This is a genomic window from Sphingomonas sp. CD22 (assembly GCF_034556155.1).
Taxonomy (GTDB): domain Bacteria; phylum Pseudomonadota; class Alphaproteobacteria; order Sphingomonadales; family Sphingomonadaceae; genus Sphingomonas.
In genome coordinates this window covers 57672-115004 of the sequence record NZ_JAYDYX010000011.1, presented here as the reverse complement: position 1 = coordinate 115004, position 57333 = coordinate 57672, and the positions used below count along the sequence as shown (strand labels likewise).

Annotated in this window: 48 protein-coding genes and 1 riboswitch (2 of these 49 running past the window's edge); of the genes, 26 read left to right on the top strand and 22 right to left on the bottom strand. The window is 68.5% G+C overall.

Annotated elements, in window-relative coordinates:
• From SFC76_RS17995 to SFC76_RS17985, 3 genes are all read left to right on the top strand, one after another.
• Positions 1-623 carry the 3' portion of a methionine ABC transporter permease gene (locus SFC76_RS17995; RefSeq protein WP_322850785.1) on the top strand. The gene continues 43 nt to the left of window position 1, outside the view, so 623 of the gene's 666 nt are visible here — the last part of the coding sequence; its start codon lies off the left edge, out of view; its stop codon occupies positions 621-623.
• 11 nt (positions 624-634) lie between these two features.
• Positions 635-1429 carry a MetQ/NlpA family ABC transporter substrate-binding protein gene (locus tag SFC76_RS17990; protein ID WP_322850784.1) on the top strand — a complete coding sequence of 265 codons (795 nt, stop codon included), beginning with the start codon at positions 635-637 and terminating at the stop codon, positions 1427-1429.
• A gap of 97 nt (positions 1430-1526) precedes the next feature.
• Positions 1527-3926 carry a hypothetical protein gene (locus SFC76_RS17985; RefSeq protein ID WP_322850783.1) on the top strand — a complete coding sequence of 800 codons (2400 nt, stop codon included), beginning with the start codon at positions 1527-1529 and terminating at the stop codon, positions 3924-3926.
• Positions 3927-4107: 181 nt separating this feature from the next.
• On the opposite strand, the gene SFC76_RS17980 is transcribed toward SFC76_RS17985, so the two are convergent.
• Positions 4108-4239, bottom strand: a complete 132-nt coding sequence (locus SFC76_RS17980; RefSeq protein WP_322850782.1) for a hypothetical protein — start codon at positions 4237-4239, stop codon at positions 4108-4110.
• A 99-nt stretch (positions 4240-4338) separates the two neighbouring features.
• On the bottom strand, positions 4339-4503 hold the full coding sequence (locus tag SFC76_RS17975; RefSeq protein ID WP_322850781.1) for a hypothetical protein: 165 nt from the start codon (positions 4501-4503) through the stop codon (positions 4339-4341).
• A gap of 167 nt (positions 4504-4670) precedes the next feature.
• Here SFC76_RS17975 and SFC76_RS17970 point away from each other — a divergent pair, with 167 nt between their 5' ends.
• The 3 genes from SFC76_RS17970 to SFC76_RS17960 all read left to right on the top strand — a co-directional run bounded on the left by SFC76_RS17970 (position 4671) and on the right by SFC76_RS17960 (position 5697).
• Complete coding sequence (locus SFC76_RS17970; RefSeq protein WP_322850780.1) at positions 4671-5012, top strand: hypothetical protein; 342 nt, start codon at positions 4671-4673, stop codon at positions 5010-5012.
• Positions 5013-5081: 69 nt separating this feature from the next.
• Positions 5082-5447, top strand: a complete 366-nt coding sequence (locus SFC76_RS17965; protein WP_322850779.1) for a hypothetical protein — start codon at positions 5082-5084, stop codon at positions 5445-5447.
• A 52-nt stretch (positions 5448-5499) separates the two neighbouring features.
• Positions 5500-5697, top strand: a complete 198-nt coding sequence (locus SFC76_RS17960) for a hypothetical protein (protein WP_038665691.1) — start codon at positions 5500-5502, stop codon at positions 5695-5697.
• A 24-nt stretch (positions 5698-5721) separates the two neighbouring features.
• On the opposite strand, the gene SFC76_RS17955 is transcribed toward SFC76_RS17960, so the two are convergent.
• The 4 genes from SFC76_RS17955 to SFC76_RS17940 form a co-directional block, all read right to left on the bottom strand.
• Complete coding sequence (locus SFC76_RS17955) at positions 5722-7782, bottom strand: beta-galactosidase (protein ID WP_322850778.1); 2061 nt, start codon at positions 7780-7782, stop codon at positions 5722-5724.
• Positions 7783-7815: 33 nt separating this feature from the next.
• Positions 7816-9354, bottom strand: coding sequence for an alpha-L-fucosidase (locus tag SFC76_RS17950; RefSeq protein WP_322850777.1), 1539 nt, complete (start codon positions 9352-9354; stop codon positions 7816-7818).
• Between the two features lie 105 nt (positions 9355-9459).
• Positions 9460-10320 carry an amidohydrolase family protein gene (locus SFC76_RS17945; RefSeq protein WP_322850776.1) on the bottom strand — a complete coding sequence of 287 codons (861 nt, stop codon included), beginning with the start codon at positions 10318-10320 and terminating at the stop codon, positions 9460-9462.
• Positions 10321-10397: 77 nt separating this feature from the next.
• The gene (locus SFC76_RS17940) at positions 10398-10745 is read right to left on the bottom strand and encodes an L-rhamnose mutarotase (protein WP_322850775.1); all 348 of its coding nucleotides are present in this window, start codon (positions 10743-10745) and stop codon (positions 10398-10400) included.
• Between the two features lie 175 nt (positions 10746-10920).
• On the opposite strand from SFC76_RS17940, the gene SFC76_RS17935 reads away from it, so the two are divergent.
• Entirely contained in the window at positions 10921-11700 is a 780-nt protein-coding gene (locus SFC76_RS17935) for an IclR family transcriptional regulator (protein ID WP_322850774.1), read from the top strand.
• 88 nt (positions 11701-11788) lie between these two features.
• Entirely contained in the window at positions 11789-12799 is a 1011-nt protein-coding gene (locus SFC76_RS17930) for a zinc-binding alcohol dehydrogenase family protein (RefSeq protein WP_322850773.1), read from the top strand.
• Positions 12800-13132: 333 nt separating this feature from the next.
• Here SFC76_RS17930 and SFC76_RS17925 read toward each other — a convergent pair whose 3' ends face one another.
• Positions 13133-14140 (bottom strand): NAD(P)-dependent alcohol dehydrogenase, encoded by a 1008-nt coding sequence (locus SFC76_RS17925; RefSeq protein ID WP_322850772.1) that lies wholly within the window; start codon positions 14138-14140, stop codon positions 13133-13135.
• A gap of 125 nt (positions 14141-14265) precedes the next feature.
• Here SFC76_RS17925 and SFC76_RS17920 point away from each other — a divergent pair, with 125 nt between their 5' ends.
• The 3 genes from SFC76_RS17920 to SFC76_RS17910 are packed head-to-tail and all read left to right on the top strand — an operon-like array spanning position 14266 to position 18097.
• Positions 14266-14787: a 2Fe-2S iron-sulfur cluster-binding protein gene (locus tag SFC76_RS17920; RefSeq protein ID WP_322850771.1), complete on the top strand. Its 522-nt coding sequence runs from the start codon at positions 14266-14268 to the stop codon at positions 14785-14787.
• Positions 14784-15770 (top strand): xanthine dehydrogenase family protein subunit M, encoded by a 987-nt coding sequence (locus tag SFC76_RS17915; protein ID WP_322850770.1) that lies wholly within the window; start codon positions 14784-14786, stop codon positions 15768-15770. The genes SFC76_RS17920 and SFC76_RS17915 overlap by 4 nt, the downstream gene beginning before the upstream one ends.
• Positions 15767-18097, top strand: coding sequence for a xanthine dehydrogenase family protein molybdopterin-binding subunit (locus tag SFC76_RS17910; protein ID WP_322850769.1), 2331 nt, complete (start codon positions 15767-15769; stop codon positions 18095-18097). The genes SFC76_RS17915 and SFC76_RS17910 overlap by 4 nt, the downstream gene beginning before the upstream one ends.
• Before the next feature lie 347 nt (positions 18098-18444).
• Here the strand turns inward: SFC76_RS17910 and SFC76_RS17905 are convergent, their stop codons facing one another.
• Positions 18445-19641: a multidrug effflux MFS transporter gene (locus SFC76_RS17905; RefSeq protein WP_322850788.1), complete on the bottom strand. Its 1197-nt coding sequence runs from the start codon at positions 19639-19641 to the stop codon at positions 18445-18447.
• A 250-nt stretch (positions 19642-19891) separates the two neighbouring features.
• Between SFC76_RS17905 and SFC76_RS17900 the strand changes: the two genes are divergently transcribed.
• From SFC76_RS17900 to SFC76_RS17880, 5 genes are all read left to right on the top strand, one after another.
• A complete protein-coding gene (locus SFC76_RS17900) occupies positions 19892-22762 on the top strand; it encodes a TonB-dependent receptor domain-containing protein (protein ID WP_322850768.1) in 2871 nt (956 codons plus the stop codon).
• A 100-nt stretch (positions 22763-22862) separates the two neighbouring features.
• Entirely contained in the window at positions 22863-23849 is a 987-nt protein-coding gene (locus tag SFC76_RS17895; protein ID WP_322850767.1) for an SDR family oxidoreductase, read from the top strand.
• 144 nt (positions 23850-23993) lie between these two features.
• Complete coding sequence (locus tag SFC76_RS17890) at positions 23994-24134, top strand: hypothetical protein (RefSeq protein WP_322850766.1); 141 nt, start codon at positions 23994-23996, stop codon at positions 24132-24134.
• 76 nt (positions 24135-24210) lie between these two features.
• Positions 24211-25608, top strand: coding sequence for a hypothetical protein (locus SFC76_RS17885; RefSeq protein ID WP_322850765.1), 1398 nt, complete (start codon positions 24211-24213; stop codon positions 25606-25608).
• Positions 25609-26358 carry a DUF2161 domain-containing phosphodiesterase gene (locus tag SFC76_RS17880; protein WP_322850764.1) on the top strand — a complete coding sequence of 250 codons (750 nt, stop codon included), beginning with the start codon at positions 25609-25611 and terminating at the stop codon, positions 26356-26358.
• On the opposite strand, the gene SFC76_RS17875 is transcribed toward SFC76_RS17880, so the two are convergent.
• On the bottom strand, positions 26306-27595 hold the full coding sequence (locus SFC76_RS17875) for a sigma-54 dependent transcriptional regulator (RefSeq protein WP_322850763.1): 1290 nt from the start codon (positions 27593-27595) through the stop codon (positions 26306-26308). The genes SFC76_RS17880 and SFC76_RS17875 overlap by 53 nt on opposite strands.
• Positions 27592-29265: a sensor histidine kinase gene (locus SFC76_RS17870; protein ID WP_322850762.1), complete on the bottom strand. Its 1674-nt coding sequence runs from the start codon at positions 29263-29265 to the stop codon at positions 27592-27594. Before SFC76_RS17870 ends, SFC76_RS17875 begins: the two co-directional genes overlap by 4 nt.
• 334 nt (positions 29266-29599) lie before the next feature.
• Here SFC76_RS17870 and mqo point away from each other — a divergent pair, with 334 nt between their 5' ends.
• The 4 genes from mqo to pnuC all read left to right on the top strand — a co-directional run bounded on the left by mqo (position 29600) and on the right by pnuC (position 35506).
• Positions 29600-31315: a malate dehydrogenase (quinone) gene (mqo, locus tag SFC76_RS17865; RefSeq protein WP_322850761.1), complete on the top strand. Its 1716-nt coding sequence runs from the start codon at positions 29600-29602 to the stop codon at positions 31313-31315.
• A 50-nt stretch (positions 31316-31365) separates the two neighbouring features.
• Positions 31366-31475: riboswitch (TPP riboswitch) on the top strand.
• A 56-nt stretch (positions 31476-31531) separates the two neighbouring features.
• On the top strand, positions 31532-33808 hold the full coding sequence (locus SFC76_RS17860) for a TonB-dependent receptor (RefSeq protein ID WP_322850760.1): 2277 nt from the start codon (positions 31532-31534) through the stop codon (positions 33806-33808).
• 4 nt (positions 33809-33812) lie between these two features.
• Positions 33813-34943 (top strand): aminoglycoside phosphotransferase family protein, encoded by a 1131-nt coding sequence (locus SFC76_RS17855; RefSeq protein ID WP_322850759.1) that lies wholly within the window; start codon positions 33813-33815, stop codon positions 34941-34943.
• Positions 34940-35506, top strand: a complete 567-nt coding sequence (gene pnuC, locus SFC76_RS17850; RefSeq protein WP_322850758.1) for a nicotinamide riboside transporter PnuC — start codon at positions 34940-34942, stop codon at positions 35504-35506. The genes SFC76_RS17855 and pnuC overlap by 4 nt, the downstream gene beginning before the upstream one ends.
• Positions 35507-35531: 25 nt before the next feature.
• Here the strand turns inward: pnuC and SFC76_RS17845 are convergent, their stop codons facing one another.
• From SFC76_RS17845 to SFC76_RS17835, 3 genes are read right to left on the bottom strand one after another with little or no spacing between them, the layout of a single operon-like run.
• Positions 35532-35681 carry a CsbD family protein gene (locus tag SFC76_RS17845; RefSeq protein ID WP_322850757.1) on the bottom strand — a complete coding sequence of 50 codons (150 nt, stop codon included), beginning with the start codon at positions 35679-35681 and terminating at the stop codon, positions 35532-35534.
• Between the two features lie 58 nt (positions 35682-35739).
• Positions 35740-36585 carry an exonuclease domain-containing protein gene (locus SFC76_RS17840; protein WP_322850756.1) on the bottom strand — a complete coding sequence of 282 codons (846 nt, stop codon included), beginning with the start codon at positions 36583-36585 and terminating at the stop codon, positions 35740-35742.
• Positions 36582-37172 (bottom strand): alpha-ketoglutarate-dependent dioxygenase AlkB, encoded by a 591-nt coding sequence (locus tag SFC76_RS17835; protein ID WP_322850755.1) that lies wholly within the window; start codon positions 37170-37172, stop codon positions 36582-36584. The genes SFC76_RS17840 and SFC76_RS17835 overlap by 4 nt, the downstream gene beginning before the upstream one ends.
• Positions 37173-37436: 264 nt before the next feature.
• On the opposite strand from SFC76_RS17835, the gene SFC76_RS17830 reads away from it, so the two are divergent.
• A complete protein-coding gene (locus SFC76_RS17830; protein ID WP_322850787.1) occupies positions 37437-38480 on the top strand; it encodes a rod shape-determining protein in 1044 nt (347 codons plus the stop codon).
• 141 nt (positions 38481-38621) lie between these two features.
• On the opposite strand, the gene SFC76_RS17825 is transcribed toward SFC76_RS17830, so the two are convergent.
• Together SFC76_RS17825 and SFC76_RS17820 are read right to left on the bottom strand one after the other, a co-directional pair.
• Positions 38622-39011 (bottom strand): hypothetical protein, encoded by a 390-nt coding sequence (locus SFC76_RS17825; RefSeq protein WP_322850754.1) that lies wholly within the window; start codon positions 39009-39011, stop codon positions 38622-38624.
• Positions 39012-39164: 153 nt separating this feature from the next.
• The gene (locus SFC76_RS17820) at positions 39165-39992 is read right to left on the bottom strand and encodes an alpha/beta fold hydrolase (protein WP_322850753.1); all 828 of its coding nucleotides are present in this window, start codon (positions 39990-39992) and stop codon (positions 39165-39167) included.
• A gap of 252 nt (positions 39993-40244) precedes the next feature.
• On the opposite strand from SFC76_RS17820, the gene SFC76_RS17815 reads away from it, so the two are divergent.
• The gene (locus SFC76_RS17815; protein ID WP_322850752.1) at positions 40245-42476 is read left to right on the top strand and encodes a beta-glucosidase; all 2232 of its coding nucleotides are present in this window, start codon (positions 40245-40247) and stop codon (positions 42474-42476) included.
• 41 nt (positions 42477-42517) lie between these two features.
• Here the strand turns inward: SFC76_RS17815 and SFC76_RS17810 are convergent, their stop codons facing one another.
• Positions 42518-44770 carry a M3 family metallopeptidase gene (locus tag SFC76_RS17810; RefSeq protein WP_322850751.1) on the bottom strand — a complete coding sequence of 751 codons (2253 nt, stop codon included), beginning with the start codon at positions 44768-44770 and terminating at the stop codon, positions 42518-42520.
• A gap of 280 nt (positions 44771-45050) precedes the next feature.
• On the opposite strand from SFC76_RS17810, the gene SFC76_RS17805 reads away from it, so the two are divergent.
• The gene (locus SFC76_RS17805) at positions 45051-45851 is read left to right on the top strand and encodes an RNA methyltransferase (protein ID WP_322850750.1); all 801 of its coding nucleotides are present in this window, start codon (positions 45051-45053) and stop codon (positions 45849-45851) included.
• Between the two features lie 20 nt (positions 45852-45871).
• Here the strand turns inward: SFC76_RS17805 and SFC76_RS17800 are convergent, their stop codons facing one another.
• The 3 genes from SFC76_RS17800 to SFC76_RS17790 form a co-directional block, all read right to left on the bottom strand.
• Positions 45872-46870, bottom strand: coding sequence for an LLM class flavin-dependent oxidoreductase (locus tag SFC76_RS17800; protein ID WP_322850749.1), 999 nt, complete (start codon positions 46868-46870; stop codon positions 45872-45874).
• Positions 46871-46884: 14 nt separating this feature from the next.
• Positions 46885-47799 carry an alpha-L-glutamate ligase gene (locus tag SFC76_RS17795; RefSeq protein ID WP_322850748.1) on the bottom strand — a complete coding sequence of 305 codons (915 nt, stop codon included), beginning with the start codon at positions 47797-47799 and terminating at the stop codon, positions 46885-46887.
• Between the two features lie 362 nt (positions 47800-48161).
• Positions 48162-48374: a hypothetical protein gene (locus tag SFC76_RS17790; protein WP_322850747.1), complete on the bottom strand. Its 213-nt coding sequence runs from the start codon at positions 48372-48374 to the stop codon at positions 48162-48164.
• 160 nt (positions 48375-48534) lie between these two features.
• On the opposite strand from SFC76_RS17790, the gene SFC76_RS17785 reads away from it, so the two are divergent.
• From SFC76_RS17785 to SFC76_RS17775, 3 genes are read left to right on the top strand one after another with little or no spacing between them, the layout of a single operon-like run.
• Positions 48535-50502 carry a pilus assembly protein TadG-related protein gene (locus SFC76_RS17785; protein WP_322850746.1) on the top strand — a complete coding sequence of 656 codons (1968 nt, stop codon included), beginning with the start codon at positions 48535-48537 and terminating at the stop codon, positions 50500-50502.
• Entirely contained in the window at positions 50499-51101 is a 603-nt protein-coding gene (locus SFC76_RS17780; RefSeq protein ID WP_322850745.1) for a TadE/TadG family type IV pilus assembly protein, read from the top strand. Before SFC76_RS17785 ends, SFC76_RS17780 begins: the two co-directional genes overlap by 4 nt.
• Positions 51098-51721, top strand: a complete 624-nt coding sequence (locus SFC76_RS17775) for a TadE/TadG family type IV pilus assembly protein (RefSeq protein ID WP_322850744.1) — start codon at positions 51098-51100, stop codon at positions 51719-51721. The genes SFC76_RS17780 and SFC76_RS17775 overlap by 4 nt, the downstream gene beginning before the upstream one ends.
• 56 nt (positions 51722-51777) lie before the next feature.
• Here the strand turns inward: SFC76_RS17775 and SFC76_RS17770 are convergent, their stop codons facing one another.
• The 3 genes from SFC76_RS17770 to SFC76_RS17760 form a co-directional block, all read right to left on the bottom strand.
• Complete coding sequence (locus tag SFC76_RS17770) at positions 51778-53571, bottom strand: family 43 glycosylhydrolase (protein ID WP_322850743.1); 1794 nt, start codon at positions 53569-53571, stop codon at positions 51778-51780.
• Positions 53568-54248: a DUF6445 family protein gene (locus tag SFC76_RS17765; protein WP_322850742.1), complete on the bottom strand. Its 681-nt coding sequence runs from the start codon at positions 54246-54248 to the stop codon at positions 53568-53570. The genes SFC76_RS17770 and SFC76_RS17765 overlap by 4 nt, the downstream gene beginning before the upstream one ends.
• 66 nt (positions 54249-54314) lie before the next feature.
• Positions 54315-57333, bottom strand: the 3' portion of a protein-coding gene (locus SFC76_RS17760) for a TonB-dependent receptor (protein ID WP_322850741.1). 17 nt of this gene lie beyond the right edge of the window; 3019 of the gene's 3036 nt are visible here — the last part of the coding sequence; its start codon lies beyond the right edge, outside the window; it ends in the stop codon at positions 54315-54317.

The window sequence follows — 57333 nt, the reverse complement described above, 5'->3', positions numbered from 1 at the left end:
GCGCCTGCGTCGACACGCTGGCGATGCTGTCGGGATCGCTGTTGCTGTCGATCCTGTTCGGCCTGCCGCTCGGCGTGCTGCTCTATCTCACCGGCGAGCGCGGGCTGCTCGCCAACCGATTCGGCAATGCGGTGCTCGGCGCCATCGTCAACGTGCTGCGCTCGGTGCCGTTCATCATCCTGCTGATCGTGATGATCCCGCTGACCATGGCGCTGGTCGGCACCTCGCTCGGCGTCGCCGGCGCGATCCCGCCGCTCGTCGTCGGCGCCGCGCCTTTCTATGCGCGGCTGGTCGAAAGCGCGCTGCGCGAGGTCGACCGCACCACGATCGAGGCGACGCAGGCGATGGGCGCGACGACGCGGCAGATCGTCACCGGCGCGCTGATCCCCGAGGCCCTGCCCGGGCTGATCGCCGGCGCGACGGTGACCGCGGTCGCGCTCGTCTCGTTCACCGCGATGGCCGGCGTGGTCGGCGCGGGCGGGCTCGGCGATCTGGCGATCCGCTTTGGCTATCAGCGCTTCCAGACCGACGTGATGGTCGTCACCGTCGTGCTGCTGGTCGCGCTCGTCCAGCTCATCCAATATGGCGGCGATCGTCTCGCCCGCCGCGTCACCCGCCGTTGAAGGTCCCGCCGATGAACCGTCGTACCCTGCTCGCTACCGTGTCCCTCGGCCTCATCGCCGCCTGTTCGGGCGGCGCCAAGCCCGATGGCGCCACGCTCACCGTCGCCGCCACCGCGGTGCCGCATGCCGAAATCCTCGAACAGGTGAAGCCGCTGCTCGCCAGTCAGGGGCTGACGCTCGATATCCGCGTGTTCAACGACTACGTGCAGCCGAACCTGCAGGTCGACCAGCGCCAGATCGACGTCAATTACTTCCAGACCAAGCCGTATCTCGACCAGTTCAACGCCGCGCGCGGCACGCATCTGGTGCCGTTCGCGGGCATCCACGTCGAACCGCTCGGCGGCTATTCGCGCCGCTACAAGACGCTGGCGCAACTGCCCGACGGCGCAATGGTGGCGCTGCCCAACGAGCCGAGCAACGGCGGCCGCGCGCTGCTGCTGCTCCAGCGCGCCGGGCTGATCCGGCTGAAGGAGCCGACCAACGCGCTGTCGACGCTGCGCGACATCGCCGCCAATCCCAGGCATCTGCGCTTCAAGGAGCTGGAGGCGGCGACGCTGCCGCGCGTGCTCGGCGAGGTCGATCTGGCGATGATCAACACCAATTACGCGCTCGACGCCAAGCTCAACCCGACCCGCGACGCGCTGGTGATCGAGGACGCCAAATCGCCTTACGTCAATTTCGTCGTCGGCCGCGCCGGCGAACAGAACGACCCCCGCGTCGTCAAACTGATCGCCGCACTGCGCAGCCCGCAGACCAAGGCGTTCATCGACAGCCACTATAAAGGCGCGGTGCTGCCGGCGTTTTGAGGCGATCGGGGCGGGTTTTCCACCCCGCCAGCCTCAATCTGAACACAAGCGGGGGGCAGAAGCGCGGCGTCGTCGAACCGGGATTGCCGCCTGCCTCATGCCGCGTTTGTTCCGCCATCTCAGCGTCTTCGCCCTGCTTGCCGCCGCCGCGTGGCGGGTCGAGGCGGCGCCGTCGCAATTCGATCTGGTCGGGCCGCGGCTCGACGTCGCGGTCACGCACGATGGCGCGACGCTGCCGCTCGCCTGGGTGCCCAACCTCGCCGAGGGCGACCGGGTGTCGATCAAGCTCGACCTGCCGCCCGCCGGCAGCGAGCGCTTCCGGCTGGTCGCGGTGTTCCTGCGCGGTGCGGTCGAGCGGCCGCCGCGCGACTGGTTCCACGATACGCTGGGCGGCAAGGGCAAAAGCGGCGACCTTTCGCTGGTCGTGCCCAAGGGCGCGCAGCAGCTCGCGCTGTTCATCCTGCCCGAAAAGGGCGGCAGCGCCGATGCGGTGGCCAGCGCGGTGCGCAAACAGCCCGGCGCCTTCGTGCGCGCGGTGCAGGACCTCAACCAGGCGACGCTCGACCGGGCGCGGCTCGACACCTTCCTCGACGTGCTGCTCCAGGCCGAGCGCGAAAATCCGGACAGCGTCGGCGCGACCTCGCAGGTGCTGACCCGCAGCCTGGCGATCAAGCTGAAGGCGGAATGCCTGCAACAGCCCGCCGAGTTGCAGGCCGCCTGCCTGACCGGCGATCGCGAGACCTTGCTGTTCGCCGATACGCACAGCTCGGCGCTCGCCGACACGCTGACCGGCGCGCCGACCGACCTCGCCTTCCAGCTCAGCGCGACGCCGCAGGCGGGCTATGGCTTCTACAGTTCGTATATCGGCGTGGTGCGCGACATCTTCCGGCTGTTCGGCGCCTTCCAGTCGACGCAGCTCCAGTTCGTGCCGGCGCTGGCGCGGATGGGTGACAGCCGGATCACCCTGCTGCTCAACACGCCGCTCTCGTTCGCCAAGCCGGCATCGGTGATGGTCGTCGGCCTGCCCGCGATCGAGGCCGCCAAGCCGCCACCCCTGCGCCACGGCGAAGGCGCCGGCCTGTTGTGCGCGGCGAGCGGTGCGGTGCTGCCGGTCGAGGGCGCGCCGCTCGTCTATGCGACGCGCTATGCCCGCGACGTCATGGTACGCGTCGCCGGCACCGGCGGCGCGTCGGTCGACCTGCCCGCGCATGCCGACGCCCGCCGCGGCGGCTATGTGCTCGACAAGACGCTGCCCGACGCGGGGTTCGCCGGCCCGGTCGGCGCGCAGCTCCACGGCAATTGGGGCTTCACCGCCTTCGACGGGCCGCGCTTCACGCTGTCGCGCCCGCAGGCGAACGGCTGGGCGGCGGCCGCCAACACGACGCTGGTGGTCGGCCGCACCAACGCGGTCGCGCTCGCCGGCGAGGGCGCGGGCTGCGTCGCCAAGGTCGAGATGCGGCGCGGCGACGGCGCCAGCGAGACGTTGGGCTGGAAACAGGACGGCGAGCGCGGGATCGTCGTCGACGTGCCGCTCGACAAGGCGGCGCCCGGCCCGGTCACGCTGACCATCTCCGGCGCGGCCGGCGCGGCGCCGGCGACGATCACGCTGCCCGCGTTGCAGGAGATCGGCCGGCTCGATGCCTTGACGATCGCGGCGGGCGACGACGAGGCGGTGCTGACCGGTTCGCGGCTGGATCAGGTCCGCGAGGTGAGGCTGGGCGGCGCCACGCTGACGCCGGGTGCGCTGACCCGGTCGGACCGGGCGGATCAACTGATGCTCGCCGCCGCCGATCCCGCGGCATTGCGCGCGCTCGCCGCGGGCAGCCGGATCGTCGCCGACGTCGCCTTCGCCGGCAATCGCCACAAGACGATCGCGGTCACCGTCGCCGCCGCACGGCGGACGCCGCAGCTGCTCCAGCGCAGCGCGCAGCCGGTGCAGCGCGCGGGTGTGCTGCCGATGACATTGCAGCCCGACGGCGTGTTCGCGCAGGACGCGCGGCTCACCTTCGCCTTCCGCCTCGATCCCGCAACGCCGCTGACCGGCAAGGAGGTGGTCGAGATCGCCACCGCCGATGGCCAGGCGACGAGCCGGCTGACCGCGGGCAAGGGCTATGACCTGCAGGATGCGACGACCGGTATCGTCACGATCGTGCCCGCCGAGGCGCTCGGCGTGCTGGCGCATGGCGCGCTGCGTGTCCGCATCGTGCAGGATGGCGTCGCGACGCGCTGGACGCCGCTCGGCAGCGTCGTCCGCCTGCCCGAGCTACGCTCGATCGCCTGCGGCGCGGCGGGGCGCTGCACGGTGACCGGCGACCGATTGTTCCTGGCGCAGGCGATCGCCGGCGACGCGCGATTCGATGCGGCGCAGGCGATCCCCGACGGCTTCACCGCCAATGCCGTCGAGGTCGTACCGCCGGTCGCCGGGCAGAAGCCCGCCAGCCTCTACCTGCGGCTGCGCGACGCGGCCGGAGCGATCGCAACGGTCGCCGTGCCGTAAGGAGGCAAAGCGGGACCGATCGACGTTCCTCGCCTCCGCACCCTCGTTACCCCCTCCCGTCACCCCGGACTTGATCCGGGGTCCCGCTACCGTCTTCACCGTGCCGATCAGGAAGAAGCGGGCCCCCGGGTCAAGCCCGGGTGACGGCGGAGGCGGCGCGGATCGGGACCGTCGATCCCGTCTAGCCGGGCTTGGCGTGGCGGATACGGACGAGGCCGCAATGCGAACAGCGGTGGATCGTCGTGCCCGGCCGGTGGGTCGCCGGCTTGATCGTCCATAGGTGCAGGCCGAGGCGGCAGCGTAGAGCAGGCATGATACGCTCCTGAAAAGCCGTGATACTGAGCGTCTTCGCATGGAATGACGCTGAACCAACCGTTTATCTGCGGTTCAGCGCGCCGGGGGCGACCGGCGGTCAGTCCCGCGACGGTTGGGCGCCGCCGGCGCGGGCACCGGCCATCGTCCGCGACAGGCGGCGGCGGGCATCGCTGCGCCGCTGAAGCCGCTGCCGATGCCGGCCATAACCATAGGTCGCGGCGGCGGCGACGGCGGACGCGGTCGCGACGATGAAATAGGTCATGCGAGCCCCCGCGATCCAGCCTGTCGGCACCGGGCCTAGGCCGGCGGACGCGGCGCCGATACCGGCGCTGCCATTGCCGGTGTTCCAGCGGCTGTTGTCGGCGTGTCAGCCCGCCCGGAAAGGGTGTGCCAAGACAAGATGTTAACCTCTTTTCCGTAGCAAGAGCCATGGCTTCCGTAGATCCCACCCCCTATCCGACCTGGCTCGCGCAAGAAGAGCGTCAGGCGGACCGTCTCGCCGTCGTCTGGCCGGCGACGATCTCGTCGATGAAGTTCGATGCGGAGGCGTGTTCGATCAGCGACATCACCCATCTGGGGTGCCGGATCATGCTGACGCATCGCGTCACGGTCGGCACCTATGTGACGATCGACATGCCGCAATTGACCAAGCTGGAAGGCTGGATCGCGTGGAATCGCGAGCATGAGGTCGGCGTCGAATTCAGCCACCCGCTGCCCGTCGACGTGCTCAGCGACATCGAGCTGCGGATGCAGGCCGGGCCGCCGCATTGAGTTTGCGGTCAGCTTGTTGATTGTTCATAACAATTGAAGTTAAAAAGATGACCTCGGGAGGAGAAGGTCATGCCGCGCACCCTGACGGCGTCGGACGGTTCGGTGCGGATCGTGAGCACGACGACGACGACCAAGCTCGCCGAGCGGATGCTCGCCGCGGCGCAGGTGCTGGCGGAGACGCTGCCGCAGGGGTTCAACGCGCCGCTGCCGACCAACATCCTGCTCGCATTGTTCGTCGCGGAAGAAGAGGCGCATTATCCGTCGGAAGCCGAGATCGACGGACCGCGCGCGACGACCGAGCGCTGGATCATCGCGCTCGCCCAGGCCGGGCTGGTCGAACGGCGCGGCGACCTGCTGGCGCTGTCGCGGCTGGGATACGACACCGTCCAGACGATGCTGGAACGTTTGTTCGAGGCGCAGCGCCGGCTCGACTGACTGCGGCGACTCTCCGCTGCCATTGCCGCGACATCTTTGCTAGGACCCCGTCATGCTAAGAACACGGATGAAACGGCTCGCCGATCGCGGCGAGCTGGCGGTGCAGCGTCTCGCCGACATCGAAACCTCGATCCTCCAGCTCGGCGACGAGGATCTGCTCGACCTCGCCGATATCTTCAACGCCTCGGCCGACACGCCGCTCGGCGCGATCGCGGTGGCGGAGATGACGCGGCGCGGCATCCGGCTGTAGCCGCCGCGCCGCGCCGGTCGCGGCTCATTCGACCAGCGCCACGTCATAGGCCGGCAGCGTCAGCGTTGCCGCCACCGCGCGGCCGCCGATCACGTCGCGGCCCGGTTTTGCGAGCGGCACCGCGATCGGCGCGGTGGTGGTGTTGACGTACATCGTCCGCCCCTCGACCGTCCGCGCGACCACCCCCGCGGGCGTCTTCGGCCCCGGCACGATGCCGGTCGCGGCATAGAGCGAGCGGAGCAGCGGGCCGAGCAGCGCCGCCTGCGGCGCGGTGGCCAGATAGATGGCGCGCCCCTTGCCGAAGCGGTTGACGGTGATCGCCGGCGTCGGCTGCGCGAAGCCCTCGAACATCGCGAGCGGCCTGGCGGTGGAGGGTTCGAGGATCTCGTAATAGCCGTCGGTCGCGGTCATCGTCGCGCCGTTCAGCGTCACCTTGAGCGGCGTGGCGGCGCGGTAGAAGGCGTTGGTGCGCAGCCCGAAAACGTCGGTGAGCCGCCCCGGCAGCGGCGTCGCGAACCATTTGCCGGTCTCGTCCGCCTTGGCGGAATAGCCGGTCATCACCACGGTGCCGCCGCCCGCGACATAGCGGCGCACCGCCGCGGCGGTCGGCGCGTCCATGATATAGGCGCTCGGCAGCACGACGAGGCGGTAGGCGTCGATCGGGTCGTGTGCGATGTCGATGACGGCGGTGTCGACATTGTCCTCGAACAAGGGCTGGAACGCCGCTTTCGCCTGATCGACGTAGGTGCCGGCGAAATATTGCTTGATCGTATTGGGGCCGGGCGGCGGGGTGACCAGCCAGTTGGTCTGGAACGAATAAGCGATCGCCACCTGCGGCTGCGCGTCGCGCGGGAAGCCCAGCGTCTCCATCCTGCCGAACTCCTTGGCGATGCGCGCGAATTCGGCGACCTTCCACGACGGCCGGTCGTCATGGTCGAGCAATCCGAACAGGGATTGCTCCTCGCCGCCGAGATGCGAGTTGAACGTCCAGGCGAGGAAGGTCTGCGCATAATTGAGCAGGCCGAAATAGGCCCACATCCGCGACCGGTCCGGCGTGCCGTAATCGCCGCCGCCGCCGGCGGTGAATTCGTTGAACCAGACCGGCGTCCGGTGCCCCGCCTTCATCATCATCACCTGGAACGCCGCGCCCAGCGCATCGCCCGGATAGAAGCCGAGCGCGCCGTAGGTCGCATAGCTGTTCCACGAGCGCAGATAGTCGAAGCCCTTGTTGCCCGCCTCCGGCCACAGGTTCGATGCGGTCGGCAGATGCGGCGCATATTGCCGGCGGACGCCGTCGAGATCGTCGAGTGCGGCGATCGTCTGGTCAGACCAGAAGCGGTGGAGGTCGAGGTTGCGCTCGTTCGGCCCCGGCCCGTTGCCATACGGCAGATCGACGCTGTCCCAATCGGCGATGCGGCGCGACCAGCGCTGCGTCGCCCAGGCGGTGTTGAGCGCCTCGATCGTGCCGTAACGCTGCTTGAGCCAGCCGATGAACCGCTGCCGCACCCCGTCCGAATAGGACATCGGCGAGCTGCCGACCTCATTGTCATAGCCGATCGCGATCACCGCGGGATGATGCGCGTAGCGCTTGAGCATCTGCTCGGCGAGCGCATGGACGTGCCGGCGGTAATCGGGATCGCTGATGTCGTCCCAATAGCGGCTGGCCGCGTGCAGGCGCGCGCCGTCCTGGTTGATCAGGTCGACGCCGGGGTAGGTCTTGTGCAGCCAGCCGGGCGCCGGCAGGCCGGGGATATCGAGCACCACCCTGATCCCGGCGCGATGCATCTGGTCCATGACGCTGTCGAACCAGGCGAAGGTATAATGCCCCTCCTGCGGCTCGAACGAATCCCACGACAGGTCGCCCATGCGGACCATCGTGAAGCCCGCGCCCTTCATCACCGCAATGTCCTGCGCGATCTGCGCCGGCGACCGGTCGACCGGCTGGTAGCAGGTGCCGACGAACAGATCGCCCTTGCCGGGCCAGTCGGCGCGCACCGCCGGGTCCTGCGCGCGGACACCGGGGGCAGGCGCCGCCGCCAGCAGGAGGGCACCCGCCGCGAACGCGAGGGATTTGATCGAGACCATGATTGCACTTCCGATTGTGTGAAGGATCGCCGCTCAGGCGAAGCTGATCTCGAACACGCTGGCGTGGCGGGTCGGCAGCCGGTCCGGCCGCTCGATCACCAGCGCCTGGCCGGTCTGTTCGAAGCGGATCGCACCGCCGTGGCCGAGCAGGCGTACGCGCCTGATCCGGCGCGGATCGTGCGGATTGCCCTGCGCCAGCGCCTTGATCGCGGTCGCGCCGGTGGGTTCGCCGAGCGTGATCGCGTACAGTTTGCCGCCTTTGGTGGTGAAGCGGATGTCCTGCGCGACATAGCTGCCGTCTTCCTTGAAGCTGCCCGCCACCGCCTCGGTCGGCCCTTCGCCATGGATCGTCCACGGCCGCGTGCCGTGGATCGCCCCGGCATTGACCGCCATCCATGCGGCGAGTTCGGCGAGCAACGTCTCCGACTGCGGCGGCAGGCTGCCGTCGGCGTGCAGCGCGACGTTGAGCAGCATGTTGCCGTTCTTGCTGACGATGTCGGCGAGCATCGCGATCACCTGCGGCGGCGTCTTGAACTTGTCGTCGACATTGTCGAACCAGTCGCCGTTCGACGTGTCGGTCTGCCACGCCAGCGGGTTGATGCCGGCGAGCACGCCGCGCTCGACGTCCTGGACGCAGGCGCCCTTGTAGAAATCACCCGAGCCCTGGTCCTTGCAGGTATAGACCGCGTCGAGCTTGCCGTGGCGGGCGATGCTGTTGTTGTAGAGATGCGCGACCAAAGATCGCCCGGTGGCGCCGAACGGCAGGCCGCCGTCTGAATAGAGCAGGTCGGGCTGGTAGGAATCGACGAGGTCGCGGATGCGCGCGAACCACATCGCGTGATAGGCGGGGTCGTTGGTGTACCAGCTGCCCGGCTTGTTGGTATAGGGCTCGTCGTGCGGCTTGTGGTAGAGATCGGCGAATCGCGGATCGGCGCCGTCGTAATCGACGCCGAGCTTGGGCCAGAACTGGTCGTAGAGATGGCTCGGATACCACCAATTGTGGCTGGCACCGAGATGTTCGGACACGCCGAAGCGCAGCTTGCGGCGCGTCGCGGCCTTTTGCCAGTCGCCGACGATATCGCGCTTCGGCCCCATCGCGACCGCGTTCCAGCGATGATGCCGCGACTTCCACAGGTCGAAATTGTCGTGATGCACCGCCATCGACACGAAATATTTGGCGCCCGCGGCGGCATAGCGGTCCATCAGCGCCTCGGGGTCGAACTTGTCCGCGGTCCACAGCGGAATGATGTCCTTATAGCCGAACTCGGACGGATGGCCGTAGGTGGCGAGGTGATGCGCGTAATGCGGATGGCCCGGCACGTACATGAAGCGCGCATACCAGTCGCCCTGCCGCGGCACCGCCTGCGGCCCCCAATGCGCCCAGATGCCGAACTTGGCGTCGCGGAACCAGTCGGGCGTTTGATAGGTGCTGAGCGAGGCCACCGTCGGCTGGAAGCGGCCGGGGGCGATCGCGGGCAGCGGCGCGGCCGCCACGGCGCGCGCGAACGGCCCGGCGGCGAGGCTCGCGCCGAGCGACGCCCCCAACAATTCGCGCTTGCTTATGCCCGCCATGTCTCTCTCTCCCGCGCCGATCGTCCGAAGTCCGGCAGCCGACTAGATTATCATACTTGCAAATGTATTTTCATTAGGCAAGCGATCTTCCTTCTTCCGCCTGCCTTATGGCAGGCCGTAGAAGCGCCGCGCGCTGTCGGCGAACAGACTGCGCTCGCCGGCGGGATCGAGACCGGCGAGCGTGCGGGCGGTTTCGAACCAGCCCGCATAACCGTCGCCGCTGAGGTGCAGCACCGGCCAATCGCTGCCCCACATCAGCCGCTCGCCGAAACAGCCGACGAGATGCGCCACATAAGGCGCCAGCGCCGTGGCGGGCTCGCCAAGCGGCTGTTCGGTGCGCAGGCCGGACATCTTGCACCAGACGTTGTCGAGCGCCGCCAGCGCGGCGATCTCCGCCCGCCACGGATCGAGCCCGCCTGCCGCCGCGCCGGGCTTGGCGGCGTGATCGATCACGATCGGCAGGTCGGGCCAGCGTTGCGCGAAGCGATGCAGCGCGCGCAGATGGCGCGGCTGGACCAGCGCGTCGAAGCGCAGGCCGTGCGCGATCATCGCCGCGATCGCGCCGTCGAGCGCCGGTTGCAGCATCCAATCGGTGTCGGCGATCGACTGGAGCATCGGCCGCAGCCCGCGCAGCTTGGGACGCGCGGCGAGGTCCGCGATCCGGCGCGGCGCATCGGCGGCGGCGAGATCGGCCCAGCCGACCAGCGCGCCGACCAGCGGTTCGGCGGCGGCGATCGCGCAGAGCCGGTCGGTATCGGCATCGGTCGGCTGCGACTGGACGAGCACCGTCGCGGCGAGATCGGTGCCACGGCTGTCCGCACGCAGATCGGCGATGGCGAAGTCGCGGTGGATCGCCGGCAGGCTCGCATCGGGCCATTGGTGCCCCGGCCAGTCGAGACGCCAGAGATGGTGATGCGCGTCGACCACCCCGGCGATCGTGATGCCGCCTGCCGTTCCGATTGCCACGTTCCACCTCGCCCTTGCCGTGAAAGATCGTCGCCTTTCATAGTCTTAACGCGGCGACAAGGCCGCCGGAGGCGACGTCAGGGCTGTTCGTCGAGCGAATAGACGCGCTCCGCCGCGACCCATTTCTCGCCGTCGGGCGCGAACGGCAGCCGCCGCTGGAACCGCTCCATCAGCGCTTCCCAGGCCTGGACGTCGGGGTCCGCCGCATCCGCCGCCGCCTTCGCCGCGGCGGAGAAATCGGGGCCGGTCTCCATGATCATCGCGAGCCGGTCGCCGACGTGCCAGATTTCGAGCGATTCGATGCCGCTGGCACGTATCGACCGGTTGATCGCATCGGGTGGGCCGCCGGCGCGATGCCAGTCGCGATAGGCCGCGACGGAGGCCGACGACGGATCGATGTCGAGGAACAGAAGGTGGCGCGTCATCGTCGGGCAGTCTCGTTGCAAGTCATTGGGGATGCGGCAACATCGCCTGTGCGCCGGGACGCGGCAAGGCGTCCGTGGCGCAGCGTCGCGCAGTCCGCCGCGCATCCGGCAGCGGCGGGCGATTTGACAGCCGCTTGCGGTCACCGCATGGCGACGACGAACGGAGGAGGACCAGATGGCATCGGGTTCGAAGACGACCTACGCGGCGCCGGCCGTCGAAAAGGCGTTCGAGATCTTCGAACTGCTGGAATCGCAGCCCAGCGGCATCCTGATCAGCGAGATGGCGGTGCGGCTCAACCGCTCAGTCGGCGAGCTGTTCCGCATCGTCGTGGTGATGGAGAAGCTCGGCTATCTCCAGAAATCGAGCAAGGACGATCGCTATTCGGTCGCCTACAAGCTGCTCGATCTCGCCTATCGCGCGACGCCCGCGCAGGATCTCGTCACCGCCGCGCGCGACGCGATGCGCCGCCTCGCGATCGACACCGGCCAGTCCTGCCACCTCGTCGTGATCAACGGCGGCAGCGGCCTCGTCATCACCCGCGAGCAGAATCCCGGCACGCGCGGCTTCTCGCTGCGGCTCGGCGCGGGGATCGACATGCTGGCGAGCTGTTCGGGCAACGTGCTGCTCGCTTTCTCCGCCGACGAGGCGCGCGATCATGTGCTGGCGCAGGCGATCGCGGCGGGCGACGCGCCGGTCGATCGCGCCGCGCTCGACCGGCAGTTGGCGCAGGTCCGCGCCCGCGGTTACGATCAGCGCAAGAGCCCGATCACCCGCGGCGTCACCGACCTCAGTTTCCCGATCTTCGGCTTCGACGGGCAGGTCGCGGCGGCGCTGACCATCCCCTTCCTCGAACTGATCGACGGTTCGCAGACGGTCGACATGCAGGCGGCGCGCGAGCATCTACGCAGCGCCGCCGCCGATATCTCGATCGCGCTCGGCTACCACCCCTCCTGACCGGATCGCCGCCCATGGGCGATCGGTGCTTGCCAGACCCAAGGATCTTTCATATTTGCAATCGTACTTGCAAATAGAGGCTGGTCCTGTGTTGACGATCGTGTGCCAGCAACCCTTCGACCTCTGCGCGGTCGAGCGCGATCCGCCGCAGGCGGGGCCGGGCGACCTGCTGGTCCGCATCCGCCGCGTCGGCCTGTGCGGCACCGATTACCATATCTACGCCGGCAACCAGCCGTTCCTCGCTTATCCCCGCGTGATGGGCCACGAGCTTGCCGGTGAGGTGATCGAGGCGCCCGCGGGCAGCGCCTTCCACGCCGGCCAGCGGATCACGATCAACCCTTATCTCGCCTGCGGCGTCTGCGTCGCCTGCCGCGGCGGGAAGCCCAATTGCTGCGTCGACGTCGCCGTCCTCGGCGTCCATGTCGACGGCGGCATGGCGGAGGTGATCGCGATCCCCGAACGCGCCGCGATCGACGCGACCGGGCTCAGCCTCGATCAGGCGGCGATGGTCGAATTCCTCGCGATCGGCGCGCATGCGGTCGCGCGCGCGCGGCTGGCGGCGGGGGAGCGCGTGCTGGTCCGCGGCGCGGGACCGATCGGCATCGCCACCGCGCTCTTCGCGCGGCTGGACGGCGCGCACGTCGTGCTCTGCGACACCCGCGCCGCCCGGCTCGATCATGCCCGCGACCGCCTCGGCTTCACCGATTGCGTCCTTGCCGACGAGGGTGCCGCGGCGCGCCTCGCGACCCTGACCGCGGGCAGCGGCTTTGCCACGGTGTTCGACGCCACCGGCAGCATCGCCGCGATGAACGCCGGCCTCGCCGAGGTCGCGCACGGCGGCAGCTACGTGCTGGTCGGCGTCGCCAAGGGCGACCTGATCTTCGCCGATCCCGAATTCCACAAGCGCGAGACGACGCTGCTCGCCAGCCGCAACGCGCTCGCCGCCGACTTCGCCCGCGTGATCGACGCGGTCCGGCAGGGCGCGATCGACACCGATGCGCTGCACACGCACAGCGTCGCCGCGATCGACCTGCCGGCGGAACTGCCCCGGCTGGCGTCGCAGGCCGACCAGGTGCTCAAGGCGATCGCGACGTTCTGACACGCTGCCGTGCCCTGCCCGGTCGCCGATCGGGCGTAGCGGCGCAGGGCGAGGCCGGATCGACATTCGAAATTCTGAATAAATTCCTCCCCCGCCAGGGGGAGGTGGCATGCCGCAGGCATGACGGAGGGGGAGGACACGGAACCGAAGTGGTCGCTTACCTCCCCCTCCGTCACGGCTTCGCCGCGCCACCTCCCCCTGGCGGGGGAGGAATTTGCCCGAATGTCGATCCGGCCTAACAGGGATGGGGTGCCGGGCACTCGTTCCGCCACAATTCCACCATCACCCCGCATCGACACGCTCGGGGCTAACGCCAACGGGGTACGGTCACGCTCACCATTCGATGCCGATCTTGCCGAAATGGCTGCCGTCCATCTCGTATTGGAAGGCCTCGGCGAGCCGGTCGAGCGGGAAGCGGCGGTCGATCACCGGGCGGATGCCGGTCGTCTCCAGCGCGCGGACGAACTCTTGCTGTTCGCGGCGGCTGCCGACGATCAGCCCCTGCAGCCGCGCCTGCTTGCCCATCAGCGCCGCGGTCGGGACCTCGCCCGATACGCCGGTGAGCACGCCGATCAGCGAGATATGCCCACCCACGCGGACCGCCTCGATCGACTGGGCGAGCGTGCCCGGCCCGCCGACCTCGACGACGTGATCGACGCCGCGTCCGCCGGCCCAGTCGCGCACCGTCCGGCCCCAGCGCTCGTCGGTGCGATAGTTGAGCGTGAAGTCGGCACCGAGCGCCGTGGCGCGCGCCAGCTTCTCGTCCGACGACGAGCTGATGGCGACCCGGGCGCCCATCGCCTTGGCGATCTGCAACGCCCAGATCGACACGCCGCCGGTGCCGAGCAGCAGCAAGGTGTCGCCCGCCTTGATCTGCGCATCCACGACGAGCGCGCGCCACGCGGTCAGCCCCGCGGTGGTGATCGTCGCCGCCTCGACCGCGTCATAGCCCTTTGGCGCATGGGTGAAGGCGGTGGCCGGCAGGACGACATGCTCCTGCGCGAAGCCGTCGATGCCGTCGCCCGGCGTGCGGCTGAAATCGCCCACCGTCGGCGTGCCGTCCTGCCAGTCGGGGAAGAAGCAGGAGACGACCATGTCGCCGACCGCGAATTCGGTCACGCCCTCGCCGACCGCCTCCACCGTCCCGGCGCCGTCGGCGAGCGGGATGCGGCCGTCGGCGCTCGGCATCCGGCCGGTGGCGATGCCGAGATCGTGATAGTTGAGCGAGCTGCCGTGCAGCGCGACGCGGATCTGCTGCGGGCCGGGCGCACCCGGATCGGCACGCTCTGCGAAGGCCAGCCGGTCGAGGCCGCCGGGGGCGGGCAATGTCATCGCTTTCATCGGGAATTCCTTATGATCGATGGCCCGAACGCGTCAGATCGCATCGCTTTCCCAAAAAGCCGCCGGTTGCGTTGCCGGCCTGCTGCGCCTCGGCTAAGTTGGTAAAAATCTTGGGAGAATTTGCGATGCCCATCACCGTCAACGGATCATCGGTGCCGCTGCCCGACGATCCCCGCGTCTCCCTGCTCGACCTGCTGCGCGAACGCCTCCACCTCTCCGGTACCAAGCTCGGCTGCAACCAGGGCGCGTGCGGCGCCTGCACGGTGCTGGTCGACGGCGAGCGGATCGTCTCGTGCCTCGCGCTCGCGGTGCAATATGACGGCCGGTCGGTGACGACGATCGAGGGGGTTGCCGACGGCGAGACGCTGCATCCGCTGCAAGCCGCCTTCATCGCGCACGACGGCTTCCAGTGCGGCTATTGCACGCCGGGACAGATCTGTTCGGCGATCGGCATGGCCGCCGAGCTGGAACGCGGCATGCCGAGCCACGTCACCGCCGATCTCGGCGGCACGATCACGCTCGACCGCGACGAATTGCGCGAGCGGATGAGCGGCAATCTGTGCCGCTGCGGCGCGCATAACGGCATCGTCGATGCGATCCTCGACGTCTACGCCCCCGCGGCGGCGGACCGGGCGGTGGCGGCATGACCCCCTTCAGCTTCGCGCGCGCGACCGCCACCGACGAGGCGCTCCGGCTCGCCGCGGCGCCCGATACCCGCTATCTCGGCGGCGGCACCAATCTGGTCGACCTGATGCGGGAGACGATCGAGCGCCCCGCCGCGCTGATCGACGTCACCGCGCTGTCGACGACGATCGAGGAGACCGAGACGGGCGGGCTGCGCATCGGCGCGGGCGTGCGCAACAGCACGCTGGCGGCGCATCCCGTCGTCCGCAGCCAATATCCGATGCTGAGCCGCGCGATCCTGGCCGGCGCCAGCGCGCAGATCCGCAACATGGCGACGATCGGCGGTAATCTGCTCCAGCGCACCCGCTGCACCTATTTCTACGACGTCGAGGGCTCGCGCTGCAACAAGCGCCAGCCGGGCCAGGGTTGCGACGCGATCCACGGCTTCAACCGTATCCATGCGATCCTCGGCGCGTCGTCCGCCTGCGTCGCGACGCATCCGTCCGACATGGCGGTGGCGCTCGCCGCGCTCGACGCGACCGTCCATCTCGCCGCGCCGGGCGGCACCCGCACGCTGCCGCTGACCGAGCTGCACCGCCTGCCCGGCGATCATCCCGAGATCGAGACTTTGCTCGAACCCGGCGAGCTGATCACCGCGATCGAGCTGCCCGCGCTGCCGCTCGCCGCGCGATCGACCTATCGCAAGGTCCGCGACCGCGCGAGCTATGCCTTCGCGCTGGTCTCGGTCGCCGCGGCGATCGAGGTGCAGGACGGGCGGGTCGCCGACGTCCGCCTCGCGCTCGGCGGCGTCGCGCACAAGCCCTGGCGCGCGACGCAGGCGGAGGCCGCGCTGCGTGGCGGCCCCGCCACCCGCGCCGCCTTCGAGGCCGCCGCGGCGGCCGAACTCGCGCCCGCACAGCCGCTGCGCGACAATGGCTTCAAGATCGAATTGGCGCGGCGGACGATCGTCGCCGTGCTCGCCGACCTCGCGGGAGTGGATTCATGAGCATCGTCGAAGACGCCAAACAGGCGGTAAAAGGCGCCGCGCAGGCCGCGATGCAGACCGCGGTGCAGATGGCGCCGGACAGCTGGATGCCCGGCGGCCGCCCCGATCCGCTGATCCGCCAGCAGCACGGCTTCGTCGGCAAGCCGATCTCGCGGATCGACGGTGCCATCAAGGTGCGCGGCATCGCGCCTTATGCCGCCGAATTCCCGCTCGACCGGATGGCCTATGCGGCATTGGTGTTCAGCACCGTCGCCAAGGGCCGCATCGCCACGCTCGACACCGCGGCGGCGGAGGCCTCGCCCGGCGTCGCGCTGGTGATGACCTATCGCAACGCGCCGCGGATGGCGCCGATGCCGCTGTTCATGACCTCGGAGAAGGCGTGCGGCGGCAACGACCTGCCGATCATGCAGGACGATCGCGTCTATTGGAACGGCGAGCCGGTCGCGCTGGTGCTCGCCGAGACGCAGGACCAGGCCGATCATGCCGCCTCGCTGATCCACGTCGATTACGTCGCCGAAGCCTCGGTCACCGCGCTCGACGAGGCCAAGGCCAACGGCACCGAACCCGGCCAGTTCATGGGCCAGCCGCTCCGATACGAGAGCGGCGACGCCGATGCGGCGCTCGCCGCCGCGCCGCACAGCGTCGATGCGACCTACACGACGCCGCGTCACAGCCACAATGCGATCGAGCTGCACGCGGTCACCGTCGTCTGGGAGGGCGAGACGCTGCGCGTCCACGATGCCTCGCAGATGGTCGCGCACATGGCCTGGTCGCTCGGCCATGTCTTCGGGCTCGACGAGGATCAGGTCCACGTCACCTCGCCGTTCGTCGGCGGCGGTTTCGGCGGCAAGGGACTGTGGCAGCATCAGGTGCTCGCCGCCGCCGCCGCCAAGCTGTCCGGCCGGCCGGTGCGGCTGATGCTCTCGCGCGAGGGCGTCTATCGCATCGTCGGCGGCCGCACGATCACCGAACAGCGCGTCGCGATCGGCGCGCAGGCGGATGGCGGCTTCGACGCGCTCCTCCACACCGGTACGGTGGCGATGAGCCATCACAACGTCCTGCCCGAACCCTTCATCCTGCCGACGCGCAGCGCCTATGCGAGCAAGACGATGAAGCTCGACGTCGAGGTCGCCTATCTCGACATGGTCGCCAACACCTTCATGCGCGCGCCCGGCGAGGCGGTCGGCACCTTCGCGCTGGAAAGCGCGATCGACGAACTCGCCGTGGCGATGGACATCGACCCGATCGAGCTGCGGATGCGCAACGAGCCCGAGAAGGACCCGACCACCGGCGCACCCTTCTCGTCGCGCGAGGTCGAGAAGGCCTATCGCGACGGCGCCGCCCGCTTCGGCTGGGCGCAGCGCGGCAAGCCGGGCGCCCGCCGCGAGGGCGAATGGCTGGTCGGCATGGGCGTCGCCACCGCCACTTACCCTTATTACCGGATGCCCGGCGGCGCGGCGCGGATCACGCTGACCCGCCACGGCCATGCGACGGTCGACATCGCCGCGCACGACATGGGGATGGGCACTTCCACCGCGCAGACGCAGGTCGCCGCCGACCGGCTCGGGCTCGAGATGGAGCAGGTGACCTTCCGCTACGGCGACAGCAGCCTGCCCGGCGTCGTCATGGCCGGCGGGTCGCAGCAGACCGCGGCGATCGGCGCCTCGGTGATCGCCGCGCATCGCGCTCTGGTCGGCGAATTGCTCAAGCTCGCCGGCAACGATTCGCCGCTCGCCGGGCTCGATGCCGACGAGGTGGGCGGGATCGACGGCGGCCTCGCCAAGCTCGACGAGCCGACGCGCCACGAAAGCTACGTATCGATCCTGGCGCGCGCGCAGCGCGACACCGTCGTCGTCGAGGCGACGCCGCCGATGCCGCTCGAGACGATGCATTGGTCGATGCACTCGCACGGCGCGATGTTCTGCGAGGCGCGGGTCAATACGGTGACCGGCGAGGTGCGGGTCAGCCGCTTCCTCGGCTCGTTCGACTGCGGCCGTATCCTCAATCCCAAGACCGCGGCGAGCCAGTTCCGCGGCGGCATCATCATGGGGCTCGGCCTCGCGCTGATGGAGGAGACGCAATATGACGAGCGCAACGGCCGGATCATGAACCCCAGCCTCGCCGAATATCACGTGCCGGTGCACATGGACGTGCCCGAGATCGAGGTGATGTGGACCGACATCCCCGACCCCCACACGCCGATGGGCGCGCGCGGCGTCGGCGAGATCGGCATCACCGGCGTCGGCGCCGCGGTGGCGAACGCGGTCTTCAACGCCACCGGCAAGCGCATCCGCGACCTGCCGATCACCCTCGACAAATTGCTGTAAGATTAGGCGGAGAAAGTCCTCCCCCGCCAGGGCAGGGTAATCGCATATGGAATTTTTGAGTTGCGATCGTGCGCCGGAGGCCCGCAGCTCAATTGGAAAATGCCAACCTCGCGAAAGGTCACGTACCCATCGTTGCGTGGAACATTGCGTGGAACGTCATATGCGATAGCCCTGCCCGCCAGGGGGAGGTGGCATGCCGCAGGCATGACGGAGGGGGAGGATACGGCAACCGAAGTCGTCGCTTACCTCCCCCTCCGTCACGGCTCCGCCGCGACACCTCCCCCTGGCGGGGGAGGACTTTGCTCCACACCCCGGATGTCGATCCTACCTACCGGCCGCCGATACGGCTAACCCGCCATCCGCGGCCGGAACAGCTCGCCCTTCTCCACCACCCAGATCAGCGCGAGCACCGCCAGCCCGATCAGCAGATAGCCGATCGCCAGCGGCAGCGTCGTGCCGGCGTAGGATTGGCCGATCGCCGAACCGACCAGCACCGCGCCGATGCTGGTGATGAAGCCCTGCACCGACGAGGCGGTGCCGGCGATATGGCCGACCGGCTCCATCGCCATCGCACCGAAATTCGATCCGCACAGCCCGATGCAGGTCATGCTCAGCGCCTGCAGGATCATATAGCTGACCAGCGTCTCCTGCCCCGCCTGGATGACGATCAGATGGACGACCGACAGCGCGATCAGCGCCAGCACCGCCGCCTGCGAGATCAGCCGCGTCCCCAGCCGCTCGACCAGCCGGCTGTTGGCGAAGGAGGCGACGCCCATCGAGAAGGCGCAGATCGCGAACAACAGGGTGAACCGCCGCCCCGCGCCGAATTCGTCGACGAAAATCTGCTGCGCCGAGGAGACGAAGGCGATGATCCCGCCGAAGGTCAGCGCCGCGGCGACCGCATAGCCGATCGAATAGCGGTTGGTCAGCGTCAGGCGATAGCTCTGCCGCAGATTGGCGAGCGACAGCGGCAGCCGCCGCGCCACCGGCAGCGTTTCGGGCAGGCGGACCAGCGACCAGGCGAGCACGAAGGCGGCGAAGCCGCCCAGCGCGTAGAAGATGAACCGCCATGGCCCGAAGGCGAGCAGCCCCTGGCCGAGCGTCGGCGCGAGGATCGGCACGATGAAGAAGATCATCTGCGCGATCGACATGGTGCGCGCCATCTGCCGCCCCGAGGCGCCGTCGCGGACGATCGCCACCGCGAGCACGCGCGTCGAGGCCGACATCAGCCCCTGCAACAGCCGCGCACCGAGCAGCGCGACGAACGTCGCCGAACTCGCCGCGAAGACGCTCGCCGCGATGAAGCCGAGCAGCGTCGCGATCAGCACCGGCCGCCGCCCCAGTCGGTCGGCGAGCGGACCGTAGACGAGCTGGCCGGCGCCGAAGCCGACCATATAGACGGTCACCACCCATTGCCGGTGGTTGGCCTGGCTCACCAGCAGGTCGCGGCCGATATCGGCCAGCGCCGGCAGCATTAGGTCGACGCCCAGCGCGTTGACCGCCATGACGGCGGCGATGAACGCGACGAATTCGCGCGGGTGCATGCCGGGTGGTGCGGGATGATCGGTCATGGCCGCGCCTATCGGCGGCATCGTGCCGCATCACAAGGCAGCGGCCGCCCTAACTGCCCGATATCCGTGCACTATTTCCGGGGTCGTGTTACCGGACGGCAACATCATTACCGAAATGTTGCCATAACGGTTCCTCCCGAAGCGTACGATGTGGCCGCGCCGTAACAATCCTGCATATTCCTCCCGCGACGCCGCAAAGGCCGCGAGACAAGGGGAATGAGCAATGCGTGCAACGACGTGGATGATGCGATCGTCGAGCCTGGCGATGATGGCGGGGCTGGCGCTGTCGGCGCAGGTCGCCGCCGCGCAGCTGGCGACCGATCCGCAGACGCCGACCGCACCCGCGGCGACCGAGGCCCCCGCCGAGGACATCGTCGTGACCGGGTCGCGCATCCGCCGCGATCCGCTCGACCAGCCCTCCCCCGTCGTCACCATCGACGATAGCGCGATCGCGCGCACCGGCCTGTCCTCGATCGCCGACGTGTTGCAGCGGCTGCCGGCTTCGTCGGGCGGGCTCAATTCCAAGTTCAACAGCTCGGGCAATTTCGGCAACCCGCCCGACGGCGGCGGCGTCGGCGCCGGCTCGGCGGTGCTCGACCTGCGCTATCTCGGCGCCAAGCGCACCCTGGTGCTGGTCGACGGGTTGCGCTTCGTCAACGGCGCCTCGGCGAGCGGCATTCCCGCAACCGTCGACCTCAACTCGATCCCCTCGTCGATGATCGAACGCGTCGAGGTGCTGCAATCGGGCGCCTCGCCGCAATATGGTTCGGACGCGATCGCCGGCGTCGTCAACATCATCACCAAACAGAGCCAGAAGGGTTTCAAGGGCTCGGCGCAATACGGCCAGTTCCTCGGCGACAACGACGGCAAGACGCAGGATTACCAGCTCAGCTACGGCGTCGGCGGCGACGACGTGCATGTCGTCGCGGGCGGCTATTACACCAAGCAGGAATCGGTCAGCGCGGCGAACCGCAGCATCTCGCAATTCCCCAACCCCGGCCAGACGAGCTGTTCGGACCCGATCGGCGGCTGTTCCAGCTTCACCCCGCTCGGCCGCTTCCTGGTCAACGGCCAGAACATCACGCTGCGCGGCCCCGTCGCCAGCGGCCGCCCGGTCTACGACCCGACGCTGGCGACCGGCGACTTCAAGGCGTTCACCGCCGCCGACCGCTACAATTTCGCGCCGTTCAATTACTTCCTGACCCCGGTCGAGCGGTTCGGCGGCTTCGTCAACGCCCGCGCGCGCTTCTCCGACGCGATCAACCTCAGCGTCAAGGCGGTCTACAACCGGCGCAATTCGCAGAATCAGGCGGCCTATCTGCCGCTCGGCATCGGCCCCGACGTCGGCAACGGCAACATGCTCGACGGGCTGTCGGTCGACGCGACCAACCCGTACAATCCGTTCGGCGTCACGCTGACCCCGGGGCAGAATTATACCGCGATCTTCCGCCGCCTCGTCGAGGCCGGGCAGCGCACCTACAGCCAGCAGGTCGACACCATGTCGCTGACCGGCACGCTCGACGGCAAGTTCCGGATGTTCGACCGCAACTGGTATTGGGACGTCAATGCGGTGCTCGGCTATAACGACGCCAAGCAGCTCTTCACCGGCAACATCAACGCCGCCCGCCTCGCCCGCGCGATCGGCCCGGTCAGCCAGTGCACCGACGACTGCGTACCGTTCAACTTCTTCGGCGGCGTCGGTTCGATCACCCCGGCGATGCTCGGCTATATCGGCTTCGACGAACGCGATCGCAGTCGCCAGACGCTCAACGATTATACCGCCAATCTGTCGGGCGAATTGTTCGATCTGCCCGGCGGTCCGGTCGGCATCGCGATCGGCTACGAGCATCGCTACCAGTTCGGCAGCTTCACCCCCGATCCGATCATCCAGGCGGGCCTGGGTGCCGACATCCCCGCGCAGGCGGCGAGCGGCCGGTTCAACGTCGACGAGGTCTATGGCGAGATCCGCCTGCCGCTGCTGCGCGATCTGCCCGCCATCGCCTCGTTCGAGCTGAACGGCGCGGTCCGGCATTCGAATTACTCGACCTTCGGCAGCAATACGACGTTCAGCGGCGGCGCGTTGTGGAAGCCGTTCAACGACCTGCTGCTGCGCGGCCAATATGCCGAATCGCTGCGCGCGCCGTCGATCGGCGAACTCTATGGCGCGCAGTCGCGCTACGACGCGACGATCGACGATCCCTGCACCAGCGCGGCGGGCGGCCTGTTCCCGTCGAACGCGACGGTGCGCGCCAATTGCGTCGCCAATGGCGTTCCCGCCAGCGGCAGCTATGCCGAGCCGTCGGGCCAGTTGCCGGTGCTCACCGGCGGCAACCCCGACCTGCGCCCCGAAACCGCGCGCACCTTGCTGTTCGGCGGCGTCTACAGCCCGCGCTGGGCGCGCAACGGCACGCTCTCGGCGCTCAGCCTCGAGGTCAATTACTACGACATCAAGGTCGATGGCGCGATCGCCGCGATCCCGGCGCAGGTGCTGCTCAGCCGCTGCGCCGAAACCGGCGACGCCCTGAGCTGCACCGCGATCCGCCGCGCGCCGAGCGGCATCGTCACCGCGATCAACGGCCTGCTGCTCAACACCGGCGGCGTCCGCACCAAGGGCATCGACGCGACGCTGACCATCCGGTCGGGCGAAACCGGCGCCGGCCGCTTCGGCCTCTACGTCTCGGGCAATTACCTGCTCAAATATGCCGAGCGCACGCCGGCGACCGACAGCTTCACCACCACCGATTACGTCGGCACCGAGCGGGGCTCACCCGATCAGGCCTATCCGCACTTCAAGGGGCTGGGTACGATCGACTGGACGCTCGGCCCGGTCACCGCGAGCATCACCGCGCGCTACATCGACAACGTCCAGGAGATCGCGGCGGAGAACGAGCTGAAGAGCCGGCTGTACGGCGATGCGCAGCTACAATTCCGCCCGAGCTGGCTCGACGCCAAATTCGCCTTCACCTTCGGCGTCAACAACGTCTTCGACAAGGACCCGCCGGCCTGCTTCAGCTGCAGCCTCAACAATTTCGACCCGACCACCTACGACATCCCCGGCCGCTTCGGCTATCTGCGCCTCTCCTACGGTCTGTAACCGTACCGGGCTGCCGATCCTTGCGTCGGCAGCCCGATGGGTTCGGAACGGAACCGATCGGTCGACGCTTCTGGTCATGATCTTTCCGGGAGTTACGATCATGACCGATACCACACGCCGCACCTTCGTGGCGGGGGCAGCGCTGGCTGCCGGCACCGCCGCCGCCGCCAATGCCGCCGCCGCACAGGCCGGCGGCGCCGCCGCCGCCACGACGCCCGCCGCCGCCGCTTACCCCAAGCCGCCCTATCCGGTGCAGCGCCAGCCCTGGCCCGGCCTCGCCAGCAAGATGACGCCGCGCCCCGACCATGGCGAGACGAGCTACAAGGGATCGGGCAGACTTTCCGGCAAGAAGGCGCTGATCACCGGCGGCGACAGCGGCATCGGCCGCGCCGCGGCGATCGCTTACGCCCGCGAGGGCGCCGACGTGGCGATCAACTATCTGCCGGCGGAGGAGCCCGATGCGCGCGAAGTCGTCGCGCTGATCCGGGCGGAGGGCCGCAAGGCGGTTGCCATCCCCGGCGATCTGCGCGACGAACGCTTCTGCCGCAAGCTGGTGCAGCAGGCGGCCGAGCAGCTCGGCGGGCTCGACATCCTCGTCAACAACGCCGCGCGGCAGCAGACCCGCCCCGGCATCGCCGACATCTCCAGCCAGGATTTCGACGATACGATGAAGACCAACGTCTACGCGCCCTTCTGGCTGACCAAGGCGGCGGTCGAGCGGATGGGTGCCGGGTCGGTGATCGTCAACACCTCGTCCGAACAGGCGGGCAATCCCTCGCCCGACATCGTCGATTACGCGCTCACCCGCGCCGCGGTGCTCAATTTCACCAAGAGCATGGCCAAACAGCTCGGCAGCCGCGGCATCCGCGTCAACGCGGTCGCGCCGGGGCCGTTCTGGACGCCGCTGCAGGTGAGCGGCGGCGCGACGCCCGACAAGCTCAAGAGCTTCGGCAGCGACTCGCCGCTGGCACGTGCGGGGCAGCCCGCCGAGATCGCCGGCCTCTACGTCGCCGCCGCCGATCCGGCGCTGAGCTATTCGACCGGCCAGATCTTCGGCGCCACCGGCGGCAACGGCCAGCCGGCGTAACCCGCTGATCATTCGGGGGATGTGGCGGCTGGCCGGGTCGGGGCTCGCCGTCACCCCTCCGTTGCGGCCGGCGTCGGCGATCTGTACCCTGCTCCCGGCAGGATCGAGCGTCACGGCGACGATCGCATGCGGAAGGTGGTGCGCATGATCGACAGGAGCAAACGTTCGGAAAAGGTGCAGCCGGGGCCGGTCGTCTATGCCGCGATCGCGCTGCTCGTCGTCGCCTGCCTGATCGCGGTCGGCGGCATGTACCGGGGCTGGTTCCGCTTCCTGTTCGACCTGTAGCTGGCAGATCGACGATCTTCCGGCCGGACGGGGGAGCGGGATGGTCATTCGCGGGGGCCGGGGGTAATCGAGCGCGGTGTCGTCTTCGCCCCGCATCCAGATCCGGCCCGGCCTGCCCTATTTCGTCACCGAACACGGCGCCGCATGGACGCCGATCGGGCATAACGATGCGGTGACCTGGCCCGAACTCGCGCCGCTGTTCCGCCGGCGCGACATCGCGGCGGTCGAGCGGCATCTGCTCTGGCTGCGCGATCACGGCGTCACCTGTATCCGGCTGATGCTGGAATATTGCCACGGGGAACATCGCTATATCGAGCGGCCGGTCGGGCGTTTCGTGCCCAATATGGTCGGCTTCTGGGACGATCTGTTCGCGTTGCTCGAGAAGGTCGGGTTGCACGTGCTGCTCACCCCCTACGACACGTTCTTCATGTGGGTCCGCTGGCGCCACCATCCCTACAACCGGGCCAATGGCGGGGTGTGCGCCAGCCCGCGGACGTGGCTGACCTGCCCCGCGACGCGCGCGGCGATCAAGCGGCGGCTCGCGTTCGCCAGCGATCGCTGGGGCGGCAGCCCGGCGCTGTTCGCCTGGGACATCTGGAACGAGATCCACCCCGCGCACGGCGGCGACGATCCCGCCGCAGTGGCGCCGTTCATCGCCGATATCGCACCGTGGCTGCGCGACCACGAGATCGCGCGGCGCGGCGTCGCCAATCTGCAGACGGTGTCGATCTTCGGGCCGGAGCTGATCAACCACCCGGGGCTGGCCGAGCCGATCTTCCGCCACCCCGATCTCGATTTCGCCAACACCCATCTCTACGAGCGCGGCACGATCGACGCGCCGCGCGACACGGTGATGCCGGCGCTCGCGGTCGCGCGGCTGATGCAGACCGCGGTGAACGAGGCGGGCAGCGGCCGGCCGGTGTTCGATTCGGAACACGGCCCGATCCACAGCTTCAAGGACAAGAAGCGCACGCTCGCCGCCGCGTTCGACGACGAATATTTCCGCCATATCCAATGGGCGCATCTCGCCAGCGGCGGCGCGGGCGGCGGGATGCGCTGGCCCAACCGCCATCCCCACGTGCTCACCCCCGGCATGCGGGAGGCCCAGCGCGCGCTGGCCGAGTTCCTGCCGTGCATCGACTGGACGCGCTTCCGCCGCCGCAACCTGACCGGCGCGATGGCCTGCGACGATGCCGGCGTGCAGGCGATCGGCAGCGGCGATGCGGCACAGGCGCTCGCCTGGCTGGTGCGCACCGACAGCATGTCGAAGGCGGGCACGATCGCCCCGCGCGACGACGCCGCGCCCGCGACGCTGACGATCCCGGGGCTCGCCGACGGCCGCTACGACGTCACCGCATATGACACGTGGGCCGGCGCGGTCCGGACGCGCACCACCGCGACGAGCCATGGCGGCGTGTTGCGCGCGACGCTCGGCCCGGTGCGCAGCGATCTCGCCGTCGCCGTCCGCGCCTAGATGACCGATATCGCAGCCGCGGCGACGACCGCCGGCGTCCGCCTGAGCGAGACCGCGCTCTATCCGCCGGTGAAGGCGTTCCTCGAAGCGCACGGCTTCGCGGTGAAGGGCGAGATCTGCGGATGCGACGCGGTCGGGCTGAAACCGGGCGAGCCGCCGATCCTCGTCATCGCCGAACTCAAATTGTCGTTCACGCTCGAACTCGTGCTCCAGGCGGTCGATCGGCTGCGCTGCGCCGACCAGATCTATCTCGCCGTCGTCGCCAGCCGCCGCGGCCGCGATCAGGACGGCCGCGTCACCCGCCTGTGCCGGCTGCTCGGCGTCGGGCTGCTGACCGTCGACCTGCGCCTCGGCACGGTGGCGGTGTTGTGCGAGCCGGTCGCCTATCGCCCGCGCGCGAACCTGCCGCAGCGGCGCCGGCTGCTCAAGGAACATGCCGGCCGCAAGGGCGATCCGACGCAGGGCGGATCGACGCGCCGGCCGATCATGACCGCCTATCGCCAGCGCGCCATCGCCTGCGCGTTAGGGATCGGCCCGGCGGAGATGCGCCCGCGCGACCTCAAGCATCTCGCCGAGGATGCCGGCGCGATCCTGCGCAACAACGTCTATGGCTGGTTCGAGCGGGTCCGCCCCGGCGTCTACCGCCTGTCCGCCACCGGCCTTGCCACCTTGCCCCCGCCCGTTCGCGATCAGGCCGTCACGGACGGCTCTGGCGACGGATCGCGCGAAGATCAATCCCGAGCCGGTTGACGCGATAATAGAAGGTCTTGCGCGGCAGTTTCAGCGCCTGGATCGCCGCCGCGATCTCGCCGTCGGCGGCGGCGATGGCGTCGATGATCGTCGCGCGTTCGAACGCATCGAGCCGTTCTGGAAGCGAGGCCGGCTCGCCGCTGCTCGGCACGCCGTCGTCGAGGCCGAGGCAGATGCGCTCCGCCGCTTTCTCCAGTTCGAGCACGTTGCCGGGCCACGGCCGCGCGCCCAGCCGCATCGCGTGATCGGCGAGCGCCGGCATCGCGCAGCGATGGCGCTCGGCGGCGCGCGCGGCGAAATGCGCGAACAGCATCGGGATATCCTCCTTGCGCTCGGACAGCGGCGGCAGGCGCAGCGGCACGCCGGCGAGCAGGTGGAACAGGCCGGGCAGGATGCGATCGCGCTGTCCCTCCTCCAGCGCGGCGACGATCCGCACGTCGACCGCATGCGGATCGCGCCCATCGAGCGGCAGCGCGCGCTTTTCGGCGAAATGCGCCAGCCGGTTCTGCAATTCGGGCCCGGCGGCTTCGAGATGGTCGAGGAACAACGTGCCGCGATGCGCGCGGTCGATCGGGCCGTTGCGCGCGAACAGCTCGCGCTCGACCAGCGCCACCGGCACCGTCGCGCAATCGATGACGAGGAAACGATGGCGCGCGCGCCGCCCGGCGCGATGGACCAGCCGCGCGAAATGCTCGCGTCCGGTGCCGACCTCGCCCTCGATCACCAGGTCGAGCGGCGCATCGGCGAGCAGCGGGATCATGCCGCGCAGCCGCCGGATCGCGAGGCTGTCGCCGATCAGCGTCTCGCCCTGCTGTTCGTCGGCGAGCGCGCGCAGCCGCCGGTTCTCCAGCGTCAGCCCGCGCGCGGTCGCCGCGCGCACCGCCGCCGCGACCAGCGCCTCGGGATCGAACGGCTTGGACAGGAAATCCCACGCGCCGTTCTTGATCGCCTCCACCGCCATGCCGATGTCGCCGTGGCCGGTGAGCAGCAGCACCGGCAGATCGGCGTCGCGGCTGCGCACCGCGTCCATCAGTTCGAGCCCCGACATGCCGGGCATGCGGACGTCGGTAATCAATATGCCGGGAAAATCGGCGGTGAGTTCGGGCAGCGCGCTGCGCGCGTCGGCGAACGGCCGCACCTCGAAGCCATGCAGCCCGAGCAATTGCGACGCCGCCGCGCGCAGGTCCGCCTCGTCGTCGACCAGCGCGACGACCAACGCCTTGTCCATCGTGGTCATGCGCGTCGCATCCCGATCTCGAACAGCGCCCCGCTCGCCGAGGGCAGATGATGCAGCCAGCCGCCGAGGTCGGTCATGATGTCCTGCGCGATGACGAGCCCGAGGCCGAGTCCCGCCGCCCGGCTGGTGTTGAACGGCGTGAACAGGCCGGCGGCGATCGCCGGGTCGATGCCGGGGCCGGTGTCCGCCACCCGCAGACGGACGTGCGCCGCATCCTCGACCAGCGTCAGCGTGATGCGCCGGTCCGCCCGGCCGGCGAGCGCATCGAGCGCGTTCTGGACGAGGTTGACCAGCACCTGTTCGAGCCGGACCTTGCCGCCGACCACCATCAGCGCCGGATCGATCGACGGCCGGTCCAGCGTCGCATCCTCGAGCTGTTCGCGCACGATCAGCAGCGCGCCGTCGATCACCTCGGCCAGCGACACCGGCCGCAATTCATGCGGCTGCCGGCGCGAGAAGGCGCGCAGCTGCGCGGTCACCACGCCGACGCGGTCGGCGAGTTGCGCGATCGTGCGCAGATTGGCGCGCACCTCGTCGGGCTGGTCGCGATCGAGCAGCATCCGGCTCGTCTCGGCATAGGTGCGGATCGCCGCGACCGGCTGCGCGGTTTCGTGCGCGACGCTGGCGGTGATCTGGCCGAGCGCGGCGAGCCGGTTGGCCTGGCGCAGCGCCTCGCGCAATTCGGCGCCGCGCGCCTCCGACAGCGCGCGTTCGGCCGCCTCGCGGCGCAGGTCGGCGGTGCGCTCGGCGACCGCCGCCTCCAGTTCGCCGGTCCGCCGCCGCTGCGCCAGCGCGCGCAGCCGCAGCGTCCAGGCGATCACGCCGAGCGCGATCACGCTCGCGCCGGCCGCCGCCGCGGCGAACCCGCGGGCCGAGGCGATGGCACGATCGACGGGGCGCATCTGCACCAATCGCCAGCCCGCCTGGCGCACCGGTACCGCCTGGGCGACGAACGTCGGCCGCGCACCGGCGATCCGCACCCGGCCGTCGCCGAGCGGCACGAGTGCGACGGTCCCCGCCGCGCCGCGCGTCAGCGTCTCGAAGCGCCAGCCGGGGCGGCTGGTGACGAGGATGCGGCGCGCCGCGTCGTGCACGAAGCTGATCCCGCCGCCGTGCGCCCAGGCGCGTTCGATCCGGTCGAACTCTAGCTTGATGACGGTGACGCCGCCGGTCGCGGTGCGCGCGGCAAGATAGAGGCCGGGGCGCTGGCTGACGCTGCCGGTCGCGAAATGGCTGCCCTCGCCGCGCGCCTCCGCCTGCCGGACATAGGGGCGATCGTGATAGTCGATGCCGACGAAGGCGCGCGGGCTGCGCCAGTTGCTCGCCGCGATCGACCAGCCGTCGCGCCCGACGACATAGATCGCCGGCGCACCGGTGACGCGCGCCAGCGCCTCCAGCTTGCGGTTGAGCGCGGCGCGCGCGGCCCCGGTACCGGCGATCGCCGCGGCGATGTCGCGATCGTCGGCGAGCGTGAGCGGCAGCAGCCGGAAACGGGCGATCTCGCTGTCGAGCAGCGCGGCGCGCAGCCGCGCGTCCTGCGCCACCTCGACCCGTTGCTGCGCGATCGTCCATCGCTCCGCCGCGACGCCGGCGAGAAGCGCGGCGACGACGGCCAGCAGCAGCACGCCCGCCAGCCAGGGCCAGCCGCGGATCGGGAAGCGGAGACTCACCGCCCCCGAATACCCGTCCGCCCGGCATAGGGCAAGAAGTTGCACTTTGGGCTCGGGCGATGTGTCACTTCCTGCCCAAGCCTGCCGGAATCGGACATCAATAATCGAGCTAACTAACTGTAACAAGGACGTTTTATGATGATGTCGTTTTCTGCGCGGGCCGCACCGCCGCGTCGGGCACAAGCGGGTCGACAGCTTCGTCGTGCTCCATCGGAGCCGGACGAAGGCGGCGGCGATCCGGGCCAACCGGTCGTCGCCGTTCCGCGACACTCCCCGCTTCGATCCGCGTCCCGCCCCGACGTCGTACCGGAAGCGCATGCAGAAGGATCATGCGATGCATCACGAAACGCGCGAGCCGGCCCTCGCCACCGACGGGTCGACGCTCTCGGCGCCCGACATCAGCCGCCGCGGGCTGATCGGCTCGGTCGTCGCGGCGGGCGGCACCGCGCTGCTGCCGGCGGCGGCGCGCGCGCAGGCGCGCAGCGAACATAGCGTCGACGTGCTGCTGATCGGCGGCGGCATCATGAGCGCGACGCTCGGCGTGCTGCTGCGCCAGCTCGAACCGACGTGGACGATCGAGATGGTCGAGCGGCTCGACCGCGCCGCCGGCGAAAGTTCGGACGGCTGGAACAACGCCGGCACCGGTCACTCCGCATTGTGCGAGCTGAATTATACGCCGGTCAACGCCGCCGACGGCCGCGTCGAAATCGCCAAGGCGATCGAGATCAACGAGCAATGGCAGATCACCCGCCAGTTCCTCAGCCACCAGCTTCGCGCCGGCGTGCTCAGCGATCCCCGCGCCTTCATCAACTCGACGCCGCACATGAATCTGGTGTGGGGCCGCGAGAACGTCGAATTCCTGCGCAAGCGGCATGCGGCGCTCGGCGCCAGCCCGTTGTTCTCGGGAATGGAGTTCACCACCGATCCGCACCGGATCGGCCAATGGGTGCCGCTGATGATGGAGGGGCGCAGCGGTGGCCTGCCTCTGGCGGCGACGCGCTCGCCGCTCGGCACCGATTGCGACTGGGGCGAGGTGACGCGCCAATATGTCACCGCGCTCAGCCGCCAGCCGGGCGTGACGCTGACCAGCGGCCACGAGGTGCGCAAGCTCGAACGCAATCCCGACAAGAGCTGGCGCGTCACCGCCGAGGCGACCAACGGCGGCGGCAAGCGGATCATCAACGCGCGCTTCGTCTTCGCCGGCGCCGGTGGCGGCGCACTGCCGATCCTGCAGGCCTCGGGGATTCCCGAAGCCGACAATTACGCCGGCTTCCCGGTCGGCGGCTCGTTCCTCGTCTCCGAAAAGCCGGAGATCGCCGACCGTCACCTCGCCAAGGTCTATGGCAAGGCCGCGGTCGGATCGCCGCCGATGTCGGTGCCGCATCTCGACACGCGCTATTTCGACAAGCGGCGCGCGCTGCTGTTCGGGCCGTTCGCCACCTTCTCGACCAAATTCCTCAAGCACGGCTCGTATTTCGACCTGCCGGCGTCGGTGACGCTCGACAATTTCCGCCCGATGATGGCGGTCGGCTGGGACAATTTCGACCTCGTCGAATATCTCGCCGGCCAGCTGATGATGTCCGACGAGGATCGGCTGAAGGCGCTACGCGAATATCTGCCGGGTGCGCGGGCGGAGGACTGGAAATTGTGGCAGGCCGGCCAGCGCGTCCAGATCATCAAGCGCGATCCCGACAAGGGCGGCGTGCTCAAGCTGGGGACGGAGATCGTCGCCTCGCAGGACGGCTCGATCGCCGCGCTGCTCGGTGCGTCGCCGGGGGCGTCGACCGCGCCGGCGATCATGCTGAACCTGCTCAAGACGGTCTTCCCCAAGCGGCTCGCGACCCCGGCCTGGCAGGACGGCCTGCGCAGGATCGTGCCGTCCTACGGGATCGCACTCAACGATCATCCCGACCTGCTCGCGCAGGAATGGGCGCAGACCAGCGATGCGCTGCAACTGACGACGCCGCCGCCCGCGGTCCACGTCGCCACGCAGCCGCGCCCCGCCGCCACCCGCGTCAAGGCCGACCGCCACCCCGATCTGGCGCTGTAACCGCCCGCACGTTGAGCCCCCTATCGCTACCCCGTGGGATCGCCTAAGCCGGGCCATCCCCGGGGGGCCGCTGACGCGCGGCTGAGAAATGGGCAGCAGCCCATGACCCGCTGAACCTGATCCGGGTGATACCGGCGTAGGGAGGGTCTGCGGTGCGCCGTCGTTCCTCCGATGAAGTGGATGCGAACGATTTCGGCTCTTGTTTCCCGTTTCGACATGCGACCTCCGCGATCCTGGCTTGCGCTGGGGGTGCCGGTGCTGCTGCTGGCGGCACCCGCCGCGGCGCAGACCGCCGAACCCGCCGAGATCCGCGTCGTCGGCCATCCCGATCCCGCCGGGCTCTTGCCCGACCAGCAGGCGCCGAAAAGCCAGAGCGCGATCTCGGCCGACTTCATCGTCAAACAGGCGCCGACGCTCAACGCCTTCCAGCTCGTCACGTTGCTGCCCGGCGCCAATGTCGCGTCAAGCGATCCCTATGGCCTGTCGACCAGTTCCAGCCTGACGCTGCGCGGGCTGGGACAGGATGAAATCGGCGTGCTGATGGAAGGCGCGCCGCAAAACGACATCGGCTATTATTACGCCTATCCGTCACAGTTCGCCGACCCCGGCAACCTCCGGCGGATATCGATCGCGCAGGGGTCGGTCGACATCGACTCGCCGACGCTGGGCGGCGCCGGCGGATTGCTGTCGCTGGCGCTCGACGATCCCCGGGCACGGGCGGGCGGTTTCGTCGATCTGTCACTCGGCAGCTATGCGGCGCGGCGCGGCTTCGTGCGGATCGACAGCGGGACGATCGGCGGCACCGGGCTCAAGGCCTTCTTGTCCTATTCGAACACGCGGCCGGACAATTGGCGCGGCGCCGGCTTCGACACCCGCCAGCATGTCGACGCCAAGCTGCTTAACGAATGGGGCGCAGGCAATCGCGCCAGCCTCGCGCTGTCGTTCAACGACGCGAACAGTTCAAGCTATCCCAGCCCCACCCTCGCCGACTGGCAGACATTAGGCCGCGGCTTCAACTACGCCCGCCGCTACACGCCGGGCGCCACCGATTACTGGCGGCTCTATCGCGCGCCGTTCCACAACCTCTACGCCTCGGCGCCGGTGCATCTCGTGCTCGGCGAGCGGCTGACGTTCGACAGCACCAGTTATGCGCAATTCGGCTACGGCAATTCGCCTTATGGCACGCAGCTCACCACCACCGGCAATTTCCTCGGCACCGAGGAACTGGCGCAGCCGATCGCGCTGCCGGGCGCGGTGGACGGCGTCGCGACGGTGCTCGGCAATTATACCGGCGACCAGTTCCGCGGCGGCAGCGTCGCCAAGCTGACGCTGCAGGCCGGCAGCCACCGGATCACCGCCGGGCTGTGGTTCGATTACGGCACCGATCGCGTCACCCAATCCTATACCAGCATCGATGCCGATGGTCGGCCGACCGACCGCTGGGGCTATCGCGCCAAGGCGATCCGCACCGCCGACGGCCGCCTGCTCGCCTATGAGAACCAGCGCACCGTCACCGTCACCAAGAGCTTTTTCCTCGCCGACAGCATCGCCGTCGCACCGCGGCTGACGGTCGATGTCGGGTTCAAGGGCGTCGACGTGCTGCGCAACGGCCGTAACTATCTGCCCGGGCCGCAGGACCGGGTGCGGATCGACAGTTTCGCAGCCCTGCCGCGCGCGGCGATCCATTACCGGCTCGACGACCGGCAACAGCTGTTCGCCAATTTCACCACCAACTTCCGCACGCCCAACGAATTCACGCTCTACGACAGCTATGCCGGCGGGGCGTTGGTCGCGCAGGGCAGCAACGCGCTCAAGAACGAATATTCGGTGTCGGAAGAGCTCGGCTATCGCTTCATCGGCGAAGCGGTCTCGGCCTCGGTGACCGGCTTCCACTACAAATTCCGCAACCGCCAGCTCGCGACGGTGGTCGACCAGGGCGGCGCGCAGGTCAATGCGACGCTCAACGCCGGCGGACAGACCTCTTATGGCGTCGATGCCGAGATCGACTATCGTCCGGTCGCCGCGGTCAGCCTCTATCTGTCGGGCGAATATCTGCATGCGCGGCTCGACGACGATCTGCCGGTCGGCGGCGACCTGCTGCCGACGCGCGGCCGGCATGCGGTGTCGAGCCCGACGGTGCAGTTCGGCGCGGGCGGCACCTACGACGACGGTCGGTTCTTCGGCAGCATCGCGTCGAAATATCTCGGCCGGCAATATGCCAGCTTCATGAACGACGAAAGCATCAAGGGCTATGCGACGCTCGACCTGTCGATCGGCGTGCATCTGGCCGACTGGCTCGACGGCAAGCGGACCGACCTGCGCGTCAACGCGATCAACGTCACCGATCCGCACGTGCTCGCCGGCGTCCAGGCGGTGACCCCCAACGCGCAGGACACCATCGGCCGCAACGGCACCGTCATCGCCGGTCAGGCGCCCGCTTATTATATCGGCAGCGGCGCCGCGGTGATGGCGACCCTCTCGCGCGCCTTCTGAGGCGATGACGCCCGCCGCTCATCTGGTGCACGGCATGGGGCAGACGCTGGAGGCGCCGACCTGGCCGGCGATCACCACCGGCGAGGCCGCGGCGGTGCTGGCGCGCTTTCCGGCGGCCGGGCGGATGACCGGGCTGCACTGGCATTCGCCGCGCCCCTTCTCGGCAGCCGCGCTCGTCCATACCGAGGCGGGCACCGTCCTGCTCAAGCGCCACCACCACAAGCTGCGCTCGATCGCGGGGCTGGCCGAGGAACATGCGTTCATCGCGCATCTCGCCGATGCCGGCGTTTCGGTGCCGGAGGTGATCGCGAGTGCGGGCGGTACGACCGCGATCGCGATCGACGCGTGGCGCTACGAATTGCACCGGCAGGCACCGGGCGCCGACCTCTACCGCGACCGGCTGTCGTGGACGCCGTTCTTCTCGCACGCGCAGGCGCACGCCGCAGGGGTAGCGCTGGCGCGGCTGCACATCGCCGCGGCCGGTTTCGCCGCCCCTGCCCGCCGGGCGCAGCCGTTGGTCGCCAGCTTCACCATCCTGCCGGCGCACGATCCGCTCGCGGCGGCCGAGGCCTATGTCGCCGCCCGGCCGGCGCTGGCCGCGTTCCTGGCGACGCGGCCGTGGCGGGCGCAGCTCGCCGCGCTGTTCGCGACGCTGGGCGACGGCCTGCCCGCGGTGCTGGCGGAGCAGCCGCCCTTGTGGACGCACAACGACTGGCATCCGTCGAACCTGCTGTGGGCGGACGACGGCACGGTGCGGACGGTGATCGACTTCGGCCTCGCCGACCGTAGCTGCGCGGTGCACGATATCGCCACCGCGATCGAACGCAGCGCGATCCGCTGGCTCGACCTGCCGCAGGGCGACGACATCGCCGATCCCGCGGCGGCGCTGGCGCTGCTCGCCGGCTATGCATCGGTCGCCCCGCTCGCCGCCGCCGACATCGCCGCGATCGTCAGGCTGCTGCCGCTCGTCCATCTCGAATTCGCCTTGTCGGAGATCGATTATTTCACCGCGGTGGTCGCCGATCCCGCCGCCGCGGCGCTGACCTGGGACGGTTACGCGATCGGCCATGCCGCGTGGTTCCGCTCCGCCGCGGGGCAGGCGCTGCTGCGCCGGATCGGCGAGGCCAGGCCATGACCCCGCTGGAGATCGTCGCGGTCGTCGTCAGCTTCGCCGGGATCTGGCTGACCGCGCGGCGGCGCATGTTGTGCTGGCCGGTCAATCTGCTCGCCTGCGCGCTGTATGCGAAGCTGTTCCTCGACGTGCGGCTGTACGCCGACATGGTGCTGCAACTGCTGTTCGCGATCGCGATCGTCTACGGCTGGGTCGCCTGGGCGCGCGGGACCGATAGCGAGGGCGAGGTGGTGGTGGCGCCGCTGCGGCCGGCGCAGGCGCTCGCCGGGCTGGCGGCGGGCGCGGTGGGGGCGGTGAGCATCGGCTGGCTGACCAGCCACCATACCGACGCGGCGCTGCCCTGGATGGACGCGACGCTGAGCAGCTTCAGCCTCGTCGCGCAATATTGGACCGGGCGCCGCCACGCCGCCAGTTGGCTGCTGTGGATCGTGGTCGACGTCTGTTACGTCGGCATGTTCGTCTGGAAGGGGTTGCTGCCGACCGCCGGCCTCTATGCGGCGATGGTCGGGCTCGCCGTCCTTGGCTATCGGCAATGGCGCCGGGCGGGCGGCCACCGGCAGGGCTGATCCCGCCGACGGCCTGCACGTCCGCTTACTTCTTCTTGGCGTCGGCCTGCTGCTTGGTGCCGCGTGCTTCCTGTTCGGCGCCTTCTTCGTGCAGCGACGGATTGTCGGCGTTCTGCTTGGCCTTGCCGACGGCGGCGTTGATCGCGCCTTCGATGCCGGAGATCAATTTACCCATGAGACGTCCTTCGCGGTTCGGGAGCGCGGAAGCGCCCCGTCGTCCACGGCTCAACCCCTCAGTCGCCAACAATGGCCCCGGAATTGTCGTCGAGCAGGCCGGGCGTCCGCGCCGACACGATCCGGATCGACCGGCCGGCCCGCCGCGCCGCCGCGGCCTTGTCCATCTCGCCGCTCGCCCGCGTCGAGCGCGCATCGGGCAGATGATCGGCGACGACCACCATCGTCGTCGTCAGCCCGACCGTGGACATGATCGTGCCGCCCTGCGCGGCGAGCACATGCGCGATTGCCCCGTCGCGCGCCTCGCCGACGACGACGATCCGCTCGCCCTTCAGCGGCCCCGTCGGCGCGGCGCGGGGCGGCGGCTGCGGCTTGCGCGGCGGTGCCAGCCAGTCGGCGAGCGACAGGCCGGTATGGTCGATCGCCTTGACGATCACCCAGCCGGCGGCGCGCGCGTCGCTCAGCGCGTCATGGTGGCGGTGGGCGATGCCGAGATAGCGCGCGAGGCCGCCGAGCTTGTGGTTGGGCAGATCGGGCCAGGCGCGCTTGGCGACCCGCACGCTGTCCAGCCAGACCGTCTCGATCATCGCCCGGTCATGGACGCGGCACGCCGCGGCGAGCGCGCCCTTGTCGAAATAGGAATGGGCGACGGTGACGCGGCCGGTCAGATGGCGGTCGATGTCGGCGTGGACGTGGCCGAAGGTCGGCTGGCCGATCACGTGATGCGCAGCGATGCCGTGGATGCGCGTGTTCATCGCGTGAAAGTCGTCGCACGGATCGAGCAGCGTCTCATAGGCGAAGACCTCACGGCCGTCGCGAAAGCCGACGATGCCGATCTGGCAGATGCTGCTTACCCGCGCACAGGCGGTCTCGACGTCGATCACGACGAAATCGGGGGTCGTCACGCGCCATCCCCGGCGGTGAGCATCCGGCGCCCGCGCTCGGACAGGCTGCGCAGCGTGATCGACCAGCGCGTTTCGGTCATCGCGGCGATGCTATGCTCCCAATCGTGGCGCGCCTCGCCGTGCAGGTGGTAGATGCCGCGCGGCGGCAGCGGCGCGGCGACCCGCGCGAAGCGTTCGCCGGTCCGGCGGCGGAAGCGCATCGCCGCCGCCGCCCCCAGCGATATGCCGACGACATGGTCGAAATGCGGCCGGTCGCGATGCCAGCCGATCCCCGCGCCGGGATCGTAGCGGATCAGCAGCGCCTGCACGAAGCTGCCGGACGCGACCCCGGCGAACGCCTCGGCGCGCGCGCGGATCGTCGCCAGCCACGCCGGCATCGGCGCCGCCGGTGCGAGCGATCCGCGTTCGAAATCGTAATGCAGCCCGAAACTGTGGGTCAGCCGCTTGCCGGTCCAGCCCTGGAACTGGAACGGGGTCAGCGCGAGCGCATCGATCGCCGCGATCAACGCGCGCTCGTCGTCGGCGGTGACGAACGCCTCCTCGCTGCGCAGGCCGGGCAGCAGCGGGCGGTCGAACAGGTCGCGCATCACGGCCGGCCTGCGCCTGCCTCGCGGCCGTGCGCCGGCGGCATCGCGAAAGAGATCAAGGGGATAGGCACGCCGCCCGCGATGTAGGCCCGGCCCTCGCCAGCCGCAAGCAAGGCAGCCGGCCGGCCATCCCCCCGGCAAACCGTCCGTCCGCCGGGACAGGCCGCCGGACGCACGCCGGTTGACGCTGCCCGGCAAAGCGCCAATGCGCGGGGCCTTCGCATCGGCCGGCGGCCGATGCCACTCCCAACAAGGTAGCGTGCGCTGCGACTGTCCCTCAATTTCGGTCTTGCCTCGCATGACATGGCCATCGACCTCGGCACCGTGAACACATTGGTGTTCGTCGCCGGCCGCGGCATCGTGCTGGACGAACCCTCCGTCGTCGCGATCGAGACGCGCGACGGCATCCCCAAGGTGCTCGCGGTCGGCGCCGATGCCAAGCTGATGATGGGCAAGACGCCGCAGGGCGTCGAGACGATCCGTCCCTTACGCGACGGCGTGATCGCCGACATCGACGTCGCCGAACAGATGATCAAGCATTTCATCAAGAAGGTGCATGGCGACGCCGGCCGGTTGCAGCGCAGTCCCAAGATGGTGATCTGCGTGCCCGCAGGATCGACGCAGGTCGAGCGGCGCGCGATCCGCCAGGCGGCGACCAGCGCCGGCGCGTCGAAGGTGCTGCTGATCGAGGAATCGCTCGCCGCCGCGATCGGCGCCGGACTGCCGATCACCGCACCGATCGGGTTCATGGTGGTCGATATCGGCGGCGGCACCACCGAGGTCGCGGTGCTTTCGCTCGGCGGCCTCGCCTACAGCAACTCGGTGCGCGTCGGCGGCGACAAGCTCGACGAGGCGATCGCCTCGCACATCCGCCGCAAGCACAATCTGATGATCGGCGAGGCGACCGCGGAGCGGATCAAGCAGCAGATCGGCGCCGCCAGCCGCCCGACCGACGATGTGGAGCCCGAAATGCGGGTGCGCGGGCGCGACCTGATGAACGGCATCCCCAAGGAGATCACCATCAGCCAGACCGAGATCGCCGATGCACTCGCCGATCTCGTCGCGCAGATCGTCGAGGTGGTGATGAAGACGCTCGAACAGGTCGAGCCGGAGCTTGCCGCCGACATCGTCGAACAGGGCATCGTGATGACCGGCGGCGGTGCGCTGCTGCGCCGGCTGGACGAGGTGCTCAGCCGTTCGACCGGATTGCCGGTGATCGTCGCCGAATCGCCGCTGATGTGCGTCGCGCTCGGCGCCGGGCGGGCATTGGAAGACGCGGCGTTCAGCGGCGTGCTGCACGCGCAATGACGCGGCACCGGACGTAAAAGGGGGCCGCCGGAGCGGCCCCAGTAATCCTGTTGGGGAGGATGCCTAACGGCTTGATTTTCATGACGATCCGAAAGCGGAACGTCAAATATAAAAGTGCCTTTTACGACTAAAGAGCTGCCGTCACCCGACGGCCAGCGTCGCCAGCGCGGCACTCAGCGCGATTCCCGCCGCCGGGCCGCGAACGCGATCGTGCGATGCGGTGGCGGGCGTCGAGGCGATCGCGCCCAGCGTCGCCGCGGTCAGCACCAGCCCCAGCGTGTAGCCGGAGCGGCCGCCGACTGCGGCATTGAGAGCCCAGCCGGCGAGCGCCGCCGCCAGTCCGATCGCGACTGCGATCGACGCCCAGGCCAGCACCGGCGCCGGAAGATGGCAGAGGTGCCCGGCGAGCAGGCCGCCCGCCGCCATCGCGAGCGCCGCCGGGCCATCGCGCCGCAGAAGCGCGATCAGGACCGCCGCCGCGAAGCCGCCGGTCAATATCATCCATAACGTCGCCGCCGAGATCTGAACCATGATCCGCCTCCTGGCCGGATTGATAGCCGATCTCCGCGGCGAGGTTCGGGTCGGTCTAGGGTTAACGACGTCCTAATTCGGTGCATCGACCCCGCATGCGGCAGGCCCGGTCACTCGGCGTCGAGACACCGGACCTGCCGCTCCCTCGCCGGCTCAGCCCTGCACGAAGGCGAGCAAATCGGCGTTGATCCGGTCGGCATGCGTCGTCGGCATGCCGTGCGGATAGCCGGGGTAGGAGATGAGCTTCGCCCCCGGCACGATCTGCGCCGATTTCCTGCCGGTGATGGCGAACGGCACGATCTGGTCGTCCTCGCCGTGCAGCACCAGCGTCGGCACCGTGATCGCCTTGAGATCGTCGGTGAAGTCGGTCTCGGAGAAGGCCTTGATGCCGAGCGTGTGCGCGAGCACGCTGCCGGTCATGCCCTGCCGCCACCAATTGCGCCGGACGCCCTCCTTCACCTCCGCACCGTCACGATTGTAGCCGAAGAACGGCATCGTGAAGTCGTAGAAATATTGCGCGCGGTTGGTCGCCGTCTGTTCGCGGATCTCGTCGAAGACCGACAGCGGCACGCCATCGGGATTGGCCTCGCTCTGGACCATGATCGGCGCGACCGCGCTGATCAGCACCGCCTTGGCGACCCGCCCCGGCTTGGCGCGGGCGACGTAACGCGCCACTTCGCCGCCGCCGGTCGAATGACCGATGTGGACGGCATCGCGCAGGTCGAGTGCGTCGGTGAGCGCGACGACGTCGGCGACATAGGTATCCATGTCGTGGCCGGTCGCCGCCTGGCTCGATCGGCCGTGGCCGCGACGGTCGTGCGCGACGACGCGATAGCCCTTGGCGACGAACGCCATCATCTGCCCGTCCCAATCGTCCGCGCTCAGCGGCCAGCCGTGATGGAACATGACGACCTGCCCGTCGCGCGGGCCCCAGTCCTTGTAGAAGATCTCCGTCCCGTCCGTCGTGTTGATCGTCGGCATTGCCTTGCTCCCTTACCTGCGAGTCCGCACCGATCCGCTGCCGTCGTGACGGCGGCGGCAGGGGGATCATACGGGTGGGGCGGCCGGTGCACAAACACTTGGCGACGATCGATTTTCTTGGCCCGATGACGATCATTGGCACGGCGGCGCGCCTACGACTGCAAGGGGTTTGACGCGGCGATCGATAGCCCTGAATACCATCGCCGGTCGAACCGCCCGCGTCGGGCGGGACCCGACCCGGAGGCTTCGACCATGCGCGCTTTGCTACTCGCCACCACAATGCTGGTCGGCGTCCTCGCCGGACCCTCCGGTCCCGTCACCGCGGCAGAGCCGGTCCCGGCGAACGCATGGCAGGACAAGACGCTGTCCGCGGACCGGCGCGCCGAGCTGCTGGTCCAGGCGATGACCGAGGACGAGAAGCTCGCCGTCGTGACGGGCTTCTTCGGCACGCAGCAGGACTGGAACACCTTCCGCGATCCGCAGGCGCGTCCGCAATCGGCTGGGTTCGTGCCGGGCGTCCCCCGGCTGGGGTTCACGCCGCAATGGCAGGCCGATGCGGGCAGCGGGGTCGCGACGCAGGGCGAGGCGCCACCGGCCTTGGAGCGCACCGCCTTGCCGTCGGGCATCCTCAGCGCGGCGACGTGGGACCCGGCGGTGGCGATGGCGGGCGGCAGGATGGTCGGCGCGGAGGCGCGCGCGTCCGGCTTCAACGTGCAACTGGCCGGCGGCGTCAATCTCGCCCGCGAGCCCGGCAACGGCCGCAATTTCGAATATGGCGGCGAGGACCCGTGGCTGGCCGGGACGATGGTCGGCGCGTTCATGAAGGGCATCCAGTCGAACCGGATCGTCACGACGGTCAAGCATTTCGCGCTCAACGATCAGGAGACCGGACGCAGCACCGTCGATGTCGGCATCGACGAAGGCGCGGCGCGCACCTCGGACCTGCTCGCCTTCCAGATCGCGATCGAGCGGGGCGATCCCGGCTCGGTCATGTGCTCGTACAATCTCGTCAACGGCAAGCACGCCTGCCAGAACGACTGGCTGCTCAACCGCGTGTTGAAGGGGGATTGGGGGTATAAGGGCTATGTGATGTCCGACTGGGGCGCGCAGCACGATACGGTCGAGAATGCGCTGGGCGGGCTGGATCAGGAAACCGGCGTGTCCAACAAGGACAATTACGTCTGGCGCGACAAGCTGAAGGCGGCGATCGCGAGCGGCAAGGTGCCGGTCGCGGCGCTCGACGACAAGGTCCGCCGGATCGCGCGCGCGCTGATCGTCAGCGGCGCGATCGACGATCCCGTCAAGCCCGGCCCGATCGACTTCGCCGCGCATGCGACCGTCGCGCAGACCGCGGCGGAGAACGGCATCGTCCTGCTCAAGAACGAGGGCGGAGTGTTGCCGTTGACGCGCACGGCGCGGCATATTCTGGTCGTCGGCGGCCATGCCGATGTCGGCGTGCTGTCGGGTGGCGGTTCGGCGCAGGTCTATGCCCCCGGCGGCAATGCGGTGCGCGGGCTCGGCCCCAAATCGTGGCCGGGGCCGATCGTCTACGACAAATCGTCGCCGCTGGCGGCGATCAAGGCCGAACGCCCCGACGCGACGGTCGATTACGATCCGGGCACCGACCCGGCCGCCGCCGCGGCGAAGGCCAAAGGCGCCGACGTCGTGATCGTCTTCGCGACGCAATGGACCGCCGAATCGCTCGACTTCCCGCTGTCGCTGCCCGACGATCAGGACGGGCTGATCGGCGCGGTCGCCAAGGCCAATCGCAACACGATCGTCGTGCTGGAAACCGGCGGCGCGGTCGCCATGCCGTGGATCGCCGACGTGCGCGGTGTCGTCGAAAGCTGGTATCCCGGCAGCCGCGGCGGCCCGGCGATCGCCCGCATCCTGTCGGGGGCGGTCAACCCCTCGGGGCATCTGCCGATCACCTTCCCGGCCAGCCCCAGCCAGTATCCGCGGCCCACGATCGCCGGCAAGGGCCTGCCCGAGAAACAGATTTTCGGCGTCCGCTACGCCGAGGGAGCGGCGGTCGGCTATAAATGGATCGACCGGACCGGCGCGCGTCCGCTGTTCCCGTTCGGCTTCGGGCTCAGCTACGGGACGTTCGGTCATGGCGGCCTCACCGCGCGCCAGGTCGCGGGCGATCTTCAGGTCGGTTTCACGCTGCGCAACACCGGCACGATCCCCGGTCAGGCGCTGGGTCAGGTCTATGTCGCCTCGCCCGGCAACACATGGGAAGCGCCGAAGCGACTGGCGGGCTATGCCAAGGCGGCGCTGAGCCCCGGACAATCCGCGCTGCGCACCGTGACGGTCGACCCCCGGCTGCTCGCCACATGGGACGAGGGGCGCCATCAATGGCATGTCGCGCCCGGCCGCTACACCGTGATGCTCGCGACCTCGGCAGCGGAGATCAAGGAGCGGATCACGGTGACGCTGCCCGAGCGCTGGCTGCCGGTCGGACCGTCGACCACCGCGCGATAGGCAATGCCCCTCCCCGCGGTGGCCGTTGGCCTCCGCCGGGTTCAGCCCCCCGTCTTGCCCGCCGCGGCGGGCTTGGCGGCGGGCCGGGCGGAGGGGGCGGCCGGCACCGTGCCGTCGCTGACCGGCGACGCCGCCGTGTCCGCGACGATGCGCGAACCGTCGGCATTGAGGCCGAGGTCGTTCAGCAGCGGCCCGACCTGCGGGTCGGCACCGTTGAAGCTGCGGAACATCGGCGCGTAATCCTCGGTATGGCCCTTCGACAGGATCAGGTCGCGGAAGCGCTGGCCGTTGGCGCGGGTCATCCCGCCATGCTGCTCGAACCAGTTGAACGCGTTCGCGCTCAGCATCTTGGTCCAGCTATAGGCGTAATAGCCCGCCGAATAGCCATTGCCCCAGATGTGGAGGAAGTAGCTCGATCGATAGCGCGGCGGCACGTCCGCGACGTCGAGCCCGGTGGCGGCGAGCGCCTGCGTCTCGAACGCGTCGGGGTTCTGCTTGCCCTGCGCCGCGGTCAGCGAGTGCCAGCTCATGTCCATTTCGGCAGCGGCGAGCGCCTCGCCGAAGGAATAGCCCGAGTTGAACGTGCCGGCGCGCTTGATCTTGTCGACCAGCGCCTGCGGAATGACCTTCCCGGTGCGGTAATCGACCGCGTAGTGCGGCAGCACCTTGGGATCGAGCGCCCAATGTTCGTTGAACTGCGACGGGAACTCGACGAAGTCGCGCGCGGTGTTGGTGCCCGAGACGCTGGGATAGGTCTGGTTGGCGAACAGGCCGTGCAGCGCGTGGCCGAATTCGTGGAACATCGTCGTCACGTCGTCGAAGCTGATCAGCGCCGGCTGCCCCGCCGACGGCTTGGCGAAATTGCCGACGTTGTAGATCACCGGCTTCGTCCCGAGCAGCTTCGACTGGTTGACGAAGTTCGACATCCACGCGCCGCCGTTCTTGTTGTCGCGCTTCCAATAATCGAAATACATCAGCCCGACCGGTGTCCCGTCGGCCTCGCTCACTTCGTAGACCATGACGTCGGGCTGGTAGACCGGAATGTCGGTACGACGCTTGAAGTTCAACCCGTACAACTGGTTGGCGGCGTAGAAGACGCCGTCGGTCAGCACCTTGTTGATCTCGAAATAGGGTTTGAGCTGGTCCTGGTTGAGGTCGTATTTCGCCTTGCGGACCTGTTCGGAATAGAAATCCCAATCCCAGGGCTTGAGCTGGAACGTGCCGCCGGTCGCCTTGATCTGTGCCTGCAGTTCGGCCGCCTCGCGGCGCTGCTCGGCGGCCACCGGCGTGCCGAGCTGCTGCATGAAGCCGAGCGCGGTCTTGGGCGTCTTCGCCATCTGATCCTGCAGCACGTAATCGGCCCAGGTCGGGAAGCCGAGCAGCTTCGCCTTCTGCGCGCGCAGCAACGCGATCTGCGCGATCGTGTCGCGCGTGTCGTTGGCGTCGCCCTTCGCCGCGCGGGTCCAGCTCGCGTTGAACAGCGCTTCGCGCGTCGCGCGATCCGTCAGCGTGGCGAGTTCGGGCTGCTGCGTCGTGTTCTGGAGCGTCAGCACGTATTTGCCCGCCAACCCGCGCGCCTTGGCGGCGTCGGCCGCGGCGGCGATCTCGCCATCGGACAGGCCGGCAAGCTTCGCCTTGTCGTCGACCACCAAGGCGCCCGCCTTGCCCGCGGCGAGCAGCTTCTGCTGGAATGCGGTCTCCAGCGTCGAGAGCTGGCTGTTGTAGCGGCTGAGCGTCAGCTTGTCGGCCGGCGAGAGCTGCGCGCCGGCGCGGACCATGTTCTGATAGGTGAGCGTGAGCACCTGGAGCTGCTCCGCGTCGAGGCGGAGCGACTGGCGCTGGTCGTAGATCGTCTTGACGCGCGCGAACAGCGCCGGGTCGAGGTTGATCGCGTCCTGATGCGCGGCGAAGGCGGGCGCGAGATCGGCCTGCGTCTTCTGGAGCGTGTCGTCGGTGTTGGCGCCGACCACGCCGGAAAAGGCGAGGCTGGCGCGCTCGAGCAGGCGGCCCGACCGCTCCATCGCGGCGATCGTGTTCTCGAACGTCGGTGCGCTGCGCGCGCGGGTGATCGCGTTGATCTCCGCCCGCTGCGCGGCCATGCCGGCGAGCAACGCGGGCGCGTAGTCGGTGCTCTTGATCCGGTCGAACGGCGGCGCCTCGAACGGCCGCGTGCTCGCCTGCGCGAACGGGTTGGTGGCGGGCAGCGTGGCGGTCTTAGCAGCAGGTACGGCGGTCTGGGCGAAGGCCGTCGTCGACAGCAACATCATCGTGGCAGTGGCGGCAAACAGGCGCATGGATGGTCCGATCAACAGGTTATGGCGCGCGTGATGCATCCACCGGCATCGTCGATCAATGGGGCGGTTGCGAAACGCGCCGCCGGACGGGCGTATTTTCCCGCTGCCCGGCGGCAGCGAGGTTCGACCGATTGCCCTGTCGGCTCCGTCACCCCGGTGCAGTGTTCCGGCGGACGCAGGAACATCGGTGGGCGACGGGATAAGAGTGGAAAGCGACGGACCAGACAGACGCCCATATGCTATAGCCCCTACGTCCGTGCCCGGGTAACCCTCTGTGCCGATGATCATCGAAATCCAGAACCCCGACGATCCCAGGATCGACCATTATCGCGACGTCCGCGAGCGCGACCTGGTCGGGCGGGCGGGGCTGTTCGTGGCGGAAGGCAAGGTGGTCGTCGAGAAACTGGTCGGGACTGCGTTGCACCGTCCGCTCTCCCTGCTGATCGCGGCGAAGCGCCTGGACGGGCTGCGGCCGCTCCTCGCGCAGCTTGCCGACGACGTGCCGGTGTTCGTCGCCGCACAGCCGGTGCTCGACGCCATAGCGGGTTTCGCGATGCACCGCGGCATCCTGGCGATCGGCCGCCGCACCGACGTGCCCGATGCCGACGCGCTGCTCGCTCGCCTGCGCGGCGACGGCGATGTGCTGCTGCTGTCGGGCATCGCCAACCACGACAATATCGGCGGCATCTTCCGCAACGCCGCCGCTTTTGGGGCGGCGGCGGTGCTGCTCGACGCGGATTGCTGCGACCCGCTGTATCGCAAGGCGATCCGGGTATCGGTCGGCGCGACTTTGCTGGTCCCCACCGCCCGGCTGGGGCGTGACGAAGACGCGCTGGCGCTGCTCGACCGCCATGGCTTCGCGCCGGTCGCGCTCAGCCCCGCCGGGGCGACGCCGCTCGCCGACTGGCGGCCCGGTCCGCGCAACGCCATGCTGCTCGGTGCCGAGGGGCCGGGCCTCTCGGCGGACATCCTCGCGCGCGCGCGAAGCCTGCGCATCGCGATGGCGGCGGGGTTCGATTCGCTCAACGTCGCGACGACATCGGGGATCGTGCTGCATCATCTGGCGACGGCGCGGCGCTGAATCCGCCGGCGGCGATCACCTCACGCCGTCCCCATCACCTGCACCGCGAAACGCTCCATCTCCTCGGCCTGCGGGCTCATCTGGAGCAGCAGCAGGTCGAGCCCCGCCGCCTCATATTCGGCGATCCGTTCCTTGAGCTGTTCGGGCGTGCCGACCAGATTGGGCCGCAGCCCGCGGTTCGACACCGAATATTCCTGCACCTGCAAGTCGCGCTCCAGCTGCGTGCCCGACAGCCATTGGTCGAAATTGGCATATCCCGCGGGCAGATCGGTGACGGTAGTGATCCGTTCCAGCTCGCGCTTCGCCTCCGCCTCGCTGTCGCGGACGATCGCATAAGCGGCCATTCCGAATTGCATCGGCGGTCCGCCCGCGCGCTGGCGGCGCGCGCGCATGTCGGCGATCTTGGGCGCGACCGCCGCGACGGGATCGCCGTGCATGACATAGGCGTCGCAGCGCGTCGCGATCATCGTCTTGGCCGCCTCGCTCTCGCCGCCGGCATAGACGACCGGCCGCCTGACCGGCTTGGGCGCACAGATCGCGTTTTCCGTCCGGTAGAATCGCCCCTCGAAGCTGAACCGCGGCTCGGTCCATAGTCCGTCGACGACGCGCAGCCATTCGTCGGTGCGCGCATAACGGTCGTCGTGCTGGTCGAACTGCAACCCATATTGCCGGGCCTCGTCCGCCCACCAGCTCGACACGACGTTGAGCGCCAGCCGCCCGCCGGCGATCCGGTCGATGTTCGCCGCCGCTTTGGCGAACAGCGCGGGATGGTGGAAATTGGGGCGGACCGCGACCATCAGCTCGATCCGTTCGGTGACCGCCGCCAGCGCCGCCGCGGTCGACCAGGCGTCGAGCGCGGGCTGCTCGATGCCCTTGATATCGTTGAGGTTCAGCTCCGCGATCAGCGTGAGGTCATAGCCCCAGCGCTCCGATGCCTGCGTCAGCCGCTTGGCATAGTCCCAGCTCGCCGCCATGCCCTCGTCGGGAACGTTGCGCAGCCAGCCGCCGAAGACGGGCATCCAATATCCGTATCTCACTTGCTCGTCTCCGCGATGATGTCCGCCAGCCAATCGACGAGCCGCGCATGTGGGTCCCAGCCGAGTATCTCGAGCGGGTTGGCGACGAAATTGGAGAGAGCGTTGATGTCGTAGAAGCGCGCGACGCCGTCGCGATCGTCGACCAAGACCTCCACCCCGCCGACGTCGATCCCGGCGCGCTGCACGATCGCCTCCGCCGCCTCGATCAGGGCGGGATCGGGATCGACCCGCGTCATCGTGATCGTCGGGCGGCCGGGCACCGCGCATACATCGGCGGGGCACAGGTCGAAGCTGCCGCCGCCGTCGACCTCGATCGCATAGAGGAAGCGGCCGCCGAGCGTCTCGATCCGCGTGATCGTGCCGCCGCGCGCGGGCACATATTCCTGGACCAGCAGGACGCGATCGATGCTGTCGGGCACCGTGCCGTCGGCGACCGCCGCGGCGAGCGCGCCGGCATCGTCGTAGCGGACGATCCCCGCGCCCGACCCGCCGATGTTCGCCTTGACGACGATCGGAAACCGCAGTTCCGCCGCTGCGGCGGACAGATCGGCGGCGCGATGGACGACGCGGGTCGCGGGAATGGCGAGGCCGAGCCCCGCGATCAGCGACAATTGCCGCGCTTTCGAGGCATCGATCGCCAGCGCGCCGGCGCCGTTCAGCACGCGCGCGCCACGCTCCTGCCAATGCGCCAGCGCCGCCGCCGCGTGGAAGATCGGATGCTCGGGCGCGCGCAGGAAGCTCGACATGGCGATGCGGTTGAACACGACGCGCGCCGGCGCCGATATCGCCGCGGGATCGAAGGCGAAGCCATCGGCATGGATCGCGCGATACGCCACGCCGCGCGCATCCAGCGCGGCGAATAACGGCGCAAACCATTGCGGATGCTCGAAAAGGATGGCGAGATCGGTCATGCCGCCGCGAATAGCGCAGAACATCCCATGCCGGGCCGCCTAAATTTTTCGTGCCCCACTAGCTGCGCTTGCGACGCGCCGGCATTGGTGCGGTGCGTCCCCGTCTAGGTGGGATCAACCATCGATCAAATTCCTCCCCCGCCAGTGGGAGGATTACGCTGCGACGATGAATGTCGATCCCGCTTAGCATTGTACCCCGGCGGAGGCCGGAGCCCAGCTGGGCGAAGGTTTGCAATGACTTACGGCGGCTTTCCCAACTGGGCCCAGGCCTTCGCCGGGGTACATCCGGTGTTTCGCAGAGGTCCCGGTCAAGTCCGCGGTGACCGACCGAAGGTCGCGGCGCCCCTGAATGGCGATCGGCCCTAGGCGTCGCGGGGGGCGCGCGCGAGGACGGCCTGCGCCGTCCGCAGACGCGCCTTCCAGGTCTTCACCGAAGGATGGCCGGCGGCGAGGCCGACCAGGCGTCCTTCGATCTGCGCGACCTCCCGCTTCGCCGCGTCGAGCTCGGCGGCGGTCGGCGGCGGCTGGATGTTGGCGCGCGCATGTGCGCCGGTGCGTCCCTTGCTCTTGGTCATCACCGCCAGATGGTCCGAGATCACCGGTTCGGTCAATCCACGCCCCGAAACAGATCGGACTTCACATCGATATCAGACCTTTAACGCTAAAGTAGATGATTCAACCGATATGGGTGCAACGGCCGCAAACAAGGTCGAATCCACTTCAAGTCGGATCTATATGGCGAATCAGGGCAGCGTCGCGCGAGCAATCACATCCTTTCTGGCGCATCGGCGCGGCAACGTCGCCATCCTCGGTGCCGCCAGCATCCTGCCGCTGGTCGGCATGCTCGGCGGGGCGATGGAGGTGAGCAGGCTCTACCTGGTCAAGGCGCGGCTTCAGCAGGCATGCGATACCGGTGTGCTCGGCGGCCGCAGGGCAATGGGCGGCGGCCCCTGGAACCCGGCCGCCGACCTGCTCGGCCACCAATATTTCGCCGTCAACTTTCCCGAGGGGCGATATGGCGCCAGGAACGTCGGCGTCAATTTCATGGTCGGCACGGATCAGGTCGTTCACGGCGCCGCGCAACTGACGCTGCCGATGGTCATCATGCAGGTGTTCGGCTTCGGCAGCAAGATCATGGCGGCGGAATGCGCCGCGAAGCTGGAACTGCCCAATGCCGACGTGATGTTCGTGCTCGATACCACGCTGTCGATGACCGAGGCGAACGATGGCGACACGCTGCCGCGCATCCAGGTGCTGCGCAACAGCGTGTCGAGCTTCTTCTCCACGCTCGAAAGCGCGCGCGGACCCGGCACGCGCGTGCGCTACGGCTTCGTGCCTTATGCCTCGACGGTGAACGTCGGCGCGTTGCTCAAGCCCGCGTGGCTGGCGGATCGCTGGACGTATCAGTCCCGGGAGGCCGCCGGCACCGGTACGACGACGAACACCGACACCGCGAAATACCGCTATGAATCGGGCCCCAATACGACGACCGGCAGCGTGCAGACGCGCAAATACACGATTCCGCCGGAGAATTGCACCGCGCCCGCGAACGTCAAATATACGTCGAAGACCACGACCGATCCGTCGCCGGTCCCGGCCGACGGCGAGGTCACCTATAGCGAGACCGTCACCCGGAACGGCACGACCTATTCGGCGTCGCTGTCAGGCTCGACCTGCACCGTGACCGAGAACGTCTATCAGGATTATGCGCAGACGAAAACGGTGCGGCGGCTGAACAATCCGAATTACGGCAACACGTCGCAATCGACGGTCTATTACTGGAATTATCTGGCGCGGAGCTACGATCTGACGCCGCTGAAGAGCATGGCGAGCGCGTCCGCGATGACCCTGGGGTCGCTCCCGGACCAGCAGATCGCCGCCAATCATGCCGCCAAGAAGATCCCCTGGCGCGGCTGTATCGAGGAGCGGCAGACGAGCGCTGCCAACGACGCCCTGAAACCGGCCGCGCTGTCCGATCTCGACGTCGACGGCGAGCCGGTGACGAACGACCCAGGATCGCAATGGCGCCCCGCCCTGCCCGACCTGATCTATGCGCGGAAGTGGAACGATCTCAACAGCGCCACCAACGGCACCTGGACGGTGCCGACGGTGTCGAACGTCACCAACAATTACGATTCGCCGACGGCGAGCGCCGCCAAGGCGCTGTTGCGGGCGGCCTGCCCCACCGCGGCGCGCAAGCTCGCCGCGATCAGCAAGTCCGAGCTGGATTCCTATCTCGCCTCGCTCGCCCCCGCCGGGCTGACCTACCACGACATCGGCTTCCTCTGGGGTCTCCGGCTGTTGTCGGCGCAGGGTATCTTCAAGGACGAGAATGTCGCGCCCTCCGGCGGCAAGGTGTCCCGCCACCTCATCTTCATGACCGACGGTAAGACCGAGACGAACATCAACGATTACGATGCCTATGGCCTCGCCGCGCTCGACCGGCGTCGCTCGTCCACGGGTGGCCTGCCGACCAACGGCGACCAGAATGCGATGGTCGAACGGCGCCTCGGCGGCCTCTGTACCGTCGCCAAGAACAAGGGCATCACCGTATGGGTGATCGCCTTCGGCACCGATCTGATCCCGCTGCTGACCGGCTGCGCGAGCGACGGCCGCGCCTATCAGGCGAAGAGCGCGAGCGAGCTCGACCAGGCCTTCGCGCAGATCGCGGCGCAGATCTCGCAGCTCAGGCTGACGCGATGAGCGCGCGGCGCTCGTTCCGGTCGTTCGGCGCCGATGCCCGCGGCGTCACGCTGGTGGAATTCGCGCTCGTCGCGCCCCTGCTCCTGCTGCTGCTGACCGGGGGGCTGGAGGTCGGCCATCGCGCTTATCTCGCGGCGCTGTTGCGGGGGGAGATCAACAAGGCCGGCCGCGACCTGACGTTGGAAGACGCGCAATCCCCGGCGCGACGCACGGAGATCGAAAACCGCGTGCGCGCGGCGATGCGGCCGCTGGCGCGATCGGGCACCGTCGCCTTCTCGCGCCGATCCTATCGCGATTACGCCAACGTCGCATCGACCGCGGAAGATTATATCGACGCCAATCACGACGGGCGATGCAACGCCAACGAGGTGTTTTCCGACACCAACGACAATGGCGTCTGGGACATCGACGGCGGCCGCGCGGGCGACGGCGGCGGCGCCAAGGACGTCGTCGTCTTCAGGGCGGAGTTCACCTACGACCGGCTGCCCCTCGGCAAGTTGCTCGGCATGTCCAAACAGACCCAGATCTCGGCGACGACCTATCTTCGCAACCAGCCCTTCGACAATCAGGCCCCGGTGGCGGAAAGGACCTGCCCATGAGGCGATTTGCCCAGGACGAGCGCGGCGTCGCCGTCATCGAGATGGCCTTCACCGCCCCGCTGCTGCTGCTGCTGATCCTCGGGCTCGTCGAATATGCCCGCTACGCGATCGTGCGCGAGGGGCTCAGCCAGGCAGCGTTCCAGATCGCCGACAATGCCGCGCGACTGGGCGAGGCGCGCCTGACCGGGCCGATGCCGATCAGCGAAAAGCAGATCAACGACGTCCTGCTCGGCGGCCAGATCCAGGGCAGCCCGTCGGACCTGCGCCAGCGCGGCCGGATCATCCTGACCAGCCTCGAACGCAACACGGCGAAGGGGCAATGGCTCCACTGGCAGCGCTGCACCGGCGCACTCCGCCATCCCTCGTCCTGGGGGGTCGAGGGCGACGGCCAGACCGGTCAGGGCGCCAACGGCATGGGCCCCGCGACGGCCCGCATCCAGGCGCAGGACGGCATCCCCGTGCAATTCGTCGAACTCGCCTACGATTATAAGCCGATGGTGTTCACCGTCCCCCTCGTCACCGGCAAGATCGTCGAAAGCGCAGCGGTCCCGGTCCGCTCGGACCGCAACCTGCAATTCGTATCGAACGACGAAAAGGCGACGGTCGCCCGCTGTTCCTAGGTCGAGACGTGGCGCCAGCAATGGCGTCTGCGTTGCCGCTGGAATTGAACGTCGACCTACATGGCGGCAATCGTACTAAGCTTCGATACGCCATTCTCATCGAAGGCTTCGACGGCGACGTAATAATGCTGCCCTTTGGTCAACGCGCGCAGCGGCAGGACCGCGGCTGGTCCGCTCGCGACGCGATCGGCGAAAAGTTGGTACGTCAAGGCAAGGCGGTCGGGGCGTATGCCCCAGCGCACGTTGTAGCCGACGGCATGCGGTACGCGCCGCCAGCGGATCGTCGCATTGCGGGTATCGGCCTCGCGGGTCGCCGCCAGCAACTCGGGCGTCGCCGGTGCCGGGCCGCCGGCATCGCCGAACACCCGCAGATCGCCGATCGCGAGGTGCGCGCCACCGATATGGCCATGGACGAAACGGATGTAGCGCGCCTGCACCGGCTGCGGCAGTTCGAAATAAGCGTTGGGGCGATCGCGGCGAGGTGACGACGTGCGCGCCAGCGGCCGCCATGTGCGGCTGTCGAGTGACTGTTCCAGACGGAATTCCGTATAGATGTCGGCGGCGTCGGCGAAACGGCCAGCCTGATAGTCCGCGAAATCGACCTGCACCGCGCGCACCGTCCGTGGTCCGCCGAGATCGACGGTCAGCGTCGCTCCGGGCTCCTTCGTCGGCGAGAGCCAGAAGCTGCGTGGATTTTCATCGGTCGCATCGGTGGCGGGATGGCCGACGACGCTGCCGCTGGCGGTAGCCGCCTTGTGGTAGGACAGCAGCATCCAGCCGGTGAACAGCGCGTCGGGGTCGGTGAAGCGGCCGGTCGGCACGCGTTGCGGGAAGTCGCCGAAACGGGTGGATACACGCATCTGCCCGTCCGCATCGAAGACCGTGGGCCACAGCCCGATGCGCCGTTCGAACGTCCAATTATAGCCGATCCACGGTGTCCCGGTGTTCCACCAATTGCCGTGCAGATCCCGGAAGGTGTTGCCATGACCAGCCCCTTGCATGAAGCCGCCCGGCTTGTATCCAACCGGGTTGTAGGGGGCGTAAGTGAACGGCCCCATCGGCGAACTGCCGACGTAGGTGCCGGTGGCGTAAGCGTTATATTCGGTGCCCGGCGCGCCATATTGCAGATAGTAGCGGCCGCCCACTTTCGTCATCCACGCACCCTCCATGAAGGGGGTGATCGGCGTGCCGTCGGCCGTCGTGCCGCTGTGATCCTGTCCGAAGCGCTCCCAGCCATGCGCATCCGGATCGAGCAGGATGAACGAACGCCGCGGCGTACCGTAGCTCATCTTGCCGTCCGCAAAGGCGACCGGCACGCCGTAGATCGGAAAGACGTTGGACGAGTTCCAGTAGAGGTACCAGCGATGGTCGTCGTCGCGGAACAGAGCCGGATCCCACGGGCCGGGCGGCACCTCACCCGGCTTGATCGTTCCCTCCTGCCCCGATTTCACCGCGCCCGGCAGCGGCGGCAAACGACGGACGTATAGGTCGATGCGGCCGGTCGCCGGGTCGCTCGTACTGTAGATCGTACCTTGCGCGGTCATCGACGGCATGATGAGCAGCCGATCGCCATCCGATGTCACGGCGGGCGCGACGATCCCCTCCGCCGGCCAACGGCTCGGCCGAACGAAGCGCCAGTTGACGAGGTCGGTCGAGCGCCAATAGCCGTCCGCCAACGTCAGGAACAAATAATAGGCGCCCCTGAACGGCACGATCACCGGGTCGGCGCCGGTGCGGTAGGAGACGCCCTCGTTCACCTGTTCGAAATTGTAGCGATAATCGATGTCGACGGGGTTGGCATACGTGTGCGTCTGCACCGCCGCCGTGGCGAGAGCGAGCCACGTGATCATCGCTGCGCCTGCACGAACAGATTGGCGGTCAGCCGTCCCCGCCGCGGATTGTCGCTCAGTGGCATGTTGGCCGGGATGATCCCCGAATGAAGCAGGCAGCCCCGATAGATGACGACGCGATCGCGACGTCCCTCGATCATCCCGATCTGTTCGAACGCCGGAGTGCTGGCGTTGGTATAGCCCGCCAGCGCGTGATCGTCGCTTTGCGCCGCGGCGACGTAGGCATTGCAGTTGCTGGGGCCGACACATTCGATCCCTGTCTTGCGCTGTCGATAAAACGCGGTGCCGGCATCTGGCAGATCCGACAGATAATGGAGGACGGCGATATAGCCTGCATCCAATGAATCGAAATGGGGTGCGCGCTGGACGGAGGAAAGCATCGCCGGCGCAGCTGTGACCATCGAGAAACTGGCTTCGATCCAGTCGAATCCATCGATATCGAAGGCACCGCCGATGAACGGGGCGACCTGCTCCAGCAGCGTGGTGGCATAAGCGTACGCCTCTCCATCCGAGCCGGTGAGCACGCGGCGGACGCCGGGATAATGGCTCCCCACGGCATCCGGAAACGGCGCGATCGCTGCCGCCAGCGCGACGACGCGCTCCGGATCGCCGGTGACGTCGTCGACGATCACGACCGGGCTTTGGCTACGTCCGACGCGAAGCAGGCTGGGTGTCATCGCGGCAACTCCTGCGAGTGCACCCGCCCCGTTCGACGTGCGAGCGGGGCGGGACTATCGGCGCGATCAGAACTTATAGCGCGCACCGACCTGGAAGGAGCGCGGCACGCCCTGCGTGTCGTTCTCGCGCTTGGTGGGATTGACGCCCGACCCGGCGCCCCAGGCGGTGTAGGTGCGGTTGACCGAGTCGAACAGGTTGAACGCGGCGAAATTGACCTCGAGGTCCGTCCCCCACGGCATCTTGAACGTCTTGGAAATGCGCGCGTCGACCGAAGCGTAGCCGACGATCTGATCGGGCCAGAACACGCCGCCGAAATTGCCGTAAGTACCGGTACTGCCTAGAAACTCGGCCGGCGCGGGCCGCGTGATCACTTGGCCGAACGACGGACCGGAGCTGAACGTGCCGGTCACGGAGACCTTGGTGCCCCACGGCCCACGCGCGATACCGGTACCGACGAAACGCCATTTCTCGACGCCCGCGACATAGTTCCAGCCGTATGCATCGACCCTCGGACCATTGTAGAATTCATCGCTCTGCAACTCCTGCGCGACGTTGCTTTTCGCCTGCTGCAAGGTCAGCGTCGAGGTGAAGCCCCATGTCGAACCGGTGACGAACGGCTTCTCCGCGGTGAAATAGACCGCGTTATATTCCGCCTTGCCGTCGTTCGAGCCGATGTTGAGTTTGCCGCTATAGCCCGGCAGAATGCCGGAGGCCGGGAAGTTGTCCTCGATCCACTGATCGCCCTGACTGGTGTACTGGCCACTCGGCAGGCGGTTGCCCCGCACATATTTGAAGATGTTGTGGCTGCGGATGTGGCTGAAGGTGATCGACGTCTGCACCACGCCCAGCCGCTTGCGCACGCCGAAGTTGAATTGATCGGAATACGGCAGCTTGGTGTTGTTGTTGAGCAGCCACACGTCGCCACCGACGCCGGTTGCCGTCGCCGCGGTACGTAAATTGTCGACATTCTTGTAGCTGTCGTTCCACACCAATGTCGTCGCCGGCAAGACGCCGCCATTGCCCTGGCGGAAGCTTGCGCAGGTCGGCTGCCCCGGACCGTCGCAGAAACTGAGCGTGACGGTACGTTGGTACAGCGCCTTGACCGTCTCGATCCCCGACGTGATGAACAGCGGCCGGTCGTAATATCGCCCGGCGCCGGCGAACAATACCGTGTCGCGGTCACCGTTGATGTCGTACGATATGCCGAGCCGTGGCTGGAATGCCTTCCAATATGGCTTCCGGTTGCTGCCGTTCGAAATATAGTCTTCGGGGTTGATCCCCGCCGCCTGCCACGGCTGATAATTGCGCAGCGCGGTCGCGATCGCATCGGGCGTCACGAATTTATCGTTCTTGGCGTTGGTCTCATAGTCCCAGCGGATGCCGGCGTTGACCGTGATGTGATCGTTGACCGTCCAATCGTCCTGGATGAACAGGCCGATCTGCGTATCCTTAACCTTCGCCGCCTGTACGGGAACGACTGACACCGCCGCCTGCTGCGGCGTCGACGCATCGAAGGTCGTGTAGGTCGAGGGGGTGAAATAATAGGAGCCGTTGCCAAGATTGTCCTCGGCGCGCGACAGATCGTTGAGCGAGACCTTCACGCCTGCCTTGATGACGTGCGCATCGCTGAAGAAGGTTACGTTGTTCTTGAACGTCCAGGTCTTCTGATTGTCCGACTGCTCGAAGCCGTTGGTGCCAAGCGCTGCGACCACTGCACCCGGCTGCCCGAGGATGATCTCCGGACCGCTGCTGGTACGCGGCGTGCCGTTGAACACCGTATTGTACGCGATCGTCGCCTCGTTCAGCCAATTATCCCCGCGATGATTCCATTCGAGCTGATAGAGATCGATCTTCGATTGCAACAGATGGCCGTGCGAGGGCACCGACGTGCCGCCGAAGTCGGCCAGATTGCTCTCGCGGCGGAAGAAGCCGCTGAAGTTCACCGTGTCGGCGTTGCTGACGAAGGCCGTGAGCTTGCCGAAATACAGCTTCTGGTGGAAATCCTGCGCGTAGCTGCCGTTATATTGATTGGCGATCGCCTGCGGCACGACCTGCGTCGGCTGATCGGTATTGGTGGTGCCGAGCAGCACCGCTGCCGAGGGTGCCTTTTGGTCGGTGGCCTCGAACGCGCCGTAGAAGTGCAGCACATCCTTGATGATCGGGCCACCGAAGTCGCCGCCATATTGCTTGCGATCGTAATTGCCCTGCTTGAGCGAGCCGTCGCGGTTGTTGGCCTTGCCCGGCCGGTCGAAATATTTGGTCCCGTAGAACCCCTTGGGCTGCCACTCGCCGAAGATGGTGCCGTGGAAATCGGTGCCGCCCGACTTGGTCACCGCGGTGATGATCGCCGAACCCGCCTGCTCATACTCGGCCTTGAAGTTCTGCGTGTCGACTTTGAACTCCTGCACCGCGAGCTGCGGGAAAGGATTGCCCTGACTGAAGTTCTGGCCGGCGACACCGCCGTGATTGACCTGGTTCTTGAGGCTCAGGCCATCGATGAAGACGTTGACGTTGTCGGCACTGATGCCGCCCGCCTGCACCTGCCGGTTGCTGCGCCCCGGCGTCACCGAGACGCCCGGAGCGAGTGCGGCGAAGTTGAGGAAGTTTCGGTCGCTCTGCGGCAGGCTCTCGATCTGCTGCTGCGACACGTTGGTGGCGATCTCGGCGGTACGCACCTCCTGCGTACGGCGGCCGGTGACGACGATGTCGCTGCCCGTGCCGCTGCCCGCATCCGCCGAACCGGTCGTCTCGGTCGCTGCCGCTTCGGTCGCGGCGGCGGCGGTGCCGATGTCGAGCGTGATCGTCTGACCAACGGGCACTACGACCTGCTGCGGCTGCTGCCCCTCCACGGCGACGCGATAAGTGCTTGGGCGGATGCCGGGGATGGTGTAATTGCCGGTCGCATTGGTCCGGCCGTTGATGACCTGCCCCGTCGTCAGGTCGGTAATGACGACGGCGGTGCCCGCCGCCACGCCCTCGATATGCCCGCGCAACGTCGAGGTGGATTGCGCCAGCGCGGGCGCTGCCATGACGAGCGCTACGGCGAGCGTCGCGACCGAAATGCCGCGGCGAAGGTGCGCGCAC

Excerpts from the sequence above, each read along its gene's own strand:
- SFC76_RS17880 (WP_322850764.1), top strand. The coding sequence starts at position 25,609 with ATGACCGATATCGCAGCCGCGGCGACGACCGCCGGCGTCCGCCTGAGC.
- SFC76_RS17795 (WP_322850748.1), bottom strand. The coding sequence starts at position 47,799 with ATGACCGATCTCGCCATCCTTTTCGAGCATCCGCAATGGTTTGCGCCG.
- SFC76_RS17810 (WP_322850751.1), bottom strand. The coding sequence starts at position 44,770 with ATGCGCCTGTTTGCCGCCACTGCCACGATGATGTTGCTGTCGACGACG.
- SFC76_RS17765 (WP_322850742.1), bottom strand. The coding sequence starts at position 54,248 with ATGACACCCAGCCTGCTTCGCGTCGGACGTAGCCAAAGCCCGGTCGTG.
- SFC76_RS17905 (WP_322850788.1), bottom strand. The coding sequence starts at position 19,641 with ATGCACCCGCGCGAATTCGTCGCGTTCATCGCCGCCGTCATGGCGGTC.
- SFC76_RS17785 (WP_322850746.1), top strand. The coding sequence starts at position 48,535 with ATGGCGAATCAGGGCAGCGTCGCGCGAGCAATCACATCCTTTCTGGCG.
- SFC76_RS17990 (WP_322850784.1), top strand. The coding sequence starts at position 635 with ATGAACCGTCGTACCCTGCTCGCTACCGTGTCCCTCGGCCTCATCGCC.
- SFC76_RS17985 (WP_322850783.1), top strand. The coding sequence starts at position 1,527 with ATGCCGCGTTTGTTCCGCCATCTCAGCGTCTTCGCCCTGCTTGCCGCC.
- SFC76_RS17965 (WP_322850779.1), top strand. The coding sequence starts at position 5,082 with ATGCCGCGCACCCTGACGGCGTCGGACGGTTCGGTGCGGATCGTGAGC.
- SFC76_RS17920 (WP_322850771.1), top strand. The coding sequence starts at position 14,266 with ATGCCCATCACCGTCAACGGATCATCGGTGCCGCTGCCCGACGATCCC.
- SFC76_RS17780 (WP_322850745.1), top strand. The coding sequence starts at position 50,499 with ATGAGCGCGCGGCGCTCGTTCCGGTCGTTCGGCGCCGATGCCCGCGGC.
- SFC76_RS17890 (WP_322850766.1), top strand. The coding sequence starts at position 23,994 with ATGATCGACAGGAGCAAACGTTCGGAAAAGGTGCAGCCGGGGCCGGTC.
- SFC76_RS17775 (WP_322850744.1), top strand. The coding sequence starts at position 51,098 with ATGAGGCGATTTGCCCAGGACGAGCGCGGCGTCGCCGTCATCGAGATG.
- SFC76_RS17955 (WP_322850778.1), bottom strand. The coding sequence starts at position 7,782 with ATGGTCTCGATCAAATCCCTCGCGTTCGCGGCGGGTGCCCTCCTGCTG.
- SFC76_RS17875 (WP_322850763.1), bottom strand. The coding sequence starts at position 27,595 with ATGACCACGATGGACAAGGCGTTGGTCGTCGCGCTGGTCGACGACGAG.
- SFC76_RS17770 (WP_322850743.1), bottom strand. The coding sequence starts at position 53,571 with ATGATCACGTGGCTCGCTCTCGCCACGGCGGCGGTGCAGACGCACACG.
- SFC76_RS17940 (WP_322850775.1), bottom strand. The coding sequence starts at position 10,745 with ATGACGCGCCACCTTCTGTTCCTCGACATCGATCCGTCGTCGGCCTCC.
- SFC76_RS17970 (WP_322850780.1), top strand. The coding sequence starts at position 4,671 with ATGGCTTCCGTAGATCCCACCCCCTATCCGACCTGGCTCGCGCAAGAA.
- SFC76_RS17855 (WP_322850759.1), top strand. The coding sequence starts at position 33,813 with ATGACGCCCGCCGCTCATCTGGTGCACGGCATGGGGCAGACGCTGGAG.
- SFC76_RS17895 (WP_322850767.1), top strand. The coding sequence starts at position 22,863 with ATGACCGATACCACACGCCGCACCTTCGTGGCGGGGGCAGCGCTGGCT.
- SFC76_RS17835 (WP_322850755.1), bottom strand. The coding sequence starts at position 37,172 with ATGCGCGACCTGTTCGACCGCCCGCTGCTGCCCGGCCTGCGCAGCGAG.
- SFC76_RS17860 (WP_322850760.1), top strand. The coding sequence starts at position 31,532 with ATGCGACCTCCGCGATCCTGGCTTGCGCTGGGGGTGCCGGTGCTGCTG.
- SFC76_RS17900 (WP_322850768.1), top strand. The coding sequence starts at position 19,892 with ATGCGTGCAACGACGTGGATGATGCGATCGTCGAGCCTGGCGATGATG.
- pnuC (WP_322850758.1), top strand. The coding sequence starts at position 34,940 with ATGACCCCGCTGGAGATCGTCGCGGTCGTCGTCAGCTTCGCCGGGATC.
- SFC76_RS17845 (WP_322850757.1), bottom strand. The coding sequence starts at position 35,681 with ATGGGTAAATTGATCTCCGGCATCGAAGGCGCGATCAACGCCGCCGTC.
- SFC76_RS17815 (WP_322850752.1), top strand. The coding sequence starts at position 40,245 with ATGCGCGCTTTGCTACTCGCCACCACAATGCTGGTCGGCGTCCTCGCC.
- SFC76_RS17825 (WP_322850754.1), bottom strand. The coding sequence starts at position 39,011 with ATGGTTCAGATCTCGGCGGCGACGTTATGGATGATATTGACCGGCGGC.
- SFC76_RS17820 (WP_322850753.1), bottom strand. The coding sequence starts at position 39,992 with ATGCCGACGATCAACACGACGGACGGGACGGAGATCTTCTACAAGGAC.
- SFC76_RS17915 (WP_322850770.1), top strand. The coding sequence starts at position 14,784 with ATGACCCCCTTCAGCTTCGCGCGCGCGACCGCCACCGACGAGGCGCTC.
- SFC76_RS17975 (WP_322850781.1), bottom strand. The coding sequence starts at position 4,503 with ATGACCTATTTCATCGTCGCGACCGCGTCCGCCGTCGCCGCCGCCGCG.
- mqo (WP_322850761.1), top strand. The coding sequence starts at position 29,600 with ATGCATCACGAAACGCGCGAGCCGGCCCTCGCCACCGACGGGTCGACG.
- SFC76_RS17950 (WP_322850777.1), bottom strand. The coding sequence starts at position 9,354 with ATGGCGGGCATAAGCAAGCGCGAATTGTTGGGGGCGTCGCTCGGCGCG.
- SFC76_RS17935 (WP_322850774.1), top strand. The coding sequence starts at position 10,921 with ATGGCATCGGGTTCGAAGACGACCTACGCGGCGCCGGCCGTCGAAAAG.
- SFC76_RS17910 (WP_322850769.1), top strand. The coding sequence starts at position 15,767 with ATGAGCATCGTCGAAGACGCCAAACAGGCGGTAAAAGGCGCCGCGCAG.
- SFC76_RS17790 (WP_322850747.1), bottom strand. The coding sequence starts at position 48,374 with ATGACCAAGAGCAAGGGACGCACCGGCGCACATGCGCGCGCCAACATC.
- SFC76_RS17980 (WP_322850782.1), bottom strand. The coding sequence starts at position 4,239 with ATGCCTGCTCTACGCTGCCGCCTCGGCCTGCACCTATGGACGATCAAG.
- SFC76_RS17925 (WP_322850772.1), bottom strand. The coding sequence starts at position 14,140 with ATGAAAGCGATGACATTGCCCGCCCCCGGCGGCCTCGACCGGCTGGCC.
- SFC76_RS17800 (WP_322850749.1), bottom strand. The coding sequence starts at position 46,870 with ATGCCCGTCTTCGGCGGCTGGCTGCGCAACGTTCCCGACGAGGGCATG.
- SFC76_RS17960 (WP_038665691.1), top strand. The coding sequence starts at position 5,500 with ATGCTAAGAACACGGATGAAACGGCTCGCCGATCGCGGCGAGCTGGCG.
- SFC76_RS17805 (WP_322850750.1), top strand. The coding sequence starts at position 45,051 with ATGATCATCGAAATCCAGAACCCCGACGATCCCAGGATCGACCATTAT.